This window comes from Hyphomicrobium sp. (genome assembly GCF_041659645.1).
Taxonomy (GTDB): Bacteria; Pseudomonadota; Alphaproteobacteria; order Rhizobiales; family Hyphomicrobiaceae; genus Hyphomicrobium_B.
The window spans coordinates 229,247-286,445 of sequence record NZ_JBAZXX010000003.1; the positions used below are offsets into that span (position 1 = coordinate 229,247).

The 57,199-nt window shown below is 57.7% G+C and carries 52 protein-coding genes and 1 tRNA gene (2 of these 53 cut by a window edge); 20 read left to right on the forward strand and 33 right to left on the reverse strand.

The features are described from left to right. The 4 genes from WC811_RS10975 to WC811_RS10990 all read right to left on the reverse strand — a co-directional run. Nucleotides 1-1,878: the 5' portion of a DUF262 domain-containing protein gene (locus WC811_RS10975; protein WP_372644354.1), read on the reverse strand. It extends 21 nt beyond the left edge of the window; only the first 1,878 of its 1,899 coding nucleotides appear in the window; it begins with the start codon at nt 1,876-1,878; its stop codon lies beyond the left edge, outside the window. Nucleotides 1,879-1,996: 118 nt separating this feature from the next. Then, on the reverse strand, nt 1,997-3,547 hold the full coding sequence (locus WC811_RS10980; RefSeq protein ID WP_372644356.1) for a hypothetical protein: 1,551 nt from the start codon (nt 3,545-3,547) through the stop codon (nt 1,997-1,999). Nucleotide 3,548: 1 nt separating this feature from the next. Then, entirely contained in the window at nt 3,549-5,000 is a 1,452-nt protein-coding gene (locus WC811_RS10985) for a toll/interleukin-1 receptor domain-containing protein (protein WP_372644358.1), read from the reverse strand. A gap of 8 nt (nt 5,001-5,008) precedes the next feature. Beyond that, the gene (locus tag WC811_RS10990) at nt 5,009-9,091 is read right to left on the reverse strand and encodes an Eco57I restriction-modification methylase domain-containing protein (protein ID WP_372644360.1); all 4,083 of its coding nucleotides are present in this window, start codon (nt 9,089-9,091) and stop codon (nt 5,009-5,011) included. A 562-nt stretch (nt 9,092-9,653) separates the two neighbouring features. Between WC811_RS10990 and WC811_RS10995 the strand changes: the two genes are divergently transcribed. The 3 genes from WC811_RS10995 (at nt 9,654) to WC811_RS11005 (ending at nt 11,834) form a co-directional block, all read left to right on the forward strand. Further along, nucleotides 9,654-10,673, forward strand: coding sequence for a PIN domain-containing protein (locus tag WC811_RS10995; RefSeq protein ID WP_372644362.1), 1,020 nt, complete (start codon nt 9,654-9,656; stop codon nt 10,671-10,673). Continuing rightward, a complete protein-coding gene (locus WC811_RS11000) occupies nt 10,634-11,407 on the forward strand; it encodes an SOS response-associated peptidase (RefSeq protein WP_372644364.1) in 774 nt (257 codons plus the stop codon). Before WC811_RS10995 ends, WC811_RS11000 begins: the two co-directional genes overlap by 40 nt. A 109-nt stretch (nt 11,408-11,516) precedes the next feature. Next, complete coding sequence (locus WC811_RS11005) at nt 11,517-11,834, forward strand: hypothetical protein (RefSeq protein WP_372644366.1); 318 nt, start codon at nt 11,517-11,519, stop codon at nt 11,832-11,834. A 299-nt stretch (nt 11,835-12,133) separates the two neighbouring features. Here the strand turns inward: WC811_RS11005 and WC811_RS11010 are convergent, their stop codons facing one another. The 4 genes from WC811_RS11010 to WC811_RS11025 all read right to left on the reverse strand — a co-directional run bounded on the left by WC811_RS11010 (nt 12,134) and on the right by WC811_RS11025 (nt 14,177). Continuing rightward, nucleotides 12,134-12,427, reverse strand: a complete 294-nt coding sequence (locus WC811_RS11010; RefSeq protein ID WP_372644368.1) for a hypothetical protein — start codon at nt 12,425-12,427, stop codon at nt 12,134-12,136. Nucleotides 12,428-12,624: 197 nt separating this feature from the next. Continuing rightward, a complete protein-coding gene (locus tag WC811_RS11015) occupies nt 12,625-12,924 on the reverse strand; it encodes a hypothetical protein (protein ID WP_372644370.1) in 300 nt (99 codons plus the stop codon). Nucleotides 12,925-13,311: 387 nt separating this feature from the next. Further along, the gene (locus WC811_RS11020; RefSeq protein ID WP_372644373.1) at nt 13,312-13,692 is read right to left on the reverse strand and encodes a hypothetical protein; all 381 of its coding nucleotides are present in this window, start codon (nt 13,690-13,692) and stop codon (nt 13,312-13,314) included. A 26-nt stretch (nt 13,693-13,718) separates the two neighbouring features. Further along, nucleotides 13,719-14,177 carry a hypothetical protein gene (locus WC811_RS11025; protein ID WP_372644375.1) on the reverse strand — a complete coding sequence of 153 codons (459 nt, stop codon included), beginning with the start codon at nt 14,175-14,177 and terminating at the stop codon, nt 13,719-13,721. Nucleotides 14,178-14,461: 284 nt separating this feature from the next. Here WC811_RS11025 and WC811_RS11030 point away from each other — a divergent pair, with 284 nt between their 5' ends. After that, complete coding sequence (locus WC811_RS11030) at nt 14,462-14,659, forward strand: hypothetical protein (RefSeq protein ID WP_372644377.1); 198 nt, start codon at nt 14,462-14,464, stop codon at nt 14,657-14,659. A gap of 473 nt (nt 14,660-15,132) precedes the next feature. On the opposite strand, the gene WC811_RS11035 is transcribed toward WC811_RS11030, so the two are convergent. The 5 genes from WC811_RS11035 to WC811_RS11055 form a co-directional block, all read right to left on the reverse strand. Further along, nucleotides 15,133-17,019: a MobA/MobL family protein gene (locus WC811_RS11035; RefSeq protein WP_372644381.1), complete on the reverse strand. Its 1,887-nt coding sequence runs from the start codon at nt 17,017-17,019 to the stop codon at nt 15,133-15,135. Between the two features lie 815 nt (nt 17,020-17,834). Then, entirely contained in the window at nt 17,835-18,176 is a 342-nt protein-coding gene (locus WC811_RS11040) for a DUF3768 domain-containing protein (RefSeq protein ID WP_372644383.1), read from the reverse strand. Next, on the reverse strand, nt 18,173-18,517 hold the full coding sequence (locus WC811_RS11045) for a hypothetical protein (protein ID WP_372644385.1): 345 nt from the start codon (nt 18,515-18,517) through the stop codon (nt 18,173-18,175). The genes WC811_RS11040 and WC811_RS11045 overlap by 4 nt, the downstream gene beginning before the upstream one ends. Continuing rightward, nucleotides 18,514-18,732 carry a hypothetical protein gene (locus WC811_RS11050; RefSeq protein WP_372644387.1) on the reverse strand — a complete coding sequence of 73 codons (219 nt, stop codon included), beginning with the start codon at nt 18,730-18,732 and terminating at the stop codon, nt 18,514-18,516. Before WC811_RS11050 ends, WC811_RS11045 begins: the two co-directional genes overlap by 4 nt. Before the next feature lie 862 nt (nt 18,733-19,594). Next, complete coding sequence (locus tag WC811_RS11055) at nt 19,595-19,813, reverse strand: hypothetical protein (protein WP_372644389.1); 219 nt, start codon at nt 19,811-19,813, stop codon at nt 19,595-19,597. Between the two features lie 425 nt (nt 19,814-20,238). Between WC811_RS11055 and WC811_RS11060 the strand changes: the two genes are divergently transcribed. Both WC811_RS11060 and WC811_RS11065 read left to right on the forward strand, forming a co-directional pair. Next, nucleotides 20,239-21,702: a type IV secretory system conjugative DNA transfer family protein gene (locus WC811_RS11060; RefSeq protein WP_372644391.1), complete on the forward strand. Its 1,464-nt coding sequence runs from the start codon at nt 20,239-20,241 to the stop codon at nt 21,700-21,702. Further along, the gene (locus tag WC811_RS11065) at nt 21,702-22,349 is read left to right on the forward strand and encodes a hypothetical protein (RefSeq protein ID WP_372644393.1); all 648 of its coding nucleotides are present in this window, start codon (nt 21,702-21,704) and stop codon (nt 22,347-22,349) included. Before WC811_RS11060 ends, WC811_RS11065 begins: the two co-directional genes overlap by 1 nt. A gap of 12 nt (nt 22,350-22,361) precedes the next feature. On the opposite strand, the gene WC811_RS11070 is transcribed toward WC811_RS11065, so the two are convergent. The 3 genes from WC811_RS11070 to WC811_RS11080 all read right to left on the reverse strand — a co-directional run bounded on the left by WC811_RS11070 (nt 22,362) and on the right by WC811_RS11080 (nt 24,501). Further along, nucleotides 22,362-22,790, reverse strand: coding sequence for a hypothetical protein (locus tag WC811_RS11070; protein ID WP_372644395.1), 429 nt, complete (start codon nt 22,788-22,790; stop codon nt 22,362-22,364). Continuing rightward, nucleotides 22,787-23,479, reverse strand: a complete 693-nt coding sequence (locus WC811_RS11075; RefSeq protein WP_372644397.1) for a division plane positioning ATPase MipZ — start codon at nt 23,477-23,479, stop codon at nt 22,787-22,789. The genes WC811_RS11070 and WC811_RS11075 overlap by 4 nt, the downstream gene beginning before the upstream one ends. A gap of 95 nt (nt 23,480-23,574) precedes the next feature. After that, nucleotides 23,575-24,501 carry a hypothetical protein gene (locus WC811_RS11080; RefSeq protein WP_372644399.1) on the reverse strand — a complete coding sequence of 309 codons (927 nt, stop codon included), beginning with the start codon at nt 24,499-24,501 and terminating at the stop codon, nt 23,575-23,577. Nucleotides 24,502-25,106: 605 nt separating this feature from the next. Between WC811_RS11080 and WC811_RS11085 the strand changes: the two genes are divergently transcribed. Beyond that, entirely contained in the window at nt 25,107-26,672 is a 1,566-nt protein-coding gene (locus WC811_RS11085) for a recombinase family protein (RefSeq protein ID WP_372644401.1), read from the forward strand. On the opposite strand, the gene WC811_RS11090 is transcribed toward WC811_RS11085, so the two are convergent. Together WC811_RS11090 and WC811_RS11095 are read right to left on the reverse strand one after the other, a co-directional pair. Further along, nucleotides 26,651-26,727: transfer RNA gene (locus WC811_RS11090), tRNA-Met, on the reverse strand. The genes WC811_RS11085 and WC811_RS11090 overlap by 22 nt on opposite strands. Nucleotides 26,728-26,962: 235 nt before the next feature. Beyond that, nucleotides 26,963-27,331, reverse strand: a complete 369-nt coding sequence (locus WC811_RS11095; protein ID WP_372644403.1) for a hypothetical protein — start codon at nt 27,329-27,331, stop codon at nt 26,963-26,965. A gap of 511 nt (nt 27,332-27,842) precedes the next feature. Between WC811_RS11095 and WC811_RS11100 the strand changes: the two genes are divergently transcribed. Next, nucleotides 27,843-28,898 carry an NAD(P)-dependent alcohol dehydrogenase gene (locus WC811_RS11100; RefSeq protein WP_372644405.1) on the forward strand — a complete coding sequence of 352 codons (1,056 nt, stop codon included), beginning with the start codon at nt 27,843-27,845 and terminating at the stop codon, nt 28,896-28,898. A 37-nt stretch (nt 28,899-28,935) separates the two neighbouring features. On the opposite strand, the gene WC811_RS11105 is transcribed toward WC811_RS11100, so the two are convergent. Next, a complete protein-coding gene (locus WC811_RS11105) occupies nt 28,936-29,868 on the reverse strand; it encodes a LysR substrate-binding domain-containing protein (RefSeq protein WP_372644407.1) in 933 nt (310 codons plus the stop codon). Between the two features lie 143 nt (nt 29,869-30,011). On the opposite strand from WC811_RS11105, the gene WC811_RS11110 reads away from it, so the two are divergent. After that, complete coding sequence (locus tag WC811_RS11110) at nt 30,012-30,998, forward strand: aldo/keto reductase (RefSeq protein WP_372644409.1); 987 nt, start codon at nt 30,012-30,014, stop codon at nt 30,996-30,998. Nucleotides 30,999-31,014: 16 nt separating this feature from the next. Here the strand turns inward: WC811_RS11110 and WC811_RS11115 are convergent, their stop codons facing one another. Continuing rightward, nucleotides 31,015-32,424: a DUF6513 domain-containing protein gene (locus WC811_RS11115; RefSeq protein WP_372644411.1), complete on the reverse strand. Its 1,410-nt coding sequence runs from the start codon at nt 32,422-32,424 to the stop codon at nt 31,015-31,017. A gap of 139 nt (nt 32,425-32,563) precedes the next feature. Here WC811_RS11115 and cobF point away from each other — a divergent pair, with 139 nt between their 5' ends. Further along, nucleotides 32,564-33,325, forward strand: coding sequence for a precorrin-6A synthase (deacetylating) (gene cobF / locus WC811_RS11120; protein WP_372644413.1), 762 nt, complete (start codon nt 32,564-32,566; stop codon nt 33,323-33,325). A 1-nt stretch (nt 33,326) separates the two neighbouring features. Here the strand turns inward: cobF and WC811_RS11125 are convergent, their stop codons facing one another. Further along, nucleotides 33,327-34,244: a LysR family transcriptional regulator gene (locus tag WC811_RS11125; RefSeq protein WP_372644415.1), complete on the reverse strand. Its 918-nt coding sequence runs from the start codon at nt 34,242-34,244 to the stop codon at nt 33,327-33,329. Nucleotides 34,245-34,377: 133 nt separating this feature from the next. On the opposite strand from WC811_RS11125, the gene wrbA reads away from it, so the two are divergent. The 4 genes from wrbA to WC811_RS11145 all read left to right on the forward strand — a co-directional run bounded on the left by wrbA (nt 34,378) and on the right by WC811_RS11145 (nt 37,337). Then, nucleotides 34,378-34,977 (forward strand): NAD(P)H:quinone oxidoreductase, encoded by a 600-nt coding sequence (gene wrbA / locus WC811_RS11130; RefSeq protein ID WP_372644417.1) that lies wholly within the window; start codon nt 34,378-34,380, stop codon nt 34,975-34,977. A 133-nt stretch (nt 34,978-35,110) separates the two neighbouring features. After that, a complete protein-coding gene (locus WC811_RS11135) occupies nt 35,111-36,046 on the forward strand; it encodes a ring-cleaving dioxygenase (protein WP_372644420.1) in 936 nt (311 codons plus the stop codon). Then, nucleotides 36,043-36,687, forward strand: coding sequence for an alpha/beta hydrolase (locus WC811_RS11140; protein ID WP_372644422.1), 645 nt, complete (start codon nt 36,043-36,045; stop codon nt 36,685-36,687). Before WC811_RS11135 ends, WC811_RS11140 begins: the two co-directional genes overlap by 4 nt. Before the next feature lie 5 nt (nt 36,688-36,692). Continuing rightward, nucleotides 36,693-37,337, forward strand: a complete 645-nt coding sequence (locus tag WC811_RS11145) for a flavin reductase family protein (protein WP_372644424.1) — start codon at nt 36,693-36,695, stop codon at nt 37,335-37,337. 46 nt (nt 37,338-37,383) lie between these two features. Here the strand turns inward: WC811_RS11145 and WC811_RS11150 are convergent, their stop codons facing one another. After that, nucleotides 37,384-37,911, reverse strand: coding sequence for a Dps family protein (locus WC811_RS11150; RefSeq protein WP_372644426.1), 528 nt, complete (start codon nt 37,909-37,911; stop codon nt 37,384-37,386). Between the two features lie 93 nt (nt 37,912-38,004). After that, entirely contained in the window at nt 38,005-38,400 is a 396-nt protein-coding gene (locus WC811_RS11155; protein WP_372644428.1) for a DUF302 domain-containing protein, read from the reverse strand. Between the two features lie 197 nt (nt 38,401-38,597). Between WC811_RS11155 and WC811_RS11160 the strand changes: the two genes are divergently transcribed. Continuing rightward, nucleotides 38,598-39,302: a YoaK family protein gene (locus WC811_RS11160; protein ID WP_372644431.1), complete on the forward strand. Its 705-nt coding sequence runs from the start codon at nt 38,598-38,600 to the stop codon at nt 39,300-39,302. Nucleotides 39,303-39,364: 62 nt separating this feature from the next. On the opposite strand, the gene WC811_RS11165 is transcribed toward WC811_RS11160, so the two are convergent. The 3 genes from WC811_RS11165 to WC811_RS11175 all read right to left on the reverse strand — a co-directional run bounded on the left by WC811_RS11165 (nt 39,365) and on the right by WC811_RS11175 (nt 41,441). Further along, the gene (locus WC811_RS11165; RefSeq protein WP_372644433.1) at nt 39,365-40,171 is read right to left on the reverse strand and encodes an SDR family NAD(P)-dependent oxidoreductase; all 807 of its coding nucleotides are present in this window, start codon (nt 40,169-40,171) and stop codon (nt 39,365-39,367) included. 158 nt (nt 40,172-40,329) lie between these two features. Beyond that, a complete protein-coding gene (locus WC811_RS11170; RefSeq protein ID WP_372644435.1) occupies nt 40,330-40,917 on the reverse strand; it encodes a TetR/AcrR family transcriptional regulator in 588 nt (195 codons plus the stop codon). 11 nt (nt 40,918-40,928) lie between these two features. Continuing rightward, nucleotides 40,929-41,441, reverse strand: a complete 513-nt coding sequence (locus tag WC811_RS11175) for a PaaI family thioesterase (RefSeq protein ID WP_372644437.1) — start codon at nt 41,439-41,441, stop codon at nt 40,929-40,931. A 127-nt stretch (nt 41,442-41,568) separates the two neighbouring features. Between WC811_RS11175 and WC811_RS11180 the strand changes: the two genes are divergently transcribed. Further along, entirely contained in the window at nt 41,569-42,759 is a 1,191-nt protein-coding gene (locus WC811_RS11180) for an acetyl-CoA C-acyltransferase (protein WP_372644439.1), read from the forward strand. Between the two features lie 25 nt (nt 42,760-42,784). On the opposite strand, the gene WC811_RS11185 is transcribed toward WC811_RS11180, so the two are convergent. The 4 genes from WC811_RS11185 to WC811_RS11200 form a co-directional block, all read right to left on the reverse strand. After that, on the reverse strand, nt 42,785-44,764 hold the full coding sequence (locus tag WC811_RS11185) for an ABC transporter permease (RefSeq protein WP_372644441.1): 1,980 nt from the start codon (nt 44,762-44,764) through the stop codon (nt 42,785-42,787). Next, nucleotides 44,761-45,849 carry a glycine betaine/L-proline ABC transporter ATP-binding protein gene (locus WC811_RS11190; protein ID WP_372644443.1) on the reverse strand — a complete coding sequence of 363 codons (1,089 nt, stop codon included), beginning with the start codon at nt 45,847-45,849 and terminating at the stop codon, nt 44,761-44,763. Before WC811_RS11190 ends, WC811_RS11185 begins: the two co-directional genes overlap by 4 nt. Nucleotides 45,850-45,975: 126 nt before the next feature. Beyond that, a complete protein-coding gene (locus WC811_RS11195; protein ID WP_372645761.1) occupies nt 45,976-46,899 on the reverse strand; it encodes an ABC transporter substrate-binding protein in 924 nt (307 codons plus the stop codon). A gap of 446 nt (nt 46,900-47,345) precedes the next feature. Next, complete coding sequence (locus WC811_RS11200; protein ID WP_372644445.1) at nt 47,346-48,062, reverse strand: type 1 glutamine amidotransferase; 717 nt, start codon at nt 48,060-48,062, stop codon at nt 47,346-47,348. Between the two features lie 409 nt (nt 48,063-48,471). Between WC811_RS11200 and WC811_RS11205 the strand changes: the two genes are divergently transcribed. Beyond that, complete coding sequence (locus WC811_RS11205) at nt 48,472-50,145, forward strand: CorA family divalent cation transporter (protein WP_372644447.1); 1,674 nt, start codon at nt 48,472-48,474, stop codon at nt 50,143-50,145. Between the two features lie 77 nt (nt 50,146-50,222). Then, a complete protein-coding gene (locus WC811_RS11210) occupies nt 50,223-52,061 on the forward strand; it encodes an alkaline phosphatase family protein (RefSeq protein WP_372644449.1) in 1,839 nt (612 codons plus the stop codon). Nucleotides 52,062-52,100: 39 nt separating this feature from the next. Here the strand turns inward: WC811_RS11210 and WC811_RS11215 are convergent, their stop codons facing one another. From WC811_RS11215 to WC811_RS11225, 3 genes are all read right to left on the reverse strand, one after another. Beyond that, nucleotides 52,101-53,282, reverse strand: coding sequence for a ceramide glucosyltransferase (locus tag WC811_RS11215; RefSeq protein WP_372644451.1), 1,182 nt, complete (start codon nt 53,280-53,282; stop codon nt 52,101-52,103). A gap of 182 nt (nt 53,283-53,464) precedes the next feature. Continuing rightward, nucleotides 53,465-53,728, reverse strand: a complete 264-nt coding sequence (locus WC811_RS11220) for a hypothetical protein (protein WP_372644454.1) — start codon at nt 53,726-53,728, stop codon at nt 53,465-53,467. A gap of 420 nt (nt 53,729-54,148) precedes the next feature. Next, entirely contained in the window at nt 54,149-54,376 is a 228-nt protein-coding gene (locus WC811_RS11225) for a hypothetical protein (RefSeq protein WP_372644456.1), read from the reverse strand. Between the two features lie 517 nt (nt 54,377-54,893). Here WC811_RS11225 and WC811_RS11230 point away from each other — a divergent pair. Continuing rightward, complete coding sequence (locus tag WC811_RS11230; protein WP_372644458.1) at nt 54,894-56,312, forward strand: UDP-glucose/GDP-mannose dehydrogenase family protein; 1,419 nt, start codon at nt 54,894-54,896, stop codon at nt 56,310-56,312. Nucleotides 56,313-56,494: 182 nt separating this feature from the next. Then, on the forward strand, nt 56,495-57,199 hold the 5' end (the start) of the coding sequence (flhA, locus tag WC811_RS11235) for a flagellar biosynthesis protein FlhA (protein WP_372644460.1). Its footprint extends 1,392 nt past the window's final position; only the first 705 of its 2,097 coding nucleotides appear in the window; its start codon is at nt 56,495-56,497; its stop codon lies off the right edge, out of view.

Sequence of the window (57,199 nt, forward strand, 5' to 3'; positions counted from 1 at the left end):
GTCAGCGGGTTTCACTGAGGCCTCTGCTTTCGGCCAAGCAGTGAGGGCATAAGCAAACAAAGCCTTGGACCTTTCGATAATTTTGGCTTCGTTCCAAACGGCGGGTGGATCGCGCCGGAGCCAAGCGTTGAGACGCAAGTCACTGTCCTCAATAATTGCTGTCGCCTTACCGGGAAACGGCCCGTTACTGATCGAACTGTTGAGGGGCTGCGTCAGCAACGTCAAATTGCCAACGGTGTCGATGATACGTATCCGGCACTTTTGCGGTGTTTCGTCGTCGATCAATGGCATAGCTGCGGCATAGGTATAGTCTTCGAGAGATCCTTTCTGGGGCAAGAGATGCTCGACTGTCAGGTCATCGGGAAGCGAGACATTTTCGTTGCGCGAGGTTCGCAAACTGGCCTCGATCGCCCGTAGCACCATCGCCGCGCGATCTGGGCGCGATTTGACATAAAGGGGCCGAGTGGCCCAGGCGCGAGCGAAATCATCGTCGCTTGGCCAAACGGCCGTGGGCTCCTTCGAGCGAAGTAATTCATTTCGCACAGCATCGGCAATCGATTTGCCTTCAGCGGCGGCCTGTTTGGAACGCACCAATACCGACAGAAAGAACTTATTGTAGCTCTTGTTGGTCAAACCGCAAATGAAACGTCGGACGAGAAACGACTCAAGATCAGCGAGCGTTTGATCGCGTTCGACGCGAGGCAACAACGAATTTGGCTGAGTGGTAAGAAAAAGAAGTAGAGGATAGACCGTTCCGGTATCGAGCGCCTGGAGCCTTCGGGCAAGTCGCGCGAGGCGGTCATCGCCCTTTGGTTGGAGCAGACGAGAAAAATGCTCGCTCGACGTCTTCAGATCGCGAAGAAAATCTTCAAGGCTCGTTTTCTGTCCCGCCCGCCACCGGCTGAATTCACGGAAAAGCTGCCCAATATTGAGCTCTTTTTCGGTATGCAGCGTGAGATAATAGAACATGAACAGATCGATGCGAGGACGTTTCAAACGCCCCTGCTGCTCTTCTTCGTACCAGAAGCGGTTTTCGCCGGTTTCATTAAGGGTGTCTTCTCGGGTCGCATCGAACTGTTTCCAATAACTCTCGTAGAGCGCCTCTCCCCTGCCGGCACCCAGATTTGCAGCCTGTAGGAACACGAAGTTTCGGATTAGGTCCGAAGGCAGCAATGGCTGGCCACGAGCGTTGAGAGTTTCAAAAATTACCTGCGGGTCGTCTCCGTGCTCAAGTTCAATGACCACGAACTGCAAGGCCGAGAGCATGACTCCTGTGATCGCATCGATACGCAATGGAGCAAGTGCTTCATCGGCGCCGGCAAAGTCGCGGATCGCCTCGTCAAAATAAAGATAAGCAGCTGCCATGCGCGGTAGATGTGTATCGCGTCTACCATTGTAATTTCTCAGTAGATTGTCCCTGCTGCCCGCGGTTAATACGCATGTAAAGGGATCGCGATCGGAGAGAGAAGGCCAGACTTTAAAGGCCTCCTCATCAAGAGCTGGATTGCGGTCAGGGTTGATTGTCCAACGTTCGAGCCGCCCGACTGATGCCGACCCAATTTCGCGCGCGAGATCGCGCAATGCCGCAAGGAAGATTTGAAGAGTAGTTAGCCTTTGCTGACCGTCAACGACCTCAGCGCGAGGCACGGATTTGCCTACAATCTTGCTGAGACTCCAGACGACGGCGCCGAGAAAATGTGTTCCGGTAACGGCATCGGCCTGAGCGTCCAGCTGTTCCTCAGTCGCCCTGCGAATGTCGTCCCAAAGCGGTTCCCACTGATCTAGTCGGTTCCAGACATAAGCACGTTGATAAAGCGGAATGACGTAACGCCGCTCTTTCTCGAAGACATCGTTGACTGTGAGTTTGTGGGGCTGCATGAGGGGCTTTCAAAGAATCGGCAAAAGTGAGCTTAGACGGGAGACTAGGCTTTGTGAAATGGCAGATGTGCACTCTCATTTCAACAAGGCCCACTGCGTCTGTCTTGAGCTTCGCAACTTAAATGTAGAATTTAAAGGGCTGACGGTCCGCCCCTTTTGCCGATCCCATCGTCAAAACGTCGCCAATGATGTTTGCAAACCGCACCGTAACGGGAAGCCCATCGTTGAAGTTGCACGAATTGTAATTGATTTTCGTTAGCCCCATGATGTCCGAGAGCACAGTTTTGATGTCGGGGAGATTTTTTTTGGACCGCAACACGGAGATAAATAGAGGATTAGGCGTTTCAGGCCCGATGTAAGTATCCAATTGCGGCGCATAGCCGGTTGTCCAAAGATAGGCGTTCCGATGGTCGAGCACGAGAGCAGTTCCTCGCACGACTGGATAGTCACCGTCTCGAAATAACTTGGTATCGCCCCGCGTCGATTTAATTCGCACCCCTACGACATTCGTATCTTCGTGGGCCGCGGTTTCGAAGGCGCGCCATTCGTCGTCGCTAAAGGACGTGCGGCCATGAATGAAAAGCTCTCTTGGCGGACTACCATGTTTATCCGTATAGGTCGCCAAGACTTTGTCGATTAGATCCCGCGCCGCGCGCGGCTCGAGGTGGTACTCGTAATCGGCGGTCTTCCACGGCCCATTGGCGCCACGAAAAACAACGCCGTCACCTTCGCTGAGGAACATCTGAGCGGCGCAGCAAACATGGTCATTGGGATCATTCGGAAGGTTTTTATACACGAGCCCAACATAACATACGCCAGGGCGAATGCCGGCAAGCTTCCACGGCGGCGCAGCCTGCGTCTTGTAATAGAGACCTGTCGCGAGATTCCAAGCGACTGTCGCTCGATCCTGCAAACGCCGAATGGGATAGCCGGCGGAGTTCTTGAACGCCATCGGAGCGAGCGTCGTTTCGCGGAGAATCTGCGTCGGCAATAAATCCAGGAGCTCGGCTTTCACCTGACGATGAAAGTCAGGCGCATCGTCGAAAATGCCTTCAGCGGTCTGATCGACGAGATCCCCAAGCAACGGTAGATCGGAGCGTTGGCTCTGCTTTTTGCCGAAATCACCTCTCACCATTGGCAGGCCCGTCCGCTTGGCCCGCGGTCGGCATCGTTCGAAAATCGGTTCGGGCACCACCAATGCCCACACATCGATGACGCGCTCTTCGTTGGATTGATATTTGCGAATTCGCGAAACGTAGAGCCGGACAACCTTTTTTACGGCTTCGTGCAGATTGACGATGCGCGAAGCCTCGTCGATGGCTTTTGCCTCTATCGGGCACGCCGCGAATTCGTTTTCGTTGAACGTAATGCCGAACGCCTCTTCGATCCCTGGGAAATTAGCGAGATGCAAGCGCTCTTTCTTTTCCGTTTTCCCAGGCGGGGGAACGTCGACGCGCTTCTTAATCTCTGCCGCCCAAGACTTGAAATAATTGATGCCGTCCGGTGTCCCTACGACCCCGATCCGGATGTCACGCGTTTTGCGCGCCTTGCCATGCGGACCATACAAGAACAGGCCATCCTTCGGATGAGGCGTAGTCTGACCGAACGCAAATTCAAGTTTGGGTTCCGGAAAATAGAGCACCTCTAGCAGGCGTTCGGGCAACTGCATCTCAGTCGTCCTCCTCTGGCTCAGGTCGTCCAAGAGTAGACAGATCCTGCTCGTCTTCATCGTCGCGCATGCTATCGGGAAGGTCCGTCGATACAGGCGAGGAAAAGAGCATCGGTGCGGCATCGAGCTTAATCAAAGACGATGGCGACAACCGCAAGGTGATGAACGCCGAGTCTCCCGAAAGAAGCTCAAGGAACGCCATGGTGCGGCCATGCCAGTGTTTGTTGCGCCAGCCTTTGCAAATGCTTCGCCGCAGCCGATGCATTTTCTTGGCATCGCTGTAGATCTCGCCGACTTGTTGCTCGACCATCGGAGCAAACAGCACGCGCGACTTCAGCTTGAAATGGTAGAAAGGCCAAAAGGCTGGGAGCGCGGTTACGCCAAAATGCCAAACTTGTCCCTTCATCGCATTGCGCAGCGCTGATGATCGCTTGCTGCCCTGCCGTCCCCATGGAAATAACTGACCAAGCCGCGCCTGGTCGGGACCCGCGTGAAAGCCTGCCGTATCCATCGAATACCTATACTCGAGAAGACCGCGCTCCCGGCAAAAGCGGTTCCATGCCTGACGGAACATCGAGTAAGTTATGTTCGATGCCGTTTGCTTGGAAACACCGCAAGCGTCAGATCCTGAAGCGACGAATGTAAGGGTGTCGACTTCGTGTTTGACTTCGAATTTCCCCACATGGGCGAAGGTCTCATTGGTTTCCTCGAGGGTGCCGAATGATAAAAACCCCAGCTTATTCGGCTCAACGGGATACCCCGCCGATTGACAAGCTTTGTTGAGCGCCGAACGTTCAATGGCGCCGGTGGCTTCAAAATAACGAATGACATCTGGAATTTCCGCGACACGCAGCCAGTTTGACGTCAGCCGCTCGGGTTCATCCCTGACGACGATTGCCCCGCGTCGGCGGAAGCTCTCCCAATTGGGATTAATCTGCGGATTGGATGCGTTTAGAGGGACTTTCTGTTTCTTCAGCGTCGCGAGGAGTTTCGCGAGCCCTTCCGCCCAACCGCGAAAGAAGTCGACATATTGCAGCTCGCCAATTCCAAAGAGCTTCTTATATGGCGCAAGCCGAAGCGGGATGATAAATTTCGGATCACCAAGTTGTTTCACCAAGTCGCTTGCTATGCCGATTTCCTCCTGAACTCCCTCGCTGGCAAGAGTCGTGTCGCTGCAGCAAAGCAGCATTTTGACAGCTCGATTTTGGAGGGTATCTGTCACCTCCTTACGCCAACGCGTGCCTCCGTCCAGACTGAGGATGTCGGCAAACACCAGATAACCTGCGGCCTCCAAACGAGGCGCAAGCCACAAGGCAAATTCGTTATCGCCAGGTGTCGCCTTGCTGAGGAACACAAGCTCGCGCGTACCTTGTTCGGACATGCGGCTCAGCGCGGATACTTTCTCGTCATTCGAATTCAATCGTCCCCCAATATAATTTTTTTCGCCATCCATCGGCTCGGTTATTCGTCGATCTCGCCGTTATCTTCCTCACCGTTCTCCGAGCTCAGTCCGGTCGGGGTGAACGGCATCCTCGGAGGAGCCGTACGCCACAAGAGATTGACTTCCGCTGACGTCAGCCCGTACGCTTGATTGACCAAATCGGATATTTGTTTTTCCAAGTTGAATATTTCCGCACTCACGACGCGAATAGGTTCAAGCGTTGCAGAATACTCGCGCTTTAGTTCCGCCTGGTCAGCAGCAGTGAGCCTTTGGCCCTTTGGAAGATTTGTTTTTACAGCCTCAACAAATCCCTCGAGGTCCAATCGATCCGGATTGGCAAGCCCGGCTTTGGCTCCGGAAACGGTAAACTCGGTCCCAAGCCAATCCCTCAGGTTATGCGCGGCTGTCGAAACGAGACGGGATTTCGCTTCAATGGCGTGAACCGCGGACAAAATTCGTTCGTCTTTTAGCGCCGAGGCAGCTATCGGCAGCGTTTCCATCTTGACCCCATCATTCGACAGAGCCTCATCCTTCATGTGAATAAAATGTCGCCACGAGTACCACCAAATCAGAGGCGAGTTCAAAATCGCCAGCAAGGACTGATCGGCGCCTGAGATCACAAAAGTCTTGTTACTTGTATAGAGTTGCTGATCATCGAAACAATAGCGGGGGTGAAATTGGATCGCCTGATAAATGATTTTGGGGCCTTCGAAGACTGAGTAGTAGTCTGTGCTATCCTGCAGCTCGTACCAGGCATATGAGCCTTCCTTCCGACCCTGCCATTTCTCGCCGGCGCGCTTCGGCTTCCAGCCGTCCGGTTTCGAGAGTAGATTTTGTTCATAAGCCCGAAGATGTGCCTCGACGGATGGGTAGGCGGTGATGTCGATCCCACGTCGTGCGAAGATGATCCAAAGGCCGGCCCACTTGGGCGTCCATCGTTGAACGTCCTGCCCCCGCAAGAACGGCTTGATGATTTCTTTTGCGTTCGGATCGAGCGCGATAAGGCGATCGCGGGTTTTTGTATCGACGATAAATGCTTTATTGAAGCCCGTTGTCACGCCCCTATAGCACCGCAAACCAGGAAGCTCGCTTAGCGGCGCCTGCCCGCCTATTTTTTCCATAAGCTTGACGACGTCGGGCGGCTCGAGCGTCCAGCTTCGACTTGTGAAGTGCGAACGAGGTAATCGGTACGACGCCCTCGCCACAGCTTCGTCAAGCGCCTTTTCCGGCACGTCGTCGCGTGGGATGACGCACACTTCCGTCTCCGAAGGAGCTGCGCCAAGCATAGGCTTGCGTATGACGATGACTGAGGGGAACACATCGGCATCTGGAAAAAACTTTTTCGCATGACCGAAGTCGGCGACGAACTCGACCCAAGCCTTATTCTCAAAGACGCCGCGCAGCCCATCCGCGTAATTGGCGCGCATCCACTTATTAGTTACAACATAGGACAAACGTCCGCCAGGTTTCAGAAGATGCAAGCCTTGGTCGTAGAAATAAACATACAGATCCGCGCTACCATCGTAGCTGTCGGGATAAGCAGTTTTGAGGTGTGGCTTGTAATCCTTGATCAGCTCTTGCCGCACGTACGGCGGATTGCCGACGACGGCATGAAATCCCCCTTGTAGCTCGGCATTTTCCCAGTGGGTCCAAACGCCGGGAAAGGCGATCTGCCAGTTTTGAAATTTCTCGGCCCGAACAATTTGCCGCGCGCGGTTGAGAATACCCGCAAACCTCGGTGCACTCGCCCGGGCACCATTACGTAATTGATCGAGCACGTCCTTTGGCTGAGCGTGCCCGTCTCCGGCATCGGTTGGTCCCAGGGTAAAGCGGCCACGCGCTATTTCGAATGGATCGCCATATTGGCCATCTAGCCAGGACCGCACCGCCGATTGGTCGTCCTTGTCGAGTTTCAGCCATTCGAGCGCATAGAGAATTTTGACAAAGCTGTTAAGCGGTCGCGTTTCCTGCTCGATGCCGTCGAATAGCGTCTTCGACTGATGCACTTCGGCGATGTCGATATCGTTGACGCGTTCGAGCTTCTGCATGGCGAGCGCTTGCGCCATAGCCTTCTGCATCGGCTCGTTGATGAGCAACTGGCCGCCCCACTTCGCAAGGCGGTCCATGGCCTCGCGCACCCAGTAGCCAAACAGTGTATTTCCGCAGCGCAGATGGTGGTCCAAAAAGGAAAGCGGCGCGCCGACCGTAAATGTGTGAAGCCAAAGTGCCACCTTGGCCAATTCAACGGCCATGGGATTTTTGTCCACGCCGTAAATGCAGCGCTTCAGTACGGTGCGGCGGACGATGTGGCGGTCGTCGAGATGTTCCATGACGAAAGGCCATTTGTGAACCGTCGCCTGGCGGATGATGTCGGTTCGCGTCTGCTCGATACTTGCCAACACTGGCGAACGGTACGGCTTGTCCGACCAATCAACGATGAGTTCGGCCTCAGCAATTGATGCAAGCGCCTTGTCGGCCAGCCAGTCCACCAGGTTGACGAGGAAATGCCCGGAACCCATTGACGGGTCGCATATGCGAAGCTCAAGAATGGCAAGCGCCGGATCGTAACCCTGAAGCAGTGCGAGCCGGGCTTCCAAAGGCCGCTTATCCGTGGCCAATTTGGCCGATTCCGTTCGGAACGTTTGCAGGCGTTCTTCGATAAACGGTCCGACCGCCCTTTCGATGATCAGTGATACTAGGCTATCCGGCGTATAGTAACTCCCGGATTCGTGCCGCGCGGTATCATCGGCATCAACGATGACGGTATCGCCGTCCTGCTCGTAGCGCAGGCCATATTCGAGCGTTCGTTCATAAATCGTGCCGAGCTGCTGGACGGTGAGGTCGCGGTAGTTGATATAACGCGACTTGCCGTCATCATCGGGCCGATGTGAGAGTTTATAAATCAGTTCCGCTAAGACGGCGTCCGGTAGCTCCACACGGTCAAGTATCGGTGCGCTGTCCTTCGCGAACAAACCACCATTGTAGGGGGGAATGCCGAGTGTATCGTCGCCCTCAGCAATCGCCTTGAAGACGGCCTTCAACTTCGGCCAATAGATGGCGATCGTAGGTGAAAACGGTTGCAGGCTCGCGACACGCGCCGCAATCTCTGCGCGCATACTCGTAAGGGAGTAGCTCTTATACGGCTCCTGATTTTTCGGAAGAAGATCGCGATCCTCAGCGTACACCACGAAGAGAAGTCGGTAGAGCAAGACCAATGCGCTTTCCCGTAGATCTTCGAGATAGCGGGCGTCGATATCCATTGGTTTTCCGTGATCGCAGCGATGAAGAGCCGCGACCAAATTCGGATAAAGCTGTTGGAAAACGAGGCGCGATAGATCGCGCGTAACCTTGGCTTCCCAGATTTTACCTTCGTCGCGCGCGATGTCATGGAAGGTGCGAGGACCATCGAGCGGCAGGAAAGCTTGCTTACGAAAAAGTAGCACGAACAGCTTGAGAGCGTGCGCCGGCGTTAGCTTCGCATCCGATCGTTCGACAAGGTCGAGTTCGTGCCCTGGGAGCTGAAGCGCCTTAGCAAGATCGACCTCGAAATAATCTTCCGAAACCGACAACGCGCCCTGATAATAAAGACGCCATTTTGCGCCGTTCGTGAGGATGCCAAGGCGAACCTTGCCGCCCGTCACGATGCTCACCCTATCGAGATACTGCAACATCTGCGTCGAAGGCACGCCCTCTTCATGGGCGTCACGTTTGTCTGTGCGATCCAGTGCGCGGCCCCAGCGCTTAGCCTCGGTCACGGCGAGGCCATGCTGGTAGCGCTTCCATTGGTCCTTTTCCCCGACAGCACGATCCCGCGCATCGGTATCACCGAACAGAAGCGCATCTGGGACGTGCTTTCGCCCCTTGGCGGAAAGGGTTTGCTGCACCTCGACGTCGCTCCAGCCGAGCAGCTCGAGAGCCGGGTAGATAAAAATCTTCTCGGTTTGGGCTTCGTTCGCCGCGTTGATTCCCTGAATCTTCGCGGCGAGCTTTTTTAAACTTGCCTCGATGGTCGCAAGTTCTTTATCGCTAAGCGCTTTCCACGGCTCACTACGGGTAACGCCTTCGAGCAGATAGTCGCGTGTGAACAGATTACCGGAAATCACGAATCAGGCCCCCAAATTTCGCTTTCGAGTATGGCAAGTCAAGGAGGGCGAAGGAAGCCTAAGTCCGAAAAGGACCTTTCTCTATGTGGAATAGCCTTGGGGCGCTTTCACTATTGCTAAAAAATGTTCCGATCTTCGAACCGAATCGGACAGAAACAATGGCTTGGGCGCTTGATCCTTTGTTCTCAAGGCACCTGCCCGCCGGGCAAAAGCCTGCGAGCAAATGTTCAAAACCTACGCGGATGCCATGAATACCTCACAGCCCGATATCTCGAAGCCATGTCTTGAGCTTGCCCGGCCGACAGGTACCTCGAGGGTGAAGAGTGCAGAGACGGCAGTGACGCCAGCAATGGAAGGTGAGGCTCCCAAGCCTCACACCGGCGACCCGAAGTTGGACGCTATGCTTACGCATTTATTTGGAGATTTGAGCAAGCCGGTCCCTCCCCCGCAACGCTAACCGCGCCGTGGCGAAGAGGGTTTGACCGCTCGGTCTCTCCCTGCTCTCCTGCTTTGCTGAGATCGCGACGGGGACATCGGGGAGCGAGACGTGCGGGTTCATATATTGATCGATACCAGCATCTGGCTGGACCTTGTTAAGGACTATCGCCAGCAACCGGTGATCAGCGCGCTTGAGGATCTTGTCGATCGCAAGGAAGTGACCTTGATAGTTCCTGAGGTCGTCCTCGCTGAATTTGAACGTAATAAAACGCGCGTTGCCGATGATGCCAAGCGCAGTCTGAAATCGCATTTCACTTTGGTGCGCGATGCCATCAATCGATTTGCGCCCGAAGACACCAAACAGGCCGCGATCGACGCGGTGAACGAAGCTGATCATTCGGCTGTTATGAAGGGAGAAGCCGTCAACGCCTCCATTGAGCGTGTTGAAAAGCTTCTCCACGTGTTTCCGGTACTCGAGGCGACGTCCGAAATCAAATTGAGGGCGGCCGAGCGTGCTCTGGCCGGCCGCGCCCCGTTTCACCGAGCAAAGAATTCAATTGGCGACGCGATTATTTTCGAGACCTACGCAGACGCCGTTTCCCACGATCAGGTTGGCGATCGCTTTGCATTCGTCACTAGCAACGTTCATGATTTCAGCCAGGGCGTAGGCGATCAACGGTTACCCCACGCGGATCTATCCGAGGCGTTCGAAGACGAAACGCAATCGACCTACTGGACTAAGCTTCCCGATCTGATCGAAAACCTCGACGAATTTCTCCTCCCCGACATGGATTTCGAGTTTCGAGGTTTTTCCGAACATCGGTTGCTGTCCGAAATCATGGAAGCCGAGCACAGGTTGTTCCTACAGGTTTGGTACAATCGGCATATGAATCTTCGCGCAAAAATCGCCGACGGATCTCATGCAGTCGTTGAAAAAGTGTCCCTCGCGACCCAACCCTACCGCAATGACCAAACCCTCGACACGGTCTGGGCGGTCGCCCTTACCTCCGCAACCAAGGTTGAGGCCGAGCTAGGCCCGGGAAATGTTGGTCCCTGGGATGACTTCGAATGGGGAATGATTACTGGCAAGCTCTCGGCGCTCCGATGGATAATGGGCGACGAGTGGGATTCCCTAGACACCTAAACTGGACCCTTGATGGCACTGCCCTGCCTCGGTACATTTCATCTGTGTGCAACCTCTATTCCCAAACGCGAAACTTCGAAGCGATCCGGCGCTTGTTCCGGGTGCCGCACAATCGCGCCACTGTCCTAGAGCCGAAGCCGGCAATTTTTCCGGGTTACGATGCGCCGATCGTTCGGCGCGCGGAGGACGGCGAGCGCGAGCTCGTCTCAATGTCTTGGGGCTTTGTGCTGTTGCAGGATGGCAAAGCTCCTCGCCGCGTGACGAATGTGCGTGACGATAAAATCCTCTCCAGCAGGTTTTGGAAGCCCTCCTTCGAGAAGCGCCGATGCCTGGTGCCGGCGTCATCCTACTGTGAGCCGAATGGCGAAAAGCCTGCCTCGTGGTTCTGGTTTGCCGTCAACGGCGACGAAGATCGCCGCCTCTTCGCCTTCCCAGGTATCTGGCAGCGCTGGAAAGGGCCAATCAAAAAGGACGGCCCGAACGTCGAGATCGATCTCTATTCTTTCATGACGACGAAGCCGAATGCTTTAACCGACAGCATCAATCACGAGCGCATGCCGGTGTTGCTGACGGAAGAGGAAGAATTTGAAACTTGGCTGACGGGTTCAGCCGATGACGCGTTCGCCCTCGCTCGCAGTTTCGATCCCGACAAAATGCGTATCGTCCAGAGCGGCAAGGAAAAGCTCGATCTTCTCGGGCAGTCTCGGCCGCAAGTAATCGTTCCCCTCCTATAGGAGGCGGCGGCTTCCGCTGACCGAAGCCAAACTACGAATCCGATCGAAGTTTACATCTTTTTCCTGCGGGCGTATCATCCCTACACGGACGATATGAGTGGGAGAATACATGCCGAAGAAAGAAGAACCAAGTTCGCAAAAGCTTTCTAAACATCTACGGCGTGCGGGCGGCGAATTCACGGCCGAGCAAATCGCAACCATTGAAAAAGCTCGCGTAGCGCTCCTCAAGCGGCATGCGAAAGCGAAAGCCATGGTTCGGCAATACTTAGCCGGCTTTGATCAAAACTCACGTGATCACGTTTTAAAGGCGATGTTAGACTTGGGTATCGAATCCCAAATATCATTACTCGGAGAAGATGAGGCGCAAGATTTCCTGGGCATTGTGTTCCAGCGCGTCAAACGAGAGCTTCGCGGCCGGGTGAATTGAGAGTTAGTGCATTTATAGACTACGTGCGAGGGCGCCAAAAACAACGACCGCTCCCGCAGCGCCAACACAGTTCAAAAGTGACAGCGCAAAAGTAAGAAGCCAACGGCGTCGTGCTCCTACGGCCGCGGCGCGGGGCCATAGCTCGACGTAACGCCCGATATTCACAAGCACTAAGCCACCGGCACTAACGGCAGGAAGAGCGACCACGCGCCACCGCAGGCGCCGGCAATCATCGATCCGACTATGGATGCGATCGCCCTGAGCAACCGATGCTTTTCGATAACATGCGATAACCGATCTTACCGGCCGCGACCGCCGTGATCAGCCGCTTTTTCGAAAATGTAAACCAGGAGTTCGCGCGCATAATCGGTTCCCATCAGGCGCTCCACGTGCTCGATACCAATTTCATAGATGGCGGCGACCGCGAGAGCCAAGGCCGCTTCGAACCGTGCGTTCTTCACGCCGTCGTCGGGATCATCTTTGACGCAATCATTGAGCCATCGGTTAAGGCAAGTTCTAAGACCGGCAAGATGCTCATTAAAAAGCGCGGCGTCACGCTTGCGGAGGTTCTTTCTGGCCTTCGATTCACGCATGGCGCCCCTCCGCTTGATAAAACTACCAGTCTCCCGGAATTCGTGACTCGAGATCTTCGTTCGCCCGCTCTTGCGGTCTCATTTTTGCCCGGCGACGACGGTTCCAAAAGTTCGCGGCAATGACGATGAGAACACCGGCGATGATTATCGCGTAAACAAGAAATTTGAAGCACCTCACGATCGTCCCCCAATGCTTTTCAAGGCTTGCATCTGGCCTCTGGGGTTTGATGTTGGCGTTGGCGATGCAGAAAGACGATGCGGATGAATTTCTCGGCGTTCTCTTCGCCCAATGTTTGAATCTGGTGGTCAATCGCCATGTCGAGCATCGCTCGCAACATATCGCCGCGGATATCGAGATCGTAATCATCGAGGATCTTCTCGATGTCAGTCTTCTCCCGATCCACCCGTTGTTGGATGATGGCACGGAGGGCCTTTAGCGCGGCGATCTCGTCGGCTGTAAGCTCAATATCGCGTGAGCTATTTTCGTCTGAAGTCATCGCGGTTCACGCGGCGGCCGCACTACTTTGCCCCGCGTCCGATCGATCATTCGTTTGCGGATCTGACTATCGGATTGCTCGAGATCCGCGACGTAGTCGGGGTCCGATACCGTGTGCTGCAGGGGGGCTTCTGGATAGCAAACGCCATCTGGCGTGTGCTCGGGCTCTGGGCGCACGTTGCTTAGTGTCGTTTGGCGGACGGGAAGCCGGGATGTCTTGTGGACTATGCGCGGTTTCGTCATGGCCGCAAGTAGAATGGCAACTTTATTTGGATCTCTTGGCCTGTCGTGAACTCGCGCCGGCGCGGGTTCGCCACGACGCCGGCGGCTACGTGGAAACCGAGCGTTGCAAGCTTGCTGACAATATCAATGGTGGATTCAATATTTGTCATAAATCCTTACCTCCCGTTGGTGGCGCGGCCATCGCGGCGGGACGCATCGGCATAAACAATGCCGGCTCGAGCGCCCGCTTCGCGTTCTCGATGTGTTGTCGGATCGCGTGACGCTCATTGCAGATGTTTTGGTGTTGACGATCGAGCGCGCGATACTCGCTTGGCCGTTCCCCCTGCTCTCGGGCCCAGACCATGGGCAGCAACCGCATGAAGGAATCATGGATGCCTTGAAACGCGTAGAGCTCACGATCATGCAGCACGGCCAGTCCATCGACAGTGAAGATGACTTTCAAAGTTGGATGTTGTCGATCTCGTTCTTGAACATCAAGAAGCAAGCGTAGAGCTTCCTGGTGCTCTGTCTTTTCCACGTCGAGCACGAGGCCTAACCCGGTCTGTCGTTTCCTCATTCGAATTCGGGCGACGGCAGAGCAAGGTCGTCATTGGTTGACGACGGCCGATAAGGCTCCGCGCTACCGGTGATGATATTGCCTCGTTCCCATCCTGCTAGACGAACGTAGCGGTCGGCTTCGCGAGCATAACCGAAAAATTTCGGCTGACGGTTTTCCGTGCTTGCTTTGTCGTTTTCGAAGAGAACAGCTTCGCCAACCTTGAGTTCAACATTAGGTGGGGCTGGAACATCGGCGCCTTGGTTTTTTCCGGCGCGTATCGCGTCGCTGATGCCTTCCGGTGATACTTGGCCGCGGGCATACAACATCCCGGACTTGCTGGTGCCGCCCCAGAGCGCGATTGATCTGCTGACCTCCTCACCGGCCAATTTGAAAAGCCCTCTAAGGTTCGGTCGACGGTTCACCTCATTGGCACTTTTGTCGAATGTCAGAATGAATTTTGATTGCTCGGCCATAGTCGCTTTTCCCCCATGAAGATGTTTTAATCCGTATACGGAGTATTACGAATATGTCGTTGAGCGGCAAGGAATTTTTAAACAGCGTTCTTAACCATACGAGTGAGCGAATGACGCGCATTTTACGACTTTGGTTTTGGATATGGCCGCTCTTGCGGCCGGCTCATTATTGGCGGAGCCATCCTTCGAAGCCTTCACCGCAGGCTCGGGCTTCGAAGTGGCGTAGCAGAACAGACTTCGGCCGCGGCCGGTAAGCATTATTGGTGGTGAATCCGGAGATGCTTTTGTCTGGGAATATGTTTTGGGCAGGCAAGCACGTCGGCATTTTTGCTTCATCAAAGCTCATTCAGGAACTCAATATCTGGGATCAAATGTTCCGGGTTAAGGCGAACCGTCCAACTTCAAAAACCGGGACTTCGATCATCGTCGCGACGTTTTCGCTGCGCTGCTTGGCGCTCATGCAGGAAAAATTCGCCGGATAAAACCTTCGACCACTTCTCGCGCCAAGCGTGACGTTCGACGTCCGTCGTGCAGGCAAGCATTTCAAGCCGCATACTCTCGGGCCAATCTGCGTTCGGCAATATCGCGTTTGACTCATGATTTGGGGAGGCGCTTCCTTTCGGCATCGGACAAGAGGGTAGCTCCGGAGGCGATCTCAACGATAACTGACGAGATACGCTCCGATCGGACGAAAATATCGGCGGGCCAGCTTTGCAGGCTGTTGGCGCATGCTCAGTAGATCCCAACCCTTTCGTCGGGCCGGAATTCTTTGTTTCGAATATTTCTGCCGCAGTCCTCGCGATGCGGCGCTTAAAGGAAGAGGTTTTTGAAACGCTCCGACGGTCAGCACATAGTTCATTTCGCCACGCGACGCCGAGTGGCTCGCGGTGCGGCGGTAGCGATGACCCGGGTGGAAGTTGGACAGGCAGCTTTGATGGTCGATGCTGCTTGTCTTCTATCGTCCCCGTTCACCCCCCGAGCGTCCGTTCCCCCTGCCCTTGGCTTTGGTTTCGCGCATGGTGCTGTGGACATCGATGACGCTGCGGGCCTTCGCGGACCGCTCCTGGCGATCCGCGCGTTCTAGAAGCTCAGGGGATGCATTGGCCTTTTCTACATCGGTCAATGCACGTCCGCTCGCGAAGGCCTCGCGGGCTGCTTTGGCGCCGTCGTTCTGATTAGCGGGTTTGCCTTTGGACGGGGGACCCGTTCTTGGGGGCGCGACCTCCTTAAGGCGAGCGCTGATCTTGTCTGCTATCGATAGGTTGATGTCGCGCGACTTAGTCAGCTGATCCCGTAGGGTCGTGCGCACTCCGAATTCCACCTCGGACTGAGCGAGGTAAATCTTCGCGGCTGCCGCTGGGTTCGGCGGTACGGCAATTGGCCCGTCTCTGGTTTTGAGTTGGCGGGCATCATTGTGCAGTTCGATCATTTTCACGGCGTTGGTCTGCACCGAGGCCATGTCCTGATGTTTTTCGAGGCCGCGATTGATACGTTCGGCCTGACTGTCGAGGTCGTGGGCGCGCCAGCTCTCATGAATGCCGAGCTTCTCGCAGATGTGTTGCTTCGACAATGCGGACACTTCAGCCTTGTGATTGGTCTCCAAGTTCTTTCGTTCAACAGCATGCCGGGCGCTAAGCTCGTCGCGTTCGACCGTATTTTGCAGGCGAACGGCGTCGAGAAGCGGCGTTGCGTTTTTCTCAAATGTCGCTTTGGTTTCCGCTTTGAGTTCGGCGACGGCTTTTTCTCGTTCCAGCCCCCGAGGCATGCCGCGGATCTCCCGCCACGAAGCCGTCGCCTCCGCTTTTATATGGGAAGCGGCCTTTTCGCGGTCTGGCCCTTGCGGTAACGTTTTCAATGCTTCTGCTTTTGCCGCTGACCTGCGGTTCTGGGCTTCGACGGCGGCTTCACGCTCGGGTCCCTTCGGCATCCCATAAACTTGCCTCCACGCCGGCGCCGTTTTTTCCTTTGTAAGCCTGTACGCTTGCTCACGAGCATCACTGAAGCGGTTCCGGAGGATGTCCTTTTGCTCGTTACGTTCGGCGGCGTGGGCGTACCGTAAGCTTTCACGGTCGAGTTTCTGCTGGTGCCAGAGATCTCGTAAGGCGTTGCCGTGCGCCTCGTAGATCTCTCGCTTTTCCCGTTGTTCACGTGTCGTCGGTTTGCCAGACGATGCAAACATGTTCTTCCGGGTCAGATCTTTACCGACATATTTAGCGTTCGTTTCTTTGACACGGCGATTGTGATCGATGCGTGTACCGGCATCAGTCAACGAATACTGTAATAGCCGTTCTCTGCGGTTTCGGTCCTTGCTCTGTGGCTCGACGCCCTTTTCTTTCAGAGCGTGTACCTTTGGTCCTTCGTGGATAGTTGGCTCCTGCTCGAGCCCACGATCTTTATGGCTCCGATGGTCATATTGAATGTCATACCCGTGGCTGCGCATGAACGCGTTGAGGTGGTTGCACCAGGCTTCTCGGGCGTCGCCGCTTGTCATACGCGGCGGTACCTTCCAGCCACGCTCGGTTGCTTCCTTCACGTCTCTTTTGTTGGTCCCGAAGCCGAGAACTTTTTTACCGGTTTCGAGATCACGGTCGATCAATTGGACATGCGCATGCGGGTTGTGCGCATCTTCATTTTGGTCGTGATGCGCAGCGCACCAGGCGATACGCCCCTTTCCAATCTTTCGCATGTAGCTTGCGACGACCTCATGCCGTTCTTCGGGCTGTAGCTCGAGTGGCAACGCGATGATGAACTTGTCGCAAATGCGAACTTCTTTGTTCGTCCGCAACAAGCGGGCTTCCATTTGGTCGAGATGTCTCCGAGCGGCAAGGATGTCGTCGGGCATGCCTTCGGCTTGAAACTTTGAGCAGGCCTCTCGCCGCGTGATGTAGGCCAAATGGTTTCGCGCTGCCTTTGGTGCGTGCGTCTTGCTCCCGATCTTTGAATGCGAAAAGTGCGGCAACGTTTTCACGATTGGCATGTGCAGTCCCCGAGCTGACGGCGAAGCCGTCTGGTTCGTAGGCGCATAGGGGGTTTACCCCCTTAATTGCGCCTACTCGACTTTTCGACTCTTGATTCTGGCCATGGGTCAAACGTTAGGTGCAGGGGATTTTCATTACGGTCGCGGAATCTTGCAGCAACGGACTCTCGCGGGCCTTTCGGTCAACGATCCGTCATGTCGACGACGATATTTGTTACGGGAACGGATCGGTTTCCAAATTTTTTTGGACGCTCGCTTCGCTCGCTGCCTTCATGGATTAAGGGAACTCTAGTTTGGAAACCGCAATTTCCGGCGCAACGTAAGGTCAGTTTTTTTTGAACTCGGCTATCGCCTCGCACATATGTGAAAGGAGGGCGGGGGGCCGTCTGCCCCCCGCACCCCCCGAGGATATTTTAAGCAAGATGATGTGAGGTGTCGTGACGTAGAAGGAAGCGGCTTCATATCGTTTCCCATTTGCGCCTAAGGAGAGGTTTCGCTAGCCTCGTGCTACGGTACAGGCTGGGAAGCCGATGACCGTGCAAGGTGATGAAAGCTGGCGAGGCGAACCCTCGTCAGCTTTTTTTGCTTCAAAGGATATCTGTTAATCCGAACGATAACCGTTATCTTGGCGGTTGTCGATAACCGATCGAGCCTCGCGACCTGATCGGTTATCGTCGGGATCAGTATTCTTCAGCCAACATGATTGTCAGGACACGTGCGGTGTGAAAAACATCGCTTGGGTCTTCGGCACTGCCTCTAAGGGAACAGTTGTAATATTCGATTTTCCAGAAGATTTTTCGGTCCCTGTGCCGGAACGAACCGAAGTCGTGCTCCCGATACGGGTCGCTTTCATCTTCGAACTGATCGAAATTCTGCACCTTCTTCGCTATCGATTTTTGATCTTCCTCGCTGAACCTAAGAATGCCCTCAGTCATCACGACGTGGCTGTTCGGCAGAACTTTCCAGTAACGGCGGTACTGATCGTTGAGGTTGCGGATCGCCTCTGTTTTCGGAGTTGTCATTTGGCACCTCCGGGCTGCAACGGCTCAAGGTCCTTCAGGGAACCGTACTTGCCGGGGCGTTTGCTCCCGCCTCCACTCCCGCTTTCGCCTTGGCCCTGAAAAATGATTTTCATAGATGGGGTGATGGCAACGAAGAGCGGCATGATCGCAACTTTGTTTTCTCCGACGTGATCGAGCATGATGATTGCAACGCCGCGCTCGCCGTTGATCGAGCAACTGGCGAGAGAGATGTTGTCATAAAGTCCCGATGTGATCGCGTGATAGGCCCTGACGTGCCCTTGCGTGATGTTATCGTTCTCGATCGGACGATTTTCGTTTTCAGGGGAGTTGGGAGGAATCATACCGAACCTCCGGTGCGAACGGTTTGCGTGATGCCGATCCAGCGCAAGAATTCAGCTGGCGTCACTCCGGCTTCCTGCGCATCCGCGATAAGATCGGGCTCTATGCCGATGTCGTTGGTGTCGATGCCTGCGACCTCAAGCATCGCGGAATCGACGGCGTCCCAATAATCGATGAAGGGTAGCGGGTCGTGGTCTTGTCCAATAATTTTCTGCATGCTTGATCTCCTTTTTGTTGCTCTGCGGTGATTGAACTTCACGTTCTCCCTCACTTCTTCTTCACAAACTGCCGCCTGAGTGGGGGAGGGTGGACGGCGATAAACGACCGTTAGACCCGCAGGCAGAGGCAGGCTGCACCCGTAGGGCTGGAACGAAGTGGAAGACCGCGCTTGCGCGGTTGCGGCATGCCGCTGCGGGTCTAAAAGGGAGCGCCGGCTACCCTCCCCCACTCGAAGGCAGTCCCCAACAATTGGTCGCGCTTTGCGCGACGCCTTACGCCTTGCGCAAGGGGGCGAAGCCTTTGGTGGAGACCGCCCTTTCGCGGGCTCCATTCACGAGCACCCGGCTCGCGCTTTGCGCGCGTGCGCCCCGTCTTGATGATGGCGAAGCGCACGACCTTGACCGCCGTCGTGGCCACGCGAGGCCGAGCATCGTTTCAAGGATGGCTTGTGGTTGGCGGCCGTGTGCGATCGGAAGTGACGCGTCGGAACCTATTGACCCGTCGAGTAGCGTCCCCGGGGACAGGTTTTCGCCGACCAGGCTGCTGCGCAGAGGCATAGAGCGTGTGAAGCGGATTGTGATGTGCTTTTCACCCGTTTGTCACTTGGATGACGTCGACGACATCGGGTTGCGTGCAGCAGCAGCCAGCGAGACAGCTGTGTAAGCCCCCAGCGAAATCATGAGATGCCAGTGCTGCGGCCGTTTCAGCATCACTGGCCTCGACGTAGTGAACATGAATTGTCGTTTGCGAAAACAGCACGCGATAGCGCTGCGGTTGGAGCTTAGAGTTTGGAGCTCGGGCAGGCGCTTTCGCGCCTGCCTTTGCGGGTTGCCGAGGTCCGATGATAATACCGGACACGGTTAGCGCTCCTGCTCAATTTTCTTGGACTTCCACTTGCGTGCAACGAGATCAGCGCCGTTGAGCGGAAGGTATTTGAGATCAACTTTGAAGCCCTCGCCATCTTCATGCGGCCAGAGCACGCCAACCTCGTCCCAAAACACTTTCTCGCCTTCGCTTTTCTTTGGAACCGCATAGATGGTGTGGCTGGGTGTTTTCGTCTTTTGTGTCTCAGTCGTCATTGTTTTTTCCTTTCGTGTTGTGAGGCCTGGCATCATGCCATCCTCGATGCCTTTCGCGTGGCACGGGTTCGAGCGACGGTTGGCAAAGGTTGCGGGCTTGCCCGTACCGCGAAGCGGCGCGGAGCTGCAGGCGGCTTGCCGCCGAAGCGAGCGACCTTGACTGCCGGAGTGCCCGTGCGAGCGTGAGCATCGTTTCAAGGATGGCGTTGGGATGAGCCTGGTCTCACTCGAAAAGGAATGCAAATGTCACGCGTGACCGCCGAAAGACACGTGCCCATTCTCATGTCGTCACTTGCATGCTAGCGAAGTGAAGTGCTTGTGGCGGAGTGGGTGCGCTGGCAGAACCGGACAGGTTTGAAGACGAGTTATTCGAGGATTTACCGCGTGGCTTGCCGTCCCGAACGCGAGCCCGAAGCGAACGCGGGATGTTTGCGCGCTGGCTCGCGCCCGAGGAAATGGCGGGGGGAAACTGGCAGTCCGAGGGCGGGCTCCTGCTCGGCCGGCGCGATGGACGTGCTATCGGCTGGAATGACGATCGTCACGTGATGACAATCGCTGGTAGTCGCGCCGGCAAAGGTCTTTCACTGATCGTGCCAAATCTACTGCGATACGCCGGATCGGCGCTCGTCATCGATCCTAAGGGTGAGCTGGCACAATTGACGGCTGATCGGCGCGGCGATGGTAAAAATATCAAAGCCGAGGGATTGAAGCAGGATGTCTGGGTGCTTGATCCTTTTGGTGTCAGCAAGCGGAGTGAGACACACTCTTTCAACCCACTAGATGAACTTGACCTAAAAAATGCAGATGTCATCGACGATGCCGCGACGTTAGCGAGCGCTCTAATTGAAGTGCCTCAATCGGGCGAGAAGCATTGGGCCGAGTCCGCCCAGGCCGTTTTGAAGGCGTTGATCCTGCTGGTACTGGAATTGGGCAAGGACGATGACCGGGATTTGATTTCGGTCCGGGAATTGCTGTCTCTTACGCATCCCCGAATCGAAAGCCGTAAGGTAAAAAAGCGGGCCAACAATGAAAAGATCAACGACGAAGAGGCGTTGATCTCGCTACTCGTTGATGGGCTTTATGAAGACAGCACAAATCCTTGCGCCAGCGTCTGCGCTGCGGTCGGCAAACAGCTACGCAGCATGGGGGACAAAGAGCGCGGCGGCGTAATGTCGTCCGCTCTGACGCAAACGCAGTGGCTCGACAGCAAGAAGATGCGTGCGGTCTTGCGAGGAGAAAACAAGTTCAAGTTGGCGGATCTGAAGCGCAAAGAGAAAAAGACGACGATCTACCTCTGCCTTCCAGCAAATCGATTGCCGACGCATTCGCGATGGTTGCGGTTGATGATTTTGCTATCGCTTACGGTGATGGAACGGACGGAGATCGACGGCCGCCTTGATGTTAAACCACCGGTCCTCTATGTGCTCGACGAATTTGCTGTTCTGGGGCACATCGATTCTCTTGAAAAAGCGGCCGGCTTGATGGCGGGTTACGGCGTAAAATTGTGGGTCATCTTGCAAAGCCTTGGACAGTTGAAGCAACACTACAATCAGGCGTGGGAAACGTTCTTCGCCAACTCCGGTGTCGTCACAGCGTTTGGGGTCGGCGATCATGAATCGCTCGAAGTACTTTCGAAAATGCTTGGCCAGACGCGTTTAACTGAGAGCGTCGGTAGTCGCGCTTCCAGCGAAGATCTGCAGCGCGCAGCTTCTGGCACGCGCGAAGAACGACATGACGTTTACTTGCTGGGTCCCCATGAGTTGCGCATGGCACTGGCACGAAGGAAGGGCCGGATATTAATCTGCGCAGCGGAAGAAGCGCCGGCGATCGCTCAGCGGGTCAAATACATTGATCGCGAGTTTGATGGTATGTATCCGGAAGTTCCTTGATGGCAATTGTGCTCGAGAAAACCGTTTTTGATGATGCCGGTTTTCCGATCGTCAGTTGGTGGGAGGATCGCGATATAATTGGTATGGGTCCGCGAACGAGGGTTTGGTGTTATGTGACTCCAGACCCGACGACGGGGACTTTACTGTTTGCAACGACGGGGAGTGATCGCGTCGGCGACAGCCACAACTTCCGTCCGTGGGAGTTGCTGCAGGGCTTCGGGCATAAAGCGGCGCGCGAACTCTATCCTGAGCCTCATCATCGCGTTGTTGTCGAGACAATCTCGAACAGGCTTCCGTTGACGGGCAAGCTTTTGATCGATCATGCCGTCATCACGACCGCTGATTTCACCGACGAAAAACAGAGCGTTCCTATGCATCTAAATCGCGCGATCGCGAGCGAGCACGAGCGCGCACTTCTCCATGATGAACTGCGGCGGAATTTCCTGCAAAATCGGTGGGCCTTTGTCGATGCGAACTGCGCACGCACGGCCCCTTTCGTCTGGCCGGCGGGGAAGAAGCCTTTTGTTTCGCCGAAAGCCCCTGCTCTGCCCCTCTATTACGATTGGATTGGAACGACAATCGCCGTAGCGATTGTTGGTCTTTTGGCTGTTTTCATCGCTTGGTTTGCGGGCGTATTGCACTTCTAAAGTTGAGGGAGGTTACCGAGCGCTCGACCTCTTCGTCAGCCCGAGTTCCTTGGCGCGCGAAATCAGCGCGTCCTCAAGCACACGGCCAAGATCATCCGTTTTCAGGTGATCGGCGATCAGCGATGCAACGCGGTGCGCGCTATCCGAGAGGCCAAAAGGGGTTATGTCACCTCCCTGTTCCTTCTTCCACAACGCCAAAAGCGCCTCGAGGAAAGCGCCGCGCGTCATGCCGGCACGCGCTTCGTCAAATTCCGCCTGAAAGCCGCCTCGGACCTTGCTGTTGAGCTGCTCGGTACGACCCGACTTCGGGATACGCCGGGCATCGGGTTTGCCGATTGGCTTGGTCAGATCGATGCGTGATTGATGAGGTTCTGGCGGTGGCCCCAGTTTGCTTTTGTTGTCGAGCGCCGCATTAGCCGCCTTTCGAAAGACGTTGATCATCGCTCGCGTCCCCTGCCCTGCTTCTCACGCTCCTTGCTTTTCTGCAGGCTCGCTTCCTGGGTAGGCTCAGTGGCACGTTCGAGCGCTTTCATGATGCCTGTAAAAAAGCGTTTTACCTGCTCCGCCACGGGAGGCTGCGAAATATCGGGTGCGGCACTCCCATCATTGGCGATATCGTGGATCGAAACGTAGTCGGGTAACGCATCGCGTAAGGCCGGATATCCTGCTTCCTTGAGATACTTGCGGGCTTCCTGTTCGCGGTCGGCGTCGCGCACCTTGGTCAAGGCGACGACGACGCGCGGGCTTTTAATGTCGACGTCTTTCAGCGCATGTAGAAGATGCACCGTGGGAGATAATTCCAATAGGTTGGCATCAGTCACCACCACCAGTAGATCGGCTTGCTTCGCGACATCATAAGTTATTTTGTCGGCTCGCCCGGGCAGATCGAGGACCAGTAGCTCGACAAGCTCGCGTGTTTTGGCAATCGCTTCGGGCGTCATAGCCCGGACTTCGATTGCAGGTTTGATGCCAGATGCCGCGCGGCGCTCGCCCCATTCCACAGCTGAACGCTGGATCAAGTCCAGATCGCCGAGCATAACCTTCAGGCCATGCTTCGCCGCCATTACGGCCATACCCGTTGCCGAAGTCGTTTTGCCGGAGCCGCCCTTTTGGCCGCCGAAGCCAACCACCAAGCCCATCGATGTTGTCTCGCCAGTAAAAGTTGCGGTGCCCAGTGGATGATAACCGTTATCAGTGAGGATAGCAGTTATGTTGAGTTAGTATATCATTCATCAAGAAGCAAGCTGCCGTCATCGGCAAACCTGATCCGGCGTAGTTTATCCCGACGTTTTTCCTTCTTCCTATGGGGCTGCAGACGTTTGGTCGGGGGAATTGTTTCCTGCAGCTCTCCGTAACCGACCTTTACCGGTTCCAGTTTGGCCTTGCCCCAGGCGGTTGAAAGATAGAGGCCAAAGGCGGCAAAGAATTCGATGACCAGGGCGATAGATACAGCCCAGGTAAGTTCCACCCGATCCGCTGGCAGAATTGGCAATAGACGTGAGAGCAGATCCGCTTGCGTATCGGCCGCCTGCCCTGCCCCCTTGTCCTCGAGTCTGGCTTCGACACTTCGCATTTTGTCCCGTGCGCTTTCGAGACGCTCGCCCTCCATACTCGCCGCAAGTTCGCGCTTCAGAATGAAAAACGCCGCACAAAATTCCCGGCTTGCGATAGCTGTCGCATTGGTGCACTCGGCTGAAGATGTGAAGCGGCGATCTTGTTTCAGTCGAGCCAAGTCCTCATTGACTACGGTTGAAGGGCGATGCGCTTCCAGAGCCTTCAACTTGGCATCGACCGTCTTCAAATCCGACTCCGTCGAAACCAGAGTCGTGCTGAGGGCAGTATGCATGCCGCTGACCGCTCGGCGGTTGGTTGAGAGAAACCCGATCTCGTTGCTGAGCGAGACCAAAAACAACATGCAGAAGCCGGCGCTGCCTAGACTGACGAGCGGCCAGCGTCTATTGGCGAAGCCCCAAGCAATGAAAAACGGCACACCCCCTTTCAGAATGTCGAAGCAGATTGAAGCGGCGCCGAGCGCGTAGCCCTCGGTCACAGTCTTCCCGATGCTCGAGACGTAAGTGAAATTCATAAAAGCGCTGACACCCATCAGAGCAATCGATGCGACGGCGCAGACGATACTCAATACATAGGGCATCGACGTGATCCATGTCGGCGAAGGAAGCCAGCAGCATAACCTGAAAATTTGGCTTGTAGATAACCGTTTGTTTTAATTTAACCGATATCCTTTTAGATAACCGCTATCTCGTGTTGTCAATCACACTTCGCGCAAATACGCTGCTGGAATTAAAGCGGCGTATCGCGGGAGAGACGGGTGAGAGAGCTACTGATAGCGGCCCGCGTTTCATGTGACCGATGCATCGCTTGCGCGGATAGACGCGGCCTTCGGATCCATACGGAAAAGTTCTGCACGCTCGAGCAAGCCAGCTGCTTCTTCGGGGGGACCGCGTGACTAAATCGCTCGTCACGCCTGAAACGCCTATGGACGGAGCCCGTCACCCCAGCCGTGCGAGTGTAGAAGTCACGATATTCTGGACCCAAGAGGACCAGTCGGTCCCAGCGATCGGGCACACACTTAAAAGCAAAGAATTGCTAAGCCTGGCGCAGTCGCTCGGCAGGCTGGCGGCGCGTCGGGCTTTTGAAAAGTTGGCCCACCAACATTCCGCCGCAGTCGCTGCGGAGGTTGATGATAAGCCCGGAGGCGACGCCCCACCTAATTGAGCCGGGATCATGGAGGAGCAGATGCGTTGCGCCATTTACGCGCGGTTCTCGAGCGATTTGCAGGACGCGCGCTCCATCACTGATCAAGTCACACTCGCTAGGCAATATGCCGGCGCGCGTGGCCTTACGGTCGTATCAGTGATCGAGGATGCTCGGATATCTGGAGCGGCTGTCGTCAACCGGCCCGGAATTCAGAAATTAATGAGCGACGCAGCCGCGCAAAAATTCGACGTTGTGGTGACAGAAAGCTTAGATCGGCTGTCGCGTAGCCAAGCCGATATCGCAGCGCTTTACGAACGCCTGACATTCTGGGGCATTCAGATCGAGACTTTGGCCGACGGTCAGGTCAGCGAGATTCATGTCGGGCTTAAAGGCACGATGGCGGCTCTCTTTTTGAAGGACTTGGCGCAAAAAACCCGGCGCGGCCAGATCGGCCGGGTTAAAGCCGGCCGCATTCCCGGTGGCCGCAGCTATGGCTATGACGTCGTGCATGCCGAAAATGACCGCGGACAGCGTGTCATCAATCAAAAGGAAGCATCTATCGTTCGGCGAATCTACGAGGAGTATGCTTCCGGACGCGGCACGCTTCCAATCGTAAAGGATTTGAATCGCGAGGGGCATCCCGGCCCTACAGGTCGTGCTTGGAACCTGTCGGCGGTTGTCGGTTCGCCGAAGCGTGGGAATGGCATTCTCAACAACGAACTCTACCGAGGCGTCATTGTTTACAACCGTCAGCAGTTTTTGAAAGATCCGGCCACAGGCAAGCGCGTCTCTCGCGTGAACCCAAGATCCGCATGGTTGCGCCAAGAGGTCCCCGACCTGCGCATAATTGAGGAAGGACTCTGGCTCAAGGTTCAGACCATTCGCGAATCCCGCGGCGGTCCGATGATTCATCTGAAACGTGGTCCTCAACGCTTGCTATCGGGCCTCGTTCACTGCGGGTGTTGCGGCGCCCGCTACAATATTGCCACCAAGGATCACATGCGATGCTCGGCGCAGACAAACAGCGGTACGTGCGTCGATAGCCGCATCATACGCATGTCAGAAATCGAAAGCCGGGTGTTATCGGCCGTTTCTTCGCACTTGTTGAGTGATGAAATGGTTGAGGCTGCTGTTGATGCATATCGACAGGAGTTGGCTAGATTGCAAAGCAATCAAAAGATCTCACGAGGTCAATTTGAAATTGAGATCGGAGAGGTCGAGCGAAAATTCGCTCGGCTGATGCGTATGGTTGAAGACGGGCACGTCGATCCCGGCGTTGCGGGACCGCGATTGAATGAGTTGGCAGCCAAGAAACGGTCGCTGTCGTTGGAATTGGCAAGGGAGCCGATTTGCGCTCCGGAAGTTCCCTCGACCGACGAGCGACAAAAGTACCGGCTGATTGTCGACAATCTTCGCTGTGGGAAAATCGAGGGCTTGGCTGACGAGCGGGAGGCGTTCGACTTGGTGCGGGGCCTGGTGCGCCGGATTGTCGTTACGCCTAACAAAGCCCGGCACCACCAAGCGCTTGAAGTAACGGCCGGAATTGACGTGGCCGCCCTACAGGCGGCACCGGACTGTAATTATGGTTGCGGGGGCTGGATTTGAACCAACGACCTTCAGGTTATGAGCCTGACGAGCTACCGGGCTGCTCCACCCCGCGTTACCAAAAGCGCAATGACCTTAACGGTCTAAGCGCTTCTCCGGATAAATAAGGCCGCTCGTTTCCGAGCGGCCAGAAGGGGGGCTATAGCACAAAAAATCCGTCTGGAAACCCCTATCTTGGGAATTCTGTTCGGACCTGTTGAGAACCCCCGTATTCCGTAGTGCCGCGCGCGATTTGCCGCTGAAGGAGGGGTGCGATCGCGGCCTTCGGTGCTGCGGTCAAAACGAAGAAATCAGAGACCGCCGTGCAAGCGCATGGTGTTGATCGTCAGCCCTGAGTGATCGAGCGACTGAGCGATGAGATACACTGGCGCCTCGCTGTTGGTGTCTCGCTTTGCCACCGCGCCGCGCGCTTTGCGGTTGGCCACACGATGTTCTGTCCGTGCAGGCTTAGCGGAAGCGAATTTGGCCGGCCGCTCGCGGTTGCGCTGGCGATGCTTGATTGCGCTGCCCAAATTGCCGCCTAGTCCCATATAGCCGCTGGACCAGTTCGAATTCATCGTCAGTGAAGAGTCGCTCAGGCTCTGGGCAACGCCCACCTCAGCACCCGCAAGCGACATTGCCGCCGATAGCGCCAGAGCGATGAAAAGCCGGGAAAACATAGCGTTATTCAATCCAATGTTAAGGGATGCCGTAATGTCTAGTCCGCAGTGTTTCGGTTAATGAAGGGTTAATTTCAATTGTTTTCTATCAATTCCCGGAATTAAATATTTGGCGCACTGGGATACGGAACTTTTTCTCCCTATTTGATAGCCAACGATGCAATCATTGATTCCTTCTTTATTCTCTATGCTCGTCATGGTTTAGCAATACGAGAGCAATCCAGATCTGGCTTTCTTCCGGAATATCGTTTTTTGATTTCGGCTATTCTCTCAGCCGCAAATGCTCGCCCGGTGATGCTCAAGGCGATGCGCTCATCCGTCCACACCGGCGCACACCCGCCCCTGCCGAATTCGCTGAGGCGTAGCGTATTGTTCCTCGAAATCGAACACGGCATTCGGTTTCCGCGCTATTCTCCTGATCGGGCGCATTCGCCAAATAAGGACCGTGGGAATGCTCCTATTTTGGACGCAACGAAAAGATTTCGGCGCCACGAAAGCACAAGGGAAAATCATGCAGACAAAAGCCTACGCCGCGGCGACAGCAAAGGCGCCGCTCGGACCGATTACGGTCGATCGTCGAGAGCCCGGCCCGAACGACGTCGTTATCGACGTTCTCTATTGCGGCGTCTGCCATTCAGATCTTCACACCGCGCGCGGCGAGTGGCCGGGGATTCTTTATCCGTGTGTTCCGGGCCATGAAATCATCGGACGCGTGACCTCCGTCGGCAACGACGTCAAAAACTTCGCGGAAGGCGATATGGCCGGAGTCGGCTGCATGGTCGATAGTTGCCGGACGTGCAGTCCCTGCGAGCACGATCTCGAGCAATTCTGCGCCGGACCGCATGGCTTCACCGGCACTTACAACGGCGCTGCAAAGGGCGGGCTGCCAAATACGTTCGGCGGATATTCCAAGCAGATCGTCGTCGATCAGCATTTCGTGCTCAATGTCCGGCACTCGGATGATCAACTTGCCGCCACGGCGCCGTTGCTTTGTGCCGGTATCACGACATGGTCGCCGCTCAAGCATTGGAACGTCGGGCCCGGCAAGAAGGTTGGGATCGTCGGAATCGGCGGTCTCGGACATATGGGCGTCAAGCTCGCGCACGCGCTCGGCGCGCATGTCGTGGCCTTCACGACATCGGAGTCGAAGCGACAGGCGGCGCTCGATCTCGGCGCCAACGAGGTCGTCGTATCGAAAAACGCCGATGAAATGGCGGCACACGCGGACAGCTTCGCTTTCATCCTGAATACCGTCGCTGCATCACATGATCTCGATCCTTTCACGAATCTTCTGAAGCACGACGGCACGTTGACGCTTGTCGGCGTACCGGAACATCCGCACCCGTCGCCTTCGGTCGCCCCTCTTATCTTTGGGCGGCGCGCGATCGCGGGCTCGCTAATCGGCGGCATAGCTGAAACGCAGGAAATGCTCGATTTCTGCGCGGAGCGGGGAATTACCTCTGACGTCGAGATGATTGCGATGAAAGATATCGATCACGCCTACGATCGGATGCTCAAGAGCGATGTCAAATATCGCTTCGTCATCGATATGGCGACATTCAACTGAGATTGCACTTTGGCGCCAGCCGATCAGATACCGGCAATCAGACTGGCGCCAATTCTTCACTCTGCATCTCAATCGGATTGCCGTGGCAGCGGAGAAATTCGACGACCGCGCGTACAGCTCCCGACATATGCTTCTGCCGCGGATAGGTGAGATACCAGCCCGGAAAATACGGCGAGAATTCTTCCAGCATCGGCACGAGTTGGCCTTTCGCAATGAACGGCCGAACCGCATACTCTGCCCAGAATGCAACGCCGACGCCCTGCACGGCGGCGCTGATGGCCATGTCGCTGCAGGAGACGATGAGCGGGCCGTCGACTGCCACCGACATCCAATGCCCGCCCTTGAAGAACTCCCAGTTATAGATTCCGTTGCGGCCCGCCCAGCGCCAGTTGATGCAACGGTGATTGTGAAGATCGCCGGGATTAGCTGGCATGCCGTGTTTGGCGACGTATTCGGGAGACGCGACCGCGCACATTCTGATGTCGCTGCCGAGCTTCACCGCGACCATATCTTCATCAAGCAATTCGCCGAGGCGAATGCCGATATCAAACCCTTCCTCCACAATGTTCACAACGGCATCGTCAATCGTGATGTCGAGCACGATGTCGGGATGGGACCTGGCGAACCTTCCCAAGTGCGGCTCGACCAGCACAGACGCCGCCTTGCGCGGCGCATGAAGGCGCACCGTTCCGGCGGGGACATCGCTCAGATTTTGGACGTCGCGCACGGCCTCCTGCATTTCCTCAAGAGCCGGCTTGAAGCGGACCAAGAGGCGCTGACCAGCTTCGGTGAGAGAGACGCTTCGCGTCGTGCGGTTCAGCAACCGGACGCCGAGCCGCTTTTCAAGCTCACGTATCGTCTGGCTCAAGGTCGATGGTGCAATTCTCAGATGAGCGGCGGCCCGCGCAAAATTGCCTTGCTCGGCAATTGTCACGAAGGCGCGAAGCTCGGCAAACTCGCTTCCGCGCATTATACACTCAAAGACAAATGACCTATTCGGATTTCATTACCTTATCGCAATGAGCCTGCGTACTTAAATGTGGCCGATGCTCGCGGAAGCCCGCTTCCCCGCGATTTTACGAATTTCCCTCAATATCGTTGAAAGGTGAGACGATGCTGGAGAAACGCAAGCTCGGCGCACAAGGTCTTGAGGTTTCGGCTATCGGCCTTGGCTGCATGGGCATGAGTTATGCCTACGGCGCCGCCGACGACGCTGAATCGGTGGCGACCATCGATCGCGCGATCGAGCTCGGCTGCAATTTCCTTGATACGGCGGAAGCCTACGGCCCGTTTATCAACGAAGAGCTTCTTGGGCGGGCGCTCAAAGGCAAGCGCGATAAGGTTGTCATTGCCACGAAGTTTGGCTTCACGTTCGACAAGGGCATTTCCGGAACCGACAGCCGTCCGGAGCACATTCGCGACGTGGTGGACGCCTCGCTGCGGCGACTGCAGACGGACCGTATCGATCTCATCTACCAGCATCGCGTCGATCCGAAGGTTGCGATCGAGGACGTGGCGGGTGCCGTCAAAGATCTGATCGCCGAAGGCAAGGTTCTTTATTTCGGGCTGTCAGAGGCAAGCGAAGAGACGATCCGCAGGGCGCACGCGGTCCAGCCCGTCTCGGCTTTGCAGAGCGAATACTCGCTGTGGGAGCGCGGCATCGAAGACCGCATCTTGCCGACGCTGTTTGATCTCGGCATCGGACTTGTGCCCTTCAGCCCACTCGGACGCGGATTTTTGACGGGCAATGCAAAGCGGGCCGAAGAGTATCCGCCGGACGATTATCGCTCGCGTAACGATCCGCGCATTCAGGGCGAAAACTTCGACGCCAACATGCGGATCGCGGAGATCGCGCGGGAGATCGGCGCTGCACATAACGCAACACCCGGACAAGTGGCGCTGGCGTGGCTCCTCGGCGCCAGCCCTCACATCGTTCCTATTCCGGGCACGAAACGACGCGCGTATCTTGAGGAAAATCTCGGTGCGGCGAAACTTGAACTCACCGCAGGCGAGGTCGATCGTCTCGATGAAGCAGCCAGTTCGCAGGGCGTTTCGGGCGCGCGATATACCGAGCGCATGATGTCCTTCGTGGATATCTGACGTCCGTTGAGCGGCCTTACTCGGACTTCGAAGATTTCTGCAACGTCGATCCGGCGTCCTTGAATTTCATCAAGTGCGCGTCGTCGGCCGAGCCTTTTGTCTCGGCGACGACGCCGAATTCCAACGGCTCGTCTTGCGCGTAGCGCTTGCCCAACCGATACGCAATCTCGGCTCGGGCCGTCTCGACGCCGAGATAGAACGCGTGGCCCGGATCGGCGCGGGTATCAAGATGAGGGTAAAGCTGGAACGGATCGTCGGAGACGTGGTGGCCCTCGCGGTTATAGATGTGGATGCCGTCTTCCGCGACCTCGATGCGGTAGTTGTGGTCCCGGATCTCGGACGCCAGCGATTTGATTTCCGCCGGAGTCGACGCGAAGCCTTTGCGATCGCGCAGCGCCATCAGGCCCGAGCCGAAGCCCTGGGGCAGCGCATTCGCTTTCCTAGCGGCGAAATATTCGCGTCGCGCGCGGTCGAACTCCTTGATGGCCGTCCGGCAATGCGGACTGACCTGCACGGCGAGCACGGCCGTAATGTGAAGCTCTGAGCACATACCCATCAGGATGGCGTTGATGCCTGTCGTATCGGCGTCGGTCAGTTCGGTGACGTTGCCGATGCCCATCAGGATCGGGATGTCTGGGCGACGCTTGCGCAAATCGTAATAGCGGGCGACCGACGCCGTGAAGCCATAGTGAATCGGATCGAGGATCGGGTCGGCAAAAAATGGGCGCCCCTTGGCGATCATGATGTCGATGACGCGATCAAGCGAGTCCATGTCGGCGGCGCCAGCGGAGATCAGGATTGGCGCGGCGGGGCCTTCATCAACGATGGAGATCGTCGTTTCGGATAGCGAGAAAAGGTAATCCGCGCCCGCCCGCGTGGCTCGCGAAAGTTCTTCGGCGTTAAAGGAATCGACGCTGACCTTAGCGCCGTCGGCGTGAAGGGCCGCAATTGTCGCCTCAAGATGTGGGAATGGACTGTCCGGCAGACAGCCAAGATCGATGACGTCGGCGCCGTCCGCTCGATACTTGCGCGAGCGCTCGACGATCTGCTCAGGCGTCAGCAGCGTTGCATCGACGATCTCGCCGAAGATCGTGACATCCTGCTCGGAGAGATCAATCTTTCTTGCGGCTTGGCCGAGATACTCTGGAAGGTCGGCGATCTCCTCGGGGCCGCGCTCGAAACGGGTTCCGAAATGGTCGGACAGGCGCTCAAGGTCGCCACGAAAGCGGCCCGGCATAATGACGCGGTCGGCATGCTCGGGCAGCTTGAGGCGGCGCTCGACGATCTCGGTCGTCATCAAGGCCGCGACTTTCACGCCAATGTTGGCGACGATCGGTTCCAGATCGGAGTTGTTCAGCTCTTCCGCAATCCGCTTGACGCGGGGCTCGGCCAGCGATCCGGTCACCAACACAATTCGCTTGGCCATTGGCGGGCATTTCCTTTTACGAATATATCCCCCGTGAATTGGCACCGAACGGCCCCCGGCGCAATGTCCCGCTCATCCCCTGTCGACAAATCGCGAGATTTACGATTTCCGTCGCCCAGCAGAATGGAGATGCCCACGCATGAAGAAGGTCCTTCTCATCGGTATCGGCGCCGGAAACCCTGATTACGTTACGATTCAAGCCGTCAAAGGGCTTAACTCGGTCGATGTGTTCTTCTTTCTCGACAAGGGGCAGGAGAAAGAAGATCTCGCCAATCTTCGGCGGACGATTTGCGAACGCTTCATCGAAGATCCATCCTATCGGATCGTCGAGGTTCCAGGGCCGGTGCGCGACCAGAGCGGCGACTATAAATCAGGTGTCCACGCATGGCATCACGATAAGGCGGAGATCTTCAGCTCGCTCATCACCGACGAGCTGCAAGATGGCGAAGTCGGTGCGTTTCTCGTGTGGGGCGATCCGTCCCTCTACGATAGCACCTTGCGCGTCATCGATCAGATTCTGGCGCATGGAGCGTTGGCGTTCGAATACGAGATCATCCCCGGGATCACGAGCGTGCAGGCACTTGCCGCTGAGCATAAAATCGCGCTGAACCCTATCGGCGAGCCGGTTCACATCACGACGGGCAGACTGATTCTCGAAGGGTTGCCGGAGAAAGTCGATACGGCGGTCGTGATGCTCGACAATGGGTCGGGGCTTCGAGCGCTGATCGACGAGGACGTCGAGATTTTCTGGGGCGCTTACCTCGGTACGCCGGATCAGATTTTGATTTCGGGCAAGCTCAAGGAGTGCGTCTCCGCGATCGAAGCGGCGCGCGCGGAAGAGAGGCAGCGCAAGGGTTGGATCATGGACACGTACCTGCTTCGGCGTGCCCCCAAACCCTAACTCAAGATTTTCCTTCGAAGTTGTCCCAAGACGGGTTTTTGCCGAAGCGCTCGACGAGGAAATCAATGAAGACGCGGGTTTTCGCCGCGAGATAGCGGTTCGGCGCATAGAGCGCGTGGATGCTGAGATCGGCGGGCCGATTGTCCGGCAGAACAAGTTTCAGTCTCCCGGCCGAGACGTCCTGGCCAACAATGAATGTCGGCAGGTTGGCGATGCCGATGCCTTGAACCGCCGCGTCGCGCAGGACGTCGCCGTTGTTGGACGACAGGCATGCGCCGATCGCGATCGAGACGGGCTGGCCCTTATCGGTTAGATGCCAGCGTTGCATCGACGTCGAATGGCCATAGCTCAGACAGCGATGATCGATCAGGTCGGCAGGCGACAGCGGGGCTCCGTGCTTCTCGATGTATTCGGGCGACGCCGCGAGGATCATCCGCGCCGGCGCGATGCGGCGGGCGATCAAGCTCGAATCGGTGAAGGTGCCGATCCGCAACGTAATGTCCGCGCCTTCTTCCAGCGGATCGATGAACCTGTCGGTGAGCACCAATTCGACTTTGAGCTCTCCGAAGCGGATCATGAAGTCGGAGATCGCCTTGCCGAGGTAAAGCATGCCGAACGACATCGGCGCGTTGACCTTCAGGATACCTTTCGGCTCGTCGTGGAGGCGGGAGACCTGCGATTCCGTCTCCTCGATCTGGGACAGGATCGAGACGCAGCGCTCATAGTAGGCGAGCCCGGCTTCGGTCGGCGTGACACGGCGCGTGGTGCGATCCAGGAGACGTGCGCCGAGCGCCTGCTCAAGCTCCATGACGCCCTTGCTGACGGCCGAACGCGTCAACCCCAGGCGACGCGCCGCCTCGGCGTAGCTGCCGCTGGAGACGACTTTCACCAGCGCTCTCATAGCATCGAGCTTGTCCATTTGTATCCAAATTGGAACCAGATCGTGCTAATTATCGTGTATTGAGCATTTTTCGTCAACAGACCATATTTCAACCGTCGGACGGCCTTGGGTCTCCGAACAAAGCGAATTTCAAAGTGTCTGGAGCACTCCGATGACAAAAGTTCTCGTCCTTTATTATTCGAGCTACGGCCACATCGAGAAGATGGCGGAGTCGGTGGCGGCGGGTGCCCGCGAAGGCGGCGCCGAGGTCACGATCAAGCGGGTGCCGGAGCTGGTGCCTGAAGACGTCGCGAAGGCAATGCACTTCAAGCTCGATCAGGCTGCACCGATCGCGACCGTCGACGAGCTTCCGAATTACGACGCCATTATCGTCGGGGTGCCGACACGGTTCGGAAACATGCCGGCCCAGATGAAGAATTTTCTCGATCAGACGGGCGGGCTGTGGTTCGGCGGCAAGCTGATCGGCAAGGTCGGCAGCGCGTTCTCATCAACCGCCACGCAGCACGGCGGCCAGGAGAGCACGATCCTGTCGACGCACACCGTCCTGCTTCATCACGGCATGGTCATCGTCGGCCTTCCCTACTCGTTTCAGGGCCAAATGGACGTCAAGGAAATCACCGGCGGATCGCCTTACGGCGCGACGACGATTGCGGGTGGCGACGGCTCGCGGCAACCTTCGGCCAATGAATTGGCCGGAGCACACTTCCAGGGCCGTCACGTTGCCCAGATTGCGGCAAAGCTAGCGGCTTAGGCCTCGCGACTTCGGACCGTCGCCGAAATGGCGACGGTCTGCATCTACCGGCGATGATTGCAGAGCCGGATCGGCAGACCACATTACGGATCAACACAGCAAAATCTCGTGCGAACGAGAGAAAGGACAAGCCATGTCTGGCATCCATCACATCACTGCGATTGCTGGCGATGCGTCTCGCAATCTCGAGTTCTATACGCACGTTCTTGGCCTTCGCCTCGTCAAGAAGACCGTCAACTTCGACGATCCCGGCACCTATCACCTTTACTTCGGTGATGAAGTCGGCACGCCCGGCACGATCCTGACGTTCTTTCCGTGGGCACATTCCGCAAAGGGCCGCAACGGCGTCGGGCTCGCGCAGCAGACGATGTTCCGCATTCCGGAGAGCGCGATCGGCTATTGGACGCACCGCTTTGTTGAGAAGGGCGTGCCCCATGATGCGATCGAGAAGCGCTTCGGACAGTCGGTTCTGTCGTTCACGGATCCCGACGGCATGAGCCTCGCCCTCGTCGGCGTGGCGGGTGCCGAAGTCGAAGCGGCCTGGCAGGGCAGCGATGTTCCGGCGGAAGACGCTATTCGCGGCTTCTACGGCATCCGGCTCTTGCTGGAAGACGTGCAGCGGACCGGTGCCATCCTGACGGACGTCCTCGGCTTCACCGAAGCGGCCAGCGAAGGACCGGTAACGCGGTTCGTCGCGAACGGCACGGCTGCGGGCAGCGTCGTCGAGATCCGCGAGGCTAAGGGTTTTTTGGCCGGGCGCATGGGCCGGGGCTCCGTCCATCACGTCGCGTTCCGCGCGGCGACGGACGAAGACCAGGCCGAGATGCGCAAGAAGCTCGTCGAGAACCATCGCATCCAGGCGACTGAGCAGATGGATCGCAACTACTTCCGGTCGATCTACTTCCGCGAACCTGGCGGCGTGATTTTCGAGATCGCAACGGACGCTCCGGGATTCGCCGTCGATGAGCCGGTGGCCTCTCTGGGACAGGCATTAAAGCTGCCGGAGTTCCTCGAAGGCCAGCGGAAGGAAATCGAGGCCATCCTGCAACCATTGGAGAAGGCAGCATGACGACTCTCTCCTCAGAAGTTATCCGTGCGGGCGCACCTATCGGTGCCGCCCGTGCGGCGATGATCCTGGTACACGGACGCGGTGCGAGCGCCGAGGGAATGCTCGGTCTCGCGGATGCGTTCGATGCCAATGATGTCGCCTACGTCGCGCCGCAGGCTCGGTCGGGAAGCTGGTATCCATATTCGTTCATGGCGCCGATTTCCCAGAACGAGCCGTATCTGAGCGCCGCTCTCAAAACGCTCTCGGGCGTTGTCGAGGATCTTGAACGGCAGGGCATGCCGTCCGAGCGGATCGTACTTCTTGGGTTTTCCCAAGGGGCATGTCTGGCGCTTGAGTTCGCGGCGCGTAACGCTCGTCGTTTCGGGGGCGTCGTTGCGCTGAGCGGCGGGCTGATCGGGCCGGAAGGCACGCCGAGAAACTATACGGGTTCGCTTGTGGATACGCCTATCTTTCTCGGCTGCAGCGACGTCGACTCTCACATTCCGCTCGCACGGGTGCAGGAGTCGACGGTGGTGCTGACCAAGCTTGGCGGCAATGTGATCGAGAAGATCTACCCCGGCATGGCGCATACGATCGTGCAGGACGAAGTGGACCACGTTAAAAAGATCCTGCAGGGCGTGGTGTCGCCCACAAACAGGTGAACCGAATGGAATTCGACTTCGAAGCGCTTGCGGCAGACGATCGCTACAAGCTTCTGACCAGCACGATCGTACCGCGGCCCATCGCCTGGGTGACGACACTCTCCAAGAACGGCGTCCGCAACGCGGCGCCGTTCAGTTTTTTTAATGCCATGAGCAAGGATCCGCCGTTGCTTGCGGTCGGCATCATGGCCGACGGCGACGGCAGCATGAAGGATACGGCGCGCAACATTCTCGATACCGGCGAATTCGTCGTCAATCTGGTGCCGCGCGAGGCGGCCGAGGCGATGAACCTAACGTCGATCGACGCTCCGCCGGATGTCGACGAACTGGTGCTCGCGAAGCTCGACACGTTGCCGTCAGTCAAGGTGAAACCGGAGCGGATCGCGATCAGCCCCGTCTCGTTCGAATGCCGGCTTCACACGCCGATTAGGCTTGCCAATCAGCTGATCGCCCTTGGCGAAGTGGTGCAGGCGCACATCGCCGATGCCAAGATGCTCAATATCGCGAAGAGCTACGTCGATACGCCGGCGATGCACCTCATCGGGCGCATGCACGGCCGCGGATTATACGTGACGACAGATAACATGTTTGAAATGCCTCGCCCCGAGGCATACGCGGCGATGCAGAAAAGGGAAGAGGCGCAAGACTGAATTCGCGCCTCGTAGAAATTCGAGATTTGATGATCCACAAATCCGATTACGCCTCGTGAGGAATGCCGCGTGTCGATTCAAAGAGGAACCATACGCGGCGCTCGCCCTCGTCGATCCAGTTCTCGAGAAGGCTCGCTGTTGCGACGTCACCGTGCTCATCGCAGAGGTCGTGAACCTGGCGCATCTCATCGACGAGCTGCAGATTGTCGTCACGCAGTTCCGCCAGCATATCGTTCGGCGTCACGTAATCGGCGTCGTTGTCGAGAATGCGCTTCTGGCTGTTGATCTGGCCGATCGAACGGATCGTCGTGCCGCCAAGCTTGCGCGCGCGCTCGGCGATGTCATCCGTCGCCGCGAAGATCTGCTCGCCATGCTCATCAAGAAGCAGATGGTAGCTACGGAAGTTTGGGCCTGACATATGCCAGTGGAAGTTTTTCGTCTTGATGTAGAGTGCGAAAAAATCCGCGAGCAGCGCCGACAGAGCGCCGGAGATGTCTTTAATGGCGTTGTCGGAGAAGTGCGACGGTGTGTCGAGGGCGGCCTTGCGCCGGCTCTTAGCGGTATCGGCTTTCATATCTCTATCTTCCTTGATTTTTCTATACTCTCGGGGGACTTAAAACCTGGCGCGTACAAGATCACGGCGTGCGGACCTCGGATTTGATTGAAGTCATCCGCAAGCCTCCGCGGCGACGGTTTTCATTAACGACGCCATCTTCTCGATAGTCTGCTGTTTGCCAACACTTAGCCCATAGCGCTTCGCGAGCCAGCCTAAATCTTGGTATGAAATCCATACGCTTGACGCGTCATCCTGCCAGACCAACGCCTTCAGCGGCAAGTCGAGGCCGACGGTCTGGATATCTTGCATAAGCAGTGTGCCGGCCGCTGGGTTTCCAAAAATCAGCACCTCGGTCGGCCGCAGGTCGAGGCCGACTTTCGCGGCAGCGGCGGCGTGATCGACCCGCGCGATAAGGGTCATCCCGCGACTCGTCACCGCTGCTGCGAGCCTATCGGCGGTCTCCTTCGGAGAAAGGGTACTTGGAAGCGTGATCAGTCCTTCGACCATCGTTCTTACGCTCCTCCTGACCGCCCTGCGGTGGCCACTGTTAGCTCTCCCCACCGGCCGTTGTCCACCGGGGTCAGCGCAAAATCGTGCATTCCGAAAAATTGCTGCAAATGCCGATTCCTTGCTCCCCGCCCCGTGACGGGCCGGAGCCGCTCGTCTATTCGTGTCGGATGTCTATGCCGACAGCGAGGTAAAGAATGGCGCTCCGCTTCATGACGTTGCCTGCGGTCCTGACCGCGCTGAGCATTACAGCCGGTTACGTCGACACGGCGGGGTTCCTCGCCTTGCATGGGCTTTTCACATCTCATGTGACCGGTAACTTCGTGACGCTCGCGGCATCGCTCGCCCATGGCGCCTCTGATACCGCCGCCAAGATATTGGCGCTCCCGCTCTTCTGCATCGTCGTATTCGGCACGCGGCTTTTGCGTTTCCGACTCGAAAAGAGCGGCCTTCCGATCCTCGGAATCTGGTTAACATTACAGCTGGTTTTGATGATGATCGCTGGAATTCTTGCGGTGCGCTACGGACCATTTCCCAATGCTGACGCGATACCAGCGATTGCCACCGGCCTGATCCTCGTGGTCGCGATGGCCATACAAAACGCATTCCACCGTATCCATCTCGCGAACTATCCACCCACCACCATCATGACGGGAACGACAACGCAGGCGATGCTTGATCTCGCGGATCTGTTTCACGGCATTCCAGCGGACGCGAAGCCCGCCGTGAAAGCCCGAGTCACGAATCTGCTCGACGGTATCGTCGCCTTCGCGCTCGGTTGCGCGGCCTCGGCCCTCATCTATGCGCACTATAAGGAATGGGTCTTCGTCGGCGCTCCGCTGTTGGGCGCTGTTACGGTGGCCTTTTATCTTCGCGAGACGATGCAGAAAGCTTCGACCTGAACCGCGAAGGCAAAAAAACGCCGCCGCCCGCCGGCGGCGTTTTTAGAAACGAAGCGACAGAACTAAGCAGCCACGCGCGCCGTCTTGTATCGGGCTGCCGGCTCATTACGAGAGAGATTGGGCCGAAGCGCGAGGCGATCAGCGTTCAAACTTTCCCAGTCCGCGATATCCGGCAATGACGGTATCGTCACGAGTTCGCCCAGGTCCAATCCGGCGAGCGCCGCGTCAACCATCGGCTCGACGTCCATGATCATCTCGGGCGGATATTTGCTAACGTCGATACCGGCCCGCTCCCAGATTTCCGTTCGCGTTGCACCGGGTAAAACGGCCTGAACGCGCACGCCGGTGCCGGTCAGCTCGGTATTCATCGTCAACGACAGGCTCAGGACGTAAGCTTTCGAGGCGCAGTAAGCGGCGCTCGCAATCTCAGGCGCCAGTGCCAGGACGGACGCGAGATTTATGATCGTTCCGGATTTCTTAGCGGAGAAATTGGCGGCTGCGGACGACGCGAGATGCGTGACGGCGGTGACGTTGAGATCGATAAGTTTGTCGAGTTCATCAAGGTCGGCTCCCGCGAAGGGAGCATTGGAACCCACGCCCGCGTTATTCAAGAGCAGGGAAATCGTCTGATCGTCACGTAGCCGTTTCGTGACTTTCGCGAGATCGGTTTTGGCGGTGAGATCCGCGGCCATGACCTCCGCCGATCGGCCCGTCTCGGCCTTGATGCGAGCAGCCTGTTCCGCCAACCGCTTCGCGTCGCGCGCGACCAGGATGACGTCATAGCCACGTTTGGCGAGGCGATTCGCGTAAACGGCGCCTATGCCGGTCGATGCTCCTGTAATGAGCGCCGTGCCCTTTGAATTCGACATTGTGGAATCCTTTCTCTGATATTGCTTGCTTCTCGATTATTCTCGTCGGTCTTTATATATTTCTATCAACATGTAAAATGAATGCGCATATTTCGCATGGCTGCCGATGCGGCGACCATGCGCGGAACGACGTTAACGGCCGATAGTCTTCAACCGGGCTATTCTTCCAGGAGCGCTGTCCGGACCGACTGCATGATCTCGTCCGAGACGGGCGACCCCTTTGTCGATCGCGACAGCACAAGTGCGCCAACGAGCATCGAAATTTGCGCCAAAGCATCTTCGCGCGACGCAGCCTTCTTCTTACGCGACAGAAGCGGCGTTAATCGTTCGACCATCGAATTGAAGCCAGACAAAAAAGCAGTACGGATCTGGCCCTTTGGGTTTTCGCGCGCGATGTCGCCGCACATCGCGGCCGCGGGGCAACCGAGGCCGATCGCATCGCGGTGGCCTTTTGTGGTGTAGCGCTTGATGAATTCCGCCCGCGCCGACTTCTTATCCGTGCCGTTGCGGTCCTCAATCCCATCGTAGGTGCCGCGCCTATCCTCGAATGCGCGCATGCAAGCTTCGGCAACGAGAGCTTCTTTCGAGTCGAAATGCCCGTAAAATCCGCCATGCGTCAGGCCAGCCTCGGCCATCACCGCCGGCACACTGACGCCGTCGATGCCGTGTTCGAGAAAAAGCCTGGACGCCGCCTTGAGGACATCTTCGCGGTGTTGATCTGCTTCCTTGCGCGATACTCGCGGCATTGCTTTTCTCCTTAGGCCTCAGCTTGTGACGCCGTGCCGTTGCGCCGTCCCATGATCAAGCACGTCTCCGTCCCATGAGCGACGAGGTTCCCTTCCTTATCGAAGACTTTCCCCTCCGAACTCGCTATGCGGCCGCCGAACGAAAGTACGATACCGTCGCAGCGCAGCGGGCCGGTCGACGCGGATACCGGGCGCACAAAATTGGTCTTGAGTTCCAGCGTCGTATAGGTTTGTCCGGCAGGCAACATCGATTGAATAGCACACGCCATTGCGGTGTCGAGAAGTGTCGCGATCCAACCGCCGTGGACCGACCCCATGGGATTGTAGAACTGTTCAGACGGCGTCCCTTCGAATGCGACATGCCCGCGCTCGACCGATAGCGGGCGGATATTGGCCGTCGCGCTGAACGGTGGAGCGACCAAAGTACCATCCCGCAACGCAGCAAGAAAATCGACGCCCGACATCGACGCCGCCACATCCGACGGAACGAGTCCCGTTGAGATTGGACCGCCATCAGATTTCATTTGTTCCGTCTCCACATTGAGGTGCGTCAACATTCGGTGTTGCCGGCGACAGCGCAGCCTTGCATTACACGCGTCATATATTATGTCGTCCGTCATGAATAGCCAAGAGGGTTGAGGGAGCCGAACAATGTCGCAAGATCCGATCGTCATCGTGTCCGCGGTCAGAACGCCGCTCGGGCGGTTTCTAGGCGATCTCGCACCTTTGCGGGCTTCCGATCTTGGCGCTCACGCCATCCGGGCCGCTCTCGATCGGGCCGGTGTCGCGCCTGAGAAGGTGGACGAGATTCTATTCGGCAACGTGCTTTCGGCGGGGCAGGGGCAGGCGCCCGCCCGTCAGGCGGCCCGGGCGGCGGGACTTCCCGACGCGACCGGGGCGACAACCATCAACAAAGTTTGCGGATCTGGCATGAAGGCGACGTTCCTCGGTCACGATCTCCTGGCTGCGGGCTCCGCCGACATCGTCATCTCCGGCGGCATGGAGTCGATGTCGAACGCCCCCTACCTGCTGCAGAAAGCCCGCGGAGGATTCCGGGTCGGGCACGGCCAGATCCTCGACCACATGTTGGTCGACGGTCTCGAAGACGCTTACGAAAAGGGTCGGAGCATGGGCGACTTCGGCGAGGCGACTGCCGAAGCCTATCAGTTCACGCGCGCCGATCAGGATACCTTCGCGATCGAGACATTGACGCGGGCTCGAAACGCTATTCAGTCTGGCGCCTTCAAGGCCGAAATCGCTCCGATCACGATCACGACGAAGGACGGCGAAAAGATCGTGGCGGATGACGAAAATCCACTCAAGGTCTCGCCCGAGAAGGTTCCGAAGCTGAAACCAGCGTTCCGAGCGAACGGAACGATCACGGCCGCGAGTTCATCGGCAAACGCCGATGGCGCCGCGGCGCTGGTGCTGACGCGCCGCTCTATCGCGGAGCGCGACGGGCTTCCGATACTCGCCGAGATCCGCGCGCACGCGACGCACAGCCAAGAACCAGCCTGGTTCACGACTGCGCCGATCCCCGCCATCCGCAAGGTATTGGCGAAGGCGGGATGGGAGGCCGGCGATGTCGATCTTTATGAGATCAACGAAGCATTCGCAGCCGTCGCGATGGCCGCGCAAAAGGATCTCTCCATTCCGCGCGATAAACTCAACGTGAATGGTGGCGCATGCGCGCTCGGACACCCGATCGGGGCCACGGGCGCGCGGTTGATCGTGACGCTGCTCCATGCGCTGGAACGCCAAGGCGCGACGAAGGGTATCGCCTCGGCTTGCATCGGCGGCGGCGAAGCGACGGCCATCGCCATCGAACGCGTCATCCACTAAACGAAGCTTCGCGGCTGGACCTCGCTCAAACGAGGCCCAACCGCGATTGGAGTCTATCGGTCGACGCCCTGATCAGGCGATCGGCGACAATACCGATGAAGGCGATCGCGAAGCCGGCTGTAAGGCCACGCCCGGCGTCGGCTTTGGCGAGCGCGATGAAGACTTCCTGCCCGAGATCGCGCGTTCCGATCATCGCGCAGATGATGATCATGCTGAGCGCCAGCAGCACCGTTTGATTGATGCCCAGCATGATTTCGGGCAACGCGAGCGGCAGCTGGACGCGCCAGAACATCTGGCGGGGCGTGCATCCCGATACGGTCGCGGCTTCAATGAGACTTTCGGGAACCTGCCGGATACCGTGGTTCGTGTAGCGGATGGCCGGCACGATCGCGAACAGGACCGTCGCGATCATAGCCGTCACGTCGCCGACGCGGAACAGCATGACGACCGGGATGATGAAACAAAACGACGGAAGCGTCTGCAAGGTATCGAGGACGGGCGCCAAGAACGCCGCCAAGCGATCGCTGCGCGATGCGGCAACGCCGATTGCAATTCCGAAGATCCCGGCAATGATGGCCGATGCGCCGCAGAGATAGAGGGTCGCCATCGACTTCTCCCAGAGCCCCGTGACGGCGCAGAACGACGTCATGAGGGCGACGAGAATAGCGAGGCGGGGGCCGGAGAGCCGATAGCCTGCGAGGCCGACGAGCAGGACCATGCCGAGCCAGGGGAAAGCGACAAGGAAGTCGCGAATCGGATTCAGGATGTAGAGAATGAGGAAGGTACGGAATGCTTCGATGGCGTCGAAGAAATGGATGTTGATCCAATCGACGACCTCTTTCCACCACGGCGCGGTCGAGATCTTGATTGCGGCCGGAACCGCCGCGAACGCAGGAAGATAAACGCTAAGAACCGTCGTCAGAGCGAGGATGCCAACAGCGAGCACCAGCATAAGATTTCGCTGTACGAAACTCTGGTCGGGCACGTGCATCGTGGGCCGCTGGCCAGCCGCCGCCTGGCTCAAGCGATCAAGAACGATTGCCAGCGCGACGATCGCGAGACCGGCTTCCATGCCTTGGCCGATTTTCAAGGCGCGGAGAGCAAGGAGAACGTCATAGCCGAGCCCGCCCGCGCCAATCATCGAGGAGATGATGACCATATTGAGCGCGAGCATGATCACCTGGTTGACGCCGACCATGAGCGTTGCGCGCCCCGACGGAAGCAGCACCCACAACAGCTTCTGGTGCGGCGTACAGCCGACCATTTCGCCGAAATCGTCGATCTCGTGCGGCACGCGTTTCAGAGCCAGAATGGTCGCGCGCACCATCGGCGGCATGGCGAAGACGGCGGTCGCGAGCATTCCGGACACGGGGCTGTTGCCAAACAAGAGCAGCATCGGAATGAGATAGGCGAACGTCGGCATCGTCTGCATCAGATCGAGCATCGGCTCGACGATGGCGCGGTCGATCCAAGGCTTGCGATAGGCGAGCACACCGAGCGCCAAGCCGGCCGCGACGCACAGCGGCACGCTGATCGCGATCAAGGCGAGAGTTAGCATCGCGCTCGTCCACTGCCCGAAGAGCGCGACGTAAATCATGCAGCCGGCGGCGACCGCAGCAAGACGCCCACCGCCGAATTTATAACCAGCGATCGTGAACGCCGCGCAGACGCCAACCCACGACAGGCGCGGCAGGACGACGGCATCAGGGCCGTATCCGGATTTCCAACCTTTCGCGAGCAGGTCGATCGCCCACTGCAGGGGAACATTGAAAATGCTGGTGATGCCGCGCGTCAGCCAAGTGAAATTGGTTTTCAGCCACGCCATCGCCGTCGAGATCCAACTCGACACGGGAATGATCGCGCTATCGGGATATTTCACCGCCCACGGCGCAATGGCCGGGATCATGTAAAGGATCGCGACGATGGCAATGGCCACAATCCAGATAAGCGTCGGCGTGGAAATTGCGGGCGTCCGCACCGGCGTCGAAGTGTCCGCGACGGTCATGCCTGCGCCTCTTGGCGCTGATCGCGATCGGCAAGGAGATCAATCACGTCGTCGGGCGTCACCTCGCCGACGGACCTGCCATCGGCGGCGGTGACGAGGAAGTTCTTTCGCACGCCGACAATGCGGGCGGAAAACGTCGATACTTTATCGGTTGCCTTTACCGTTCCGCCGTATTCCACCGAGGACAATACGGGGCGCATCAGCCTGGCGGCCGACATGACCTTGGCGCGCTGCACGTCGCGCGTGAATTCGGCGACGTAATCGGTCGCTGGATGGAGAACGAGTTCTTCCGGCGTGCCGGTCTGTATGATCTCTCCGTCCTTCATGATTGCGACGCGGTCCGCCAAACGGATTGCTTCGTCAAAGTCGTGGGTGATGAAGACGATCGTTTTCTTCAGCACGCTCTGAAGGCGGAGAAGCTCGGACTGCATTTCGCGGCGGATCAAGGGGTCGAGCGCGGAGAACGGCTCATCGAGGAACCAGATCTCGGGCTCGACGGCGAGACTTCTCGCGATGCCGACGCGCTGCTGCTGGCCGCCGGAAAGCTCGCGTGGATAAAATTGTTCGCGTCCGTCCAGGCCGACGAGATCAATTACCTTGCGCGCGCGCTCTTCGCGCGTTTTGCGATCGACGCCCTGAACGGACAGCGGAAACGCTATATTCTCGAGCACCGTCAGATGCGGAAGCAGGGCGAAGTGCTGAAACACCATGCCCATTCGGTGGCGGCGAATCTCGATCAGTTCGTCGGGCGAGGCTTTCAGAAGATTGATGCCGTCAAGCTCGATCGTGCCCCAGGTCGGTTCGATCAAACGGGAGAGACAGCGCACCAGCGTCGACTTGCCGGAGCCGGAAAGGCCCATGACGATGAAGTTTTCGCCGCGCCGGACTTCGAGCGATGCTTGCCGGACGGCGCCGACGAGCTTGGCTTTGTTCAGGTCTTCCGAGGTGGGCGCACCATTGTGCTTGCTAAGAAATGCCTTCGCCCCATCACCGAAGACCTTCCAAACGTCCTTACAAAGCAACTTTACAGGTCGATCGTCCTCAGCCGGCTTGGTCTTGTCGCGCAGGAGCGCTTGGTCGTTCATCGGGGATCGCTCCATCGCGCGGACGCGCGTCGTGGCCTCAAAAAAAAGGGAACCAAAAGCCATTGCGATGGCTCTCGGTTCCCGTCGCGTTTCAGTGAGTGCTGCAAAGGAGAAACAACCTGTTTCTTACTTCGCCCATTCCTTCCACTTCGCTTCGTTGGCGGCGATCCAAGCCGCAGCGACATCGTCCATCGACTTGCTTTCGAGATCGACTTCGCCCGACATCTTGTTCAATTCGGCGGTGTCGATGTTGTAAGCTTTCGCGACCTTATACGCTATCGGCCATTTATCCTTCAGACCCTTCCAGGAGTATTTCCAGATCTCGCCGTGCGGCTTGCCGCAATCGTATTTCTTGTCCGGATTGATGCCCCATTTCGGGTCCGTGTAGCAGGCCGGTTCGTATTCCGGGAATTGAATCCACTCGCCCTTGTATTTGGCCGGAGCCCAGTGCGGCGAATAAATCCAAAGCAGAATTGGAGCTTTGCGCTGATAAGCCGAATCGAGTTCGGCGAACATTGCACCGTCCGTTCCGGCGTGAACGACGACGAAGGGCAGACCAAGCGCTTCGACGCGCTCGTCATCAAAGCCTTCCCAGGTGACGGGGCCACCGAGATAGCGGCCCTTCGGCGCCGTGTCGGGCGTCGAGAAGGCTGCGGCGCACTTCGGATCTTTCAGGGCCTTCCAGTCAGGCAGGCCCGGGCACTTTTCCTTCATGTATTCCGGAAACCACCACTCCTCCTTAGCCTTGGGGCCGAGTTCGCCGAGCCGTTCCGTCTGGCCCGTCGCGTCGGACGCCTTCATGGCTTCGCGTGCGGTCGTATCCCAGTATTCGACGCCGATATCGATATCGCCGTTCGTCAATCCGGTTGTGAGGCTCGAAAGATAGTCGGCCGTCGGATACTCAACGTTGTAGCCGAGCTTCGTGAGAATGCCGCCAAGGATCTTGGCGTTGAGATTGACGCTCGTCCAATCGAACAACGCAATCTTGATGGGGTCGGTAGATTCAGGAGCGCCCGCCATGGCAGGGCCGAAACTTGCGAGCGATAGCATCGCAGCGCAGGTTCCGCCGGCCAAAACTCGTTTGACGGCATGGTACATAGGTTAGCCTCCAAGCCAACTTTGTTGAGGTCGTTTGTTGAGGTCGAACTATCGAAATCGGTACGACTAGACTTTCCTGTGAGTGATAATTTTTTAATTATGCTACCGAAGCCATACGACGTTCAAGGCCAAATTCAGGGCAGCTGGCGCAAATATAAGCAGCATACCAGCGAATAAATGTTTCATATAAATTTGCAGTGCAGCGCGATCCACGCGGGTCGATAGAGCGTGTTTTCGGCGCGCGCAACGCCATGATTTCCGATTGGGACACGCAGCTGCGAAACGCCCTCGCGGGATTGCTAAGCCCCCATCCCCTCGCAATAAAAAGCCGAGAGCCGCGTAGCATTCCGCGCGGGATGCGCGCTTTCACGCATTCGCAGCGGATCAATCGCGACAAACTAAGGCCGGATCGCGCGCATGAAATTGCGATAAAGGGTTTCAGCATCGGCAGCGAAATTTGCCGTGTGCGGCTTGGCGGCTTCGGCCATGCGCGGCAGCGCTCCTGGTCCGTGGGTACGCTCCAAAGCTTCGGCGTAAGCTGGAATATTTCCCCAGTCGGAGATCGTGTTGTCCTCGATCTCGACGTGATACTGCATGCTCCAGGCGCTCTTGCCGACCCGCATCGCCTGGCACGGGCACACATCCGATGTCGCAAGAACGACGGCGCCCTCGGGCGGCTGCGCGACGCGCACCGAATGCCATTGAACGGCTTTGAACGCCTTCGGCAGTCCGCCGAAGACAGGGTCCGCGGCGGCGGCCGAGGTCAATGCCACATCATGAATGCCGATTTCCGGCGGGCGCTGCGGTCCACAGGTTCCACCTAATGCATCCGCCAATAGCTGATGGCCGAGGCACAAGCCCATGAACGGCTTTTCGAGATCGCGCACCCAACGGCGGATGGCGCGTTTCTCGTCTACGAGCCAGGGGCATTCCTCGATGTCCCAGACGTCCATCGGGCCGCCCATGACCCAGAGCGCGTCATAGTTCTCGAGCGTCGGTATGGCCGCGCCTTCGTCCAGCTCGACGGCGTCCCACGTGATGCCATCGGCGGCGAAGAACTTGCGGAAGATGCCAGGATGCTCGCACGCTATGTGCTGAAAAACGAGAAAGCGCACGCCGCTCTATTCCCTCTATTCGTTGACGCGTCTTCGTCACCATACGCGGAAGCACTATGCACTGTTAGGAAAAAAAATTTCCTGTCTGTGCGCCGTCGCGCGCTTCGAAGACTCATGATTGACCGTCATAAGCGCGTAGATTTTGCTGTTTAGTTTGATCGCCATACCGCTCTGAGATTATCCGCAGAAGGCGCGATTTTTCAATGATTTCAGTGGCGTCGCATAACTGTCATAGACATCAGCAATGCTGAGAGGCGCTTCGAGCGGGGGCGCCTGTGAGGATCGTCGACGAGCGATCGCCGTCCGAGCCCGAAAAGAACTGATCACTCTTCCGTTCAAGGCTTTCTCGAAAGAGACACGGCTCGAAAAAGAGCTGGCGAGTGCAATTCCATAGCAATCCGAGGCTCTCATGCTCGATGAAGTCCGCTCTGAAAATCCGTCCGCGCTCGAGATCGCGCCGCGTGCGTCGCCGGATACGCGTATCGGACAATTCCGGCAGATCCTGCTCTGGCCGGTAGAGCTCGTCCCACCCAACCCGGACCCCGTCCATCACGATTTCGCAGCGATCCTCGCCAAGCTTGGACCGGATAATCCGTGGAAGGTGATCGACGATGAGTTCACGGGCGATCCCAAGGATTTTCAGGAACGCCACTACAATGAATTCGTGACCTTCCTGCCGCCCGTGCAGCGCTTTCTCTATGGCAGCGGCGACAAATCGGCTGGCCCGGGTTCGTCGGAAAGTCCGGTTCGTGCGTTCCGGCGGACCGACGTCGCGGCGTTACGCGCGGTGCTGACACCCGATGCGGCGCCTGTCGAGCTGAAGGTCATGCATATCGACCTCTATTTCTTTTTGGAGATAGACGTCGCGATCCTGGCGCTCGAACTCAGTTCCAATGACATCAGCCTCGCCGATGTGCAGGACGTGATGTTCCGTCTCGGGCGCACGCATCCTGCTTATTGGGAGAAGACGGGCATAGCCGGGCATTGCCCGGTGAAAGTCGAATTTCTCTCGGAAAGTGGCGATATTCTTGCGGCTTCAGACTATGAAGACCGCGAGAGATTCCTGGCGCAGGTTTGCATCAAGCGCGCGGCGCGGGTCGCTGCACATTGGCAGTATCTGCTCCACCCGTTGGTGCCACATCATTCCGATCAGGCTGGCCAGCTCCGCTACAAGCAGCTCGAATACTATCGCATGCCGCAGATGGCGCTGATCGCGGTGAAGGCCGGCAGCGAGCTGACGCGCGCCGACTATGTCCGTCTCGCATTCGCATCAGGGCCGGGCGACTGCTCCGAGCTGCCGTTCTCGCAGCGCCACCTCGAAGATTTCGAAGAGCGGTATTGCTATGATCGGTACTTCGGCCAGCACAACGAGATCGAATGGCCACAAAGCCGCTATATGTCGTGCGGGCACGCGCTCGTCGTGACCGGCAGCGCGGACAATCCGTTCTTCGTCGATGCCAATCACGGGTGCCTCAACAGCTTCCGGCACGAACATTTTCTCGTGTTTCTGATCGCGCACTTTCACAAGGCAACGCTTCTGATGTTCTCCGATCATCTGACGGGGGCGATGAGCCGGCTGGACGCTCACAACAAGAGCGCCATACTTGCGTTCCGAGCCGCGTCGCGACGGGCTCTCCAGACGTTTCTGCGATTCACGCACCGCTACTGGTTCCACTCGGTCAGCAATCAGACGCAGGCGCACGATATATTCGCGCTCTGCCGGAGGCATCTGGACGTCGACCGGCTCTACGAAGACATCCGGCAAGAAATTCAGGAGATGAGCGAGTTCCTGGAAAACGAGGCGATGCGCCGTCAGAGCGATACGGTCACGCGACTGACCGTCGTTACGACGCTCGGTCTCGTCGGCACGACCGTCACCGGCTTCCTTGGCATGAACCTGCTCGACTGGGCGAACCAATCGACGCCGTGGCGCCTTGTGGCGTTCACCGCCGTGCTTGTACCGACCATTGTCCTGACGCTCATCACGATCGCCAAGTCGCAATCGTTGTCGGATATGATGGAGTCGCTTTCCGACGGCACAGCCCGCTGGTTTCCCCGGTTTCGCCGCAACCCAAAACTTTGAACCTGCGATGTCGGCAAAACGTCGCTTAAATGGTCTACGCGAACCCTAGATCGCGTTTCTCACTCAACGGGGACATCATGATGCTGAAGCAGCTTCTTACGGGCGCGTGCGTTGCCGTCTTCCTCGGCGCCACGCCAGCCTTTGCGGATGCGCCGAGGCACAACATCATCCTCTTCATCCCCGATGGCTTGCGCCATCACCTCGTGACGCCGGAAACCGCGCCGACGTTCGCGGAAATCCGCGACAAGGGCGTCAACTTCGTCAATAGCCATTCGCTGTTCCCAACGTTCACGATGCCGAACTCCAGCGGGATGGCAACGGGGCATTACCTCGGCGATACCGGCGTGTTCGGAAACGTACTCTATGCGGGCTTTCCGATCCGGACGGCAGCTTCGGCGCGCCTCTCATTCATCGAGAACGACGGCATTATCGGTGATATCGACGATCACTTTTCGGGCAACTTCATTGACGAAGAGACGATCCTTCATGTCGCTCACCGCTCGGGCTTTAATACCGCCGCGATCGGCAAGCTCGGCCCGACGCTCGTCTTCGACCACACGTCCCGTGGCGGCGGCGAAAGCGTCATCATCGACGATGCAACGGGAACCCCAGTCGGGATTCCGCTTGCCCCTTGGGTAAGCGACGGCCTCAAGGCCGAGGGCCTGCCGACCGAGGCGCCGAGCCGGTTGACCAACAAGGATCACGGCGACTTCAAAACGCCCGGGACGAAAGATGCCAACGTCGTCCAGCAAAGCTACTTTGCAGCGGCTCTGACGCGGATCGTGCTGCCGAAATTCAAGGCGGACGGAAAGCCGTTCGTCGCCGTATTCTGGTCGCGCGATCCCGACGGAACGCAACACAATCAGGGCGACAGCTTCCTTAGGCTCGAACCCGGCATCAACGGTCCGACGTCGATGGCCGGTATTCGCAACGCCGATTCCAATCTGGCGACCATCCGACGGACGCTTGATCAGCTCGGGCTTGCGGATACGACGAATATTATCATTTCCTCGGATCACGGCTTCTCGACGATCTCGAAGCAAAGCCAGACGAGCGACGCGGCAAAGGAAGCTTATCCGAATGTTCCGCCGACATTGCTGCCGCCCGGATTTCTCGCCATCGACATCGCGAAAGCCTTGGGCTTGCCGCTTTACGATCCCGACAACAGCAATGCGAAAGTTGAAAGCGGCCAGCACCCGGTCGACGCCAACGGCTACATCGGCGAAGATGCGAGCGCACCGAAAGTGATCGTCGCTGCGAATGGCGGTTCGGACTTGATCTATATTCCGAGCGGCGACCGCGGACTGACGCAGAAGACGATCGATGCGCTGATGGCGCAAGACTACGTGAGCGGTATTTTCGTCGAGGACGACCTCGGCAGCTTCGCCGGAACGCTGCCCCTGAGCGCAATCAATCTCAAAGGCGCGGCGCAGATGTTGCGTCCATCGATCGTCGTAAACTTCAAGAGTTTTTCGACCGGGTGCTCGGAGCCGACGACATGCGCCGTCGAGGTTGCAGATACGGGCTTGCAGCAGGGCCAGGGCATGCACGGAAGCTTCAACCGTGGCGATACCGCGAACTTCATGGCGGCGTTCGGACCGGACTTTAAACAAGGCTTCGTCGACGCGGCCCCGGCGAGCAATGCTGATATCGGCAAGACGATTACGGCCATCCTCGGGCTTCTGCCGGAGAGCCACGGCAAGCTCGTCGGCCGCCCTCTCATCGAGGCTTTCCCGAACGGGGCGATGCCGCAATGGGAACACAAGACGCTCGCGTCGGAGGCTTCGCCGTCGGGACTTCGGACGATCTTGAATTATCAGGTCTCGGGCGACACGAAATATTTCGACGCGGCGGGCTTCGAAGGCCGGACCGTCGGCCTCGAACCGCCAGCGGAGATCGTCGATCCGAAGAAATAGATCTCAAAATTATTGGCCGTCCGTGCGCGCGGATGGCGATCAGAGAATTTTACTGGTGACCGCGAGTTCACGGCTCGATCCCGGTATCGTGCCGTCTTCGTCGCCCTTTGCGACGCTCATATCGTTGCCGCGCCAGACAAATGTATTTCCGGCCCAGCCTTCGACCCAAAGAACCGGCAACAGGGCGTCGCGCAGCATCCAGGCGAATGGCGAGTACCAGCGCAGATGCCAGCCCGCGGCGCGCGCCAACAGCACTTCCGCTCCGAACCAGACCGTGAGCAACCCGAAGACTGCCTGCGGCGGGTCGAAATCGAAGCCGGTCGCCGCGACGACGGCCGCAGCTGCGGGCAGAGAGAAACCGGTGAGAATCTCGGGCGCGTAAAAGATTGGGAAGGTCGCACGGCGCAGCCTCGCCCAGCGCACCTGCCGGTCCCAAACTTGGGTCATGGACCTCGGACCCAGGGGCTGCTCGAACGGGCGGTCGACGAGGCGGACGTCAAGGCCATGGGCCCGCACGATCTTCGTCGCGGCCGCATCTTCCGCAATCTCGGCGCCCAGCGCTTCGATGCCGCCAGCGGCATCGAGAACGTCGCGACGCCACAGCATCGACTTGCCCTGGGCAAACCCGAAGCCGATCGTATCGGCGGCGCTTTGCCAGCGCGCCTGATACGTGTTGAGAAAGGCGCACTCAAGCTCCGCCCAAAATCCGATCGGATGACTGCCGACGGGGGGCGAGCAGACAAGGCCGACGCCGGGCTCGAAGCTGCGGAAGAGATCGTCGAGATAATCGGCCGGCATAAGGACGTTGTCGTCCGCCAGAACGATCCACCGATGGCGCGCGGCCGCCCAACCCTTGACGATGTTGTTGAGCTTCGGATTGCTCGTCGGCCGCTCATCGCCGATCAGTAGGCGCGCCTCGATATTGGGGTAGACGGCCATGAGCTTGCGGACGAGAGGGACCGCTGAATCGTCGTCGCGGGCGGCGCAGAAAATGATCTCGTATCCGGATTGGTCGAGTTCAAAGGTCGAACGCAGCGTCATTTCGGTGAAATGATCGGCTCCGCAGACCGGCCGCACGATGCTGACCGGTTCGATGCTCAACCCTCGCGCGCGGGTTTTCGGCGTCAGAACGCGATAGAGAGCCAGGGCGACCGTTACGAGATGCGTGGACGCCGCCAAGATGCAGAAGACAAGAGCCGCCGTCGTGACAAGATCGGCCATAGCTCCTCCGTCGACAAGAGTGAAACCGCTGCATTTCAGGATTCAATGAAATATCGACGACGGTTGCACGACAGCTTTGCGACACCCAACAAAAATGAGGCCAAACGTGTGGTAAAGTAGGGGGTCTTCCACACTTGATGACGTGAACGATCGTCAAAAAACGGTGCTTGCGAACTGTGGCGTCACGATTTCGGAGGAGCACTCGCGAAGCGCCGCACGCCGTTCGTCAACAGGTACGCACCGGCTAAGGCCGCCGCGATGAGGCCGGCGACGCCTGGCAGGCCGTCGTTCAGATTGGCCGTCGTGAGAATTTCATAGGCGATGGCCGCGCCGATCAGTCCGCCGAGGGTCGCGACGGCCGTATTGAAAACCCCTCTGATCGACAGGCCATAGAGAATGCCGACGATCAGGCCCGGATACATCGAAGGCCAGAAATGGTTGTCCATGAAAATCCCTCGCTTCGGTGTGCGCCTGCGCCAGCTAACACGGCGGCCCAGGGATCGGGATTGATACCAGTCAATGACGGCGTCAGCGAGGGGACCTGTCCAAAGACTTCTCGTCGCGGCCCTTTGCTGTGCGCCCTAAAAAGGAGACCGGCAGTCTTTTGAACTGCCGGTCTTAGTACCGGCTCGCGCGAAGATACGAGCGGGTCCAGGGAGGGAAAAAGCGCGCGTGGGCTTAGTCTTCGAAGGCTTCCTAGAACTCCGACGAAGGACCGATCGGCGCGAGTTCTGGATGCGGCTCCGGTGATGGTTCGTTGCGTGAGGCGACGACAGTCAAGTGCGGCCGCCTCACTTCAGCAGACGGCCGTTCCGTGCTTGGCCCCGCGTCGCGCTTTGCCGCAGTGGGGCGGTATCTGTGGTCGGTCATGCCGCGAAGACCTCCCTCTCGGCACTCGCCCTTCGACGACGGCGCCGGCTTGACGCATGCGATGCCGCCGCTCGCTCGGCGAGAAACGCATTCGCGAAGCGGCGACCTTCGAGCGCGCGGTAGTCGTCAAGGGCAGCATGAAAGAGATAGTCGCGTTCGCCGACGTCGCGAATGATAAGCCCGGCCTGCTCGTCACCGACCTCGATAACGTATGATTTGGACATGTCTTCTTTTGCCGGCTGCTGCCGGCATCCTCTGATATTCAATATGTGAGCGGGAAAAGGGTGGGTCTAAGCTGCGTTTGTTAGCAGCAGCAACAACAAGACCGCATCCGAGAGACGCCGCTCATTATGTCGCGAGGAAAAAGAAGATTTGAGATCTTATGGGTCATAGCGGTCTCCTTTGCGGAGCCCACGAGTGCATCGTGGAGCTTAGCGTTTGATGACGCGGCGCAAGTCTCATCTAAATCACCGCGGGCGGCACGACATTGTGCCGACGAGGACCATCAAAGCCTCGATTGGCGGTCCGGATCAAATAAGAAGAACTTCATTGCTTAGAACCGACCCTCATGGGCGACGGAGCGGTCCGGAAGCTCGATTTGCCGCGCCATTCGACCAGCACTTCATGCCACTTTGCCAATCGCGAGATCTGGCGCTAAAAAGCTGAAGTTGTTAGGCATTTCAAATCTCGACAAGCCGGGCTTTGAGATTTGGATTATAGGCTGGCGGTGTCCGCGGTTTGATGGGATATCCTACCCGCCAAATACGAGGGATAGAGACCATGAAGATTTGCATGATTGGGGCCGGATATGTCGGGCTCGTCTCGGCCGCATGTTTTTCTGATTTCGGCTGGACCGTGACCTGCGTCGACAAGGATCCGGATCGCCTGGCGGACTTGAAGGCAGGGCGTTCACCGATCTACGAGCCCGGTCTCGATGATCTTTTGGAACGCAACATCAAGGCCGGACGCCTTCTGTTCAGCGATAATCTCGGCCCGGCCGTCGCCGATGCCGATGTCGTCTTTCTCGCGGTCGGCACACCGATGCGGCGCGGGGACGGATATGCCGATCTTTCGTATGTGTACACGGCCGTCGAGGAAGCGGCGCCCCATCTTCGAGACTTTACCGTCGTGACAACGAAGTCGACGGTGCCGGTCGGCACGAGTCGCGAGATCGAACGGCGACTGAAGGCGAAACGGCCAGACGCCGATGTCGCCATCTGCTCGAACCCGGAATTCCTCCGCGAAGGATCCGCCATCCAGGATTTCACCCATCCCGACCGTGTTCTCGTCGGCACGGACGACGAGCGCGCGCGTGAGGTGATGGGTCGTCTTTATAAACCGCTGGCGCTGCGTGGCTCGCCGGTGATGTTCGTCGAGCGTGAATCGGCCGAACTCGCGAAATACGCGGCGAACGCTTTCCTCGCCTTGAAGATCAGCTTCATCAATGAAGTCGCGGATCTCTGCGAGAGCCTCGGGGCGGACGTGCAGGAGGTTGCTGCGGCCATCGGCAAGGACCGGCGCATCGGCGACAAGTTTCTTCACCCCGGCCCAGGTTACGGCGGATCTTGCTTCCCGAAAGACGTTTCGGCCCTCATCCGCACGGCGCGCGAAGCCAAGTCGCCGGTGTCGATCATCGAGCAGGTCGAGCGCGTCAATCATGAACGTAAACTCGCCATGGCCATCCGGGTGATAGACGCGGCGGGCGGGTCTGTTCGCAACAAGACGATTGCCGTGCTGGGCCTGACCTTTAAACCCAACACCGACGACATGCGCGACGCCCCGAGTCTCGTCATCGTGCCGATGCTGCAGGAACGCGGGGCGACGATCCGTGCATGCGATCCGCAAGGCCGGCGCCAGGCGGAGCCTTTGCTTCCTGACATCACATGGTGTGACAACGCCAATGAAGCCGCAGAAGGCGCCGACGTCCTGGTTGTCGTTACCGAGTGGAACGAGTTCCGGGCGCTCAATCTCGCGGATATAAAGGCCCGCATGGCTGGAAAGACCATCGTCGACCTTAGAAATGCGGTGGATGCGGACGCCGCTCGCGATCTTGGCTTCAGCTACTCGGGTATCGGCAGGGGCAACGTCGGGCCTTCGACGTTCGAACAGAACGGCCACGCAACGCCGGCAGACCTGCATTCGGCACAAGCCGCAAAATAGCCGGCCGCATTCGTCCCGCTTCGTGTTGCAGATGGCCCTCGCCGCGGTTGCTAGGCCATCACGTTGACGTGCCACGAATTTCCTGGCCCCGGTATTTTTCTCCGTCGCCCATGCCACGATGACGACCTCGCGCAAGCTTCGAATAGGAAGCTCGCGGCCAAAGCGCGAGGAGTCACTTTTTCATGGCAGCGACGAAAACCATTGCTGGCGGCGGCATCGATCTCGGTCTGGGTCAACGCGACGCCGGTTTGGCTATCGGCGTCATCGGCATCCTCACCATTCTCTTCCTGCCGCTGCCCGCCTTCATGATGGACCTCGGGCTCGCGCTCTCGATTGCCCTATCGATCATCATCCTCATGGTTGCGCTGTGGATACGCCGGCCGCTTGAGTTCTCGGCATTTCCAACGATCCTGCTGATCGCGACGCTGTTGCGGCTATCGCTCAACGTGGCGACGACGCGCCTTATTCTATCGCAGGGCGCGGAAGGTCCGACGGCTGCCGGTCACGTCATTGCGGGCTTCGCCGAGTTCGTCATGGGCGGCAACTTCGTCATCGGCATCATCGTTTTCATTATCCTCGTGACGGTCAACTTCGTCGTCATCACGAAGGGCGCGACGCGCATCGCGGAAGTCGGCGCACGCTTCACGCTCGATTCGCTGCCCGGAAAACAGATGGCCGTCGACGCCGATCTGTCGTCGGGATCGATCGACGAGAAGGAAGCCATTCGCCGCCGACGGGACCTCGAGGAAGAAAGCCAGTTTTTTGGCGCCATGGACGGCGCTTCGAAGTTCGTTCGCGGTGACGCCATCGCCGGTCTGATCATTACAGCCGTCAATATTTTCGGCGGCATCATCATCGGCGTGACTCAGCACGACATGCCGTTCGAC

Excerpts from the sequence above, each read along its gene's own strand:
- WC811_RS11190 (WP_372644443.1), bottom strand. The coding sequence starts at position 45,849 with ATGAACGACCAAGCGCTCCTGCGCGACAAGACCAAGCCGGCTGAGGAC.
- WC811_RS11025 (WP_372644375.1), bottom strand. The coding sequence starts at position 14,177 with ATGGCCGAGCAATCAAAATTCATTCTGACATTCGACAAAAGTGCCAAT.
- WC811_RS11060 (WP_372644391.1), top strand. The coding sequence starts at position 20,239 with ATGTTTGCGCGCTGGCTCGCGCCCGAGGAAATGGCGGGGGGAAACTGG.
- wrbA (WP_372644417.1), top strand. The coding sequence starts at position 34,378 with ATGACAAAAGTTCTCGTCCTTTATTATTCGAGCTACGGCCACATCGAG.
- WC811_RS11055 (WP_372644389.1), bottom strand. The coding sequence starts at position 19,813 with ATGACGACTGAGACACAAAAGACGAAAACACCCAGCCACACCATCTAT.
- WC811_RS11135 (WP_372644420.1), top strand. The coding sequence starts at position 35,111 with ATGTCTGGCATCCATCACATCACTGCGATTGCTGGCGATGCGTCTCGC.
- WC811_RS11115 (WP_372644411.1), bottom strand. The coding sequence starts at position 32,424 with ATGGCCAAGCGAATTGTGTTGGTGACCGGATCGCTGGCCGAGCCCCGC.
- WC811_RS11180 (WP_372644439.1), top strand. The coding sequence starts at position 41,569 with ATGTCGCAAGATCCGATCGTCATCGTGTCCGCGGTCAGAACGCCGCTC.
- cobF (WP_372644413.1), top strand. The coding sequence starts at position 32,564 with ATGAAGAAGGTCCTTCTCATCGGTATCGGCGCCGGAAACCCTGATTAC.
- WC811_RS11215 (WP_372644451.1), bottom strand. The coding sequence starts at position 53,282 with ATGGCCGATCTTGTCACGACGGCGGCTCTTGTCTTCTGCATCTTGGCG.
- WC811_RS11210 (WP_372644449.1), top strand. The coding sequence starts at position 50,223 with ATGATGCTGAAGCAGCTTCTTACGGGCGCGTGCGTTGCCGTCTTCCTC.
- WC811_RS11160 (WP_372644431.1), top strand. The coding sequence starts at position 38,598 with ATGGCGCTCCGCTTCATGACGTTGCCTGCGGTCCTGACCGCGCTGAGC.
- WC811_RS11000 (WP_372644364.1), top strand. The coding sequence starts at position 10,634 with ATGGATAATGGGCGACGAGTGGGATTCCCTAGACACCTAAACTGGACC.
- WC811_RS11185 (WP_372644441.1), bottom strand. The coding sequence starts at position 44,764 with ATGACCGTCGCGGACACTTCGACGCCGGTGCGGACGCCCGCAATTTCC.
- WC811_RS11095 (WP_372644403.1), bottom strand. The coding sequence starts at position 27,331 with ATGTTTTCCCGGCTTTTCATCGCTCTGGCGCTATCGGCGGCAATGTCG.
- WC811_RS11080 (WP_372644399.1), bottom strand. The coding sequence starts at position 24,501 with ATGCCCTATGTATTGAGTATCGTCTGCGCCGTCGCATCGATTGCTCTG.
- WC811_RS11010 (WP_372644368.1), bottom strand. The coding sequence starts at position 12,427 with ATGCGTGAATCGAAGGCCAGAAAGAACCTCCGCAAGCGTGACGCCGCG.
- WC811_RS11045 (WP_372644385.1), bottom strand. The coding sequence starts at position 18,517 with ATGATTCCTCCCAACTCCCCTGAAAACGAAAATCGTCCGATCGAGAAC.
- WC811_RS11015 (WP_372644370.1), bottom strand. The coding sequence starts at position 12,924 with ATGACTTCAGACGAAAATAGCTCACGCGATATTGAGCTTACAGCCGAC.
- WC811_RS11150 (WP_372644426.1), bottom strand. The coding sequence starts at position 37,911 with ATGAAAGCCGATACCGCTAAGAGCCGGCGCAAGGCCGCCCTCGACACA.
- WC811_RS11070 (WP_372644395.1), bottom strand. The coding sequence starts at position 22,790 with ATGATCAACGTCTTTCGAAAGGCGGCTAATGCGGCGCTCGACAACAAA.
- WC811_RS11205 (WP_372644447.1), top strand. The coding sequence starts at position 48,472 with ATGCTCGATGAAGTCCGCTCTGAAAATCCGTCCGCGCTCGAGATCGCG.
- WC811_RS10980 (WP_372644356.1), bottom strand. The coding sequence starts at position 3,547 with ATGCAGTTGCCCGAACGCCTGCTAGAGGTGCTCTATTTTCCGGAACCC.
- WC811_RS11125 (WP_372644415.1), bottom strand. The coding sequence starts at position 34,244 with ATGGACAAGCTCGATGCTATGAGAGCGCTGGTGAAAGTCGTCTCCAGC.
- WC811_RS11050 (WP_372644387.1), bottom strand. The coding sequence starts at position 18,732 with ATGCAGAAAATTATTGGACAAGACCACGACCCGCTACCCTTCATCGAT.
- WC811_RS11140 (WP_372644422.1), top strand. The coding sequence starts at position 36,043 with ATGACGACTCTCTCCTCAGAAGTTATCCGTGCGGGCGCACCTATCGGT.
- WC811_RS11065 (WP_372644393.1), top strand. The coding sequence starts at position 21,702 with ATGGCAATTGTGCTCGAGAAAACCGTTTTTGATGATGCCGGTTTTCCG.
- WC811_RS11105 (WP_372644407.1), bottom strand. The coding sequence starts at position 29,868 with ATGCGCGGAAGCGAGTTTGCCGAGCTTCGCGCCTTCGTGACAATTGCC.
- WC811_RS11085 (WP_372644401.1), top strand. The coding sequence starts at position 25,107 with ATGCGTTGCGCCATTTACGCGCGGTTCTCGAGCGATTTGCAGGACGCG.
- WC811_RS11100 (WP_372644405.1), top strand. The coding sequence starts at position 27,843 with ATGCAGACAAAAGCCTACGCCGCGGCGACAGCAAAGGCGCCGCTCGGA.
- WC811_RS11005 (WP_372644366.1), top strand. The coding sequence starts at position 11,517 with ATGCCGAAGAAAGAAGAACCAAGTTCGCAAAAGCTTTCTAAACATCTA.
- WC811_RS11145 (WP_372644424.1), top strand. The coding sequence starts at position 36,693 with ATGGAATTCGACTTCGAAGCGCTTGCGGCAGACGATCGCTACAAGCTT.
- WC811_RS11175 (WP_372644437.1), bottom strand. The coding sequence starts at position 41,441 with ATGAAATCTGATGGCGGTCCAATCTCAACGGGACTCGTTCCGTCGGAT.
- WC811_RS11040 (WP_372644383.1), bottom strand. The coding sequence starts at position 18,176 with ATGACAACTCCGAAAACAGAGGCGATCCGCAACCTCAACGATCAGTAC.
- WC811_RS10985 (WP_372644358.1), bottom strand. The coding sequence starts at position 5,000 with ATGGATGGCGAAAAAAATTATATTGGGGGACGATTGAATTCGAATGAC.
- WC811_RS11220 (WP_372644454.1), bottom strand. The coding sequence starts at position 53,728 with ATGGACAACCATTTCTGGCCTTCGATGTATCCGGGCCTGATCGTCGGC.
- WC811_RS11225 (WP_372644456.1), bottom strand. The coding sequence starts at position 54,376 with ATGTCCAAATCATACGTTATCGAGGTCGGTGACGAGCAGGCCGGGCTT.
- WC811_RS11155 (WP_372644428.1), bottom strand. The coding sequence starts at position 38,400 with ATGGTCGAAGGACTGATCACGCTTCCAAGTACCCTTTCTCCGAAGGAG.
- WC811_RS11035 (WP_372644381.1), bottom strand. The coding sequence starts at position 17,019 with ATGCCCGACGACATCCTTGCCGCTCGGAGACATCTCGACCAAATGGAA.
- WC811_RS11170 (WP_372644435.1), bottom strand. The coding sequence starts at position 40,917 with ATGCCGCGAGTATCGCGCAAGGAAGCAGATCAACACCGCGAAGATGTC.
- WC811_RS11110 (WP_372644409.1), top strand. The coding sequence starts at position 30,012 with ATGCTGGAGAAACGCAAGCTCGGCGCACAAGGTCTTGAGGTTTCGGCT.
- WC811_RS11230 (WP_372644458.1), top strand. The coding sequence starts at position 54,894 with ATGGGATATCCTACCCGCCAAATACGAGGGATAGAGACCATGAAGATT.
- WC811_RS11165 (WP_372644433.1), bottom strand. The coding sequence starts at position 40,171 with ATGTCGAATTCAAAGGGCACGGCGCTCATTACAGGAGCATCGACCGGC.
- WC811_RS11195 (WP_372645761.1), bottom strand. The coding sequence starts at position 46,899 with ATGCTATCGCTCGCAAGTTTCGGCCCTGCCATGGCGGGCGCTCCTGAA.